Raw genomic sequence first — 55,502 nt, 5'->3', positions numbered from 1 at the left:
GCTGCGCAACCGCGCGTTCCTGGGCCTGCTCAGTTATCGCATCCTCACGATGCTGTCCTACCAGATGGTCGCGGTGACCGTCGGCTGGCACATCTACGAAATCACGCACGATCCGCTGGCGCTGGGCCTGGTCGGCCTGGCCGAAGTGATTCCCTACTTCTGCGTCGCACCGTTCGCCGGCTATCTGGTCGATCACCTGAAGCGGCGTCGCCTGGGCGCGTTCGCGTGCGCGGGCCTGGCGATGACCGGCGTGATCCTCGTCGCGATCGCCTCGGGTTGGACAAGCGCCGGCACCTGGCTGATCTACGCGGCGATCGCGCTCACCGGCAGCGTCCGCTCGTTCCTGACCCCGATCTACAACACACTGTTCGCGCGCGTGTTGCCGCGCGAACAGTACGCGCGCGGCGCGGGGCTCGGGAGCGTGGTGTTCCAGCTCGGCCTCGTGCTCGGTCCCGCGTTCGGCGGCGTGATGGTGGCCTTGGCGGGGAAGACGTCCGCTTACGGGATCGCCGTGGTGTTCGCGATTGCGGCCGCCGTGCTGTTGACGACGCTGCGCATCGAAGAGCCGCACATCCCGACCGAACGCGCGCCGATCTTCGCCAGCATCGGCGAAGGGCTGCGCTTCGTGTTCGGCCACCAGATCCTGCTGGGCGCGCTCGCGCTGGACATGTTCGCGGTGTTGTTCGGCGGTGCGGTCGCCTTGCTGCCGGCCTTCATCAAGGACGTGCTGCACGCGGGCCCCGAAGCGCTCGGCGTCCTGCGCGGCGCGCCCGCGGCCGGTGCGGTGCTGGTCGGGCTGTGGATGGCGCGCAAGCCGCTGGAAAAGAATGCGGGACGCATCCTGTTGCTCGCCGTCGCCGGGTTCGGGCTGTGCATCATCGGTTTCGCGTTGTCGCGGCACCTGTGGTTGTCGGTGATGATGTTGTTCGCCTCGGGCCTGTGCGATGGCGTGTCGGTCGTGCTGCGCTCGACCATCCTGCAGCTCGCCACGCCCGACGCCATGCGCGGGCGCGTCTCTGCGATCAACGGCATCTTCATCGGCTCGTCGAACGAGCTGGGTGCGTTCGAATCGGGGCTGGCGGCGAAGTTCCTCGGCCTGGTGCCGAGTGTGATCTTCGGGGGATGCATGACGATGTCGATCGTCGCGGTTACGGCGAAGCTGGCGCCGAAGTTGCGGCGGTTGAACTTGAAGGAGCTGCATTAGGGGGCGTCGTTGGTTTACCCCACCCAAAAAGAAACCCGCCGATTGGCGGGTTTCTTTTTGACCTCCCCTGGAAGGGGAGGTGTTCTCAATCGCCCATCTGCTTTTGCAAGTGTTCCCAGCGTTCCTGCTCGTCGATCGTGCGTTCGGCGGTCAGGCGCGCCTCGAGGCGGTCCAGGCCGATTTCTTCGCCCGAATCCACGCTGTAGCCGTATTCGCCGGCATCCAGGCGCTTGAGCGTGCTGTCGATCTTGCCGATCAGCTTGCGGTAGCGGTCGCGCGTGCGCAGTTCCAGCGAGTTCTCGGTCTCGCGGGTCGCACGTTCGGCTTCGTCGCCGACGTCGCGCACTTCGTCCTTGAGGTTCTCGATGGTCTGCTTGGACTCTTCGACCAGGTCGGCGCGCCAGCTGAGCAGGCGCTGGCGGAAATATTCCACCTGCAACGTGCTCATGTACTCCTCGTCCTGCGAAGGCTTGTAGCCCTGCGGGATGATCGGGCGACCCGTGCCCTCATCGGTCTTGTATTCGACGACTTTCACTTTGCCCCGTGGTGCTGGTGCGGCCGGCTTCGCGGCTACGGCAACAGCAACTTTGCCCTCCGGACGTGGGCGCGACGTGACGGCGGGTGCCGCCGAGGATGCGGGCTTGGGCGAAGTGGCGAGCGCGGGCTTCGCAGTCTTCGTCGTCGCCTGCGGTGCGGGCGACTTGGTTTCGGGCTTCGCCGCGGGTGCGACCGGCGCGCTCTTGGTCGCAGGCTTCGCAGCCGGCTTCTTGACCGCGGCGACGCGCACTTCGGGCTGCTTGGCGACGGGCTGCTTGACCGCTGGCTGCTTCGCCACCGGCGCGGCCTTGGCGGGCGCGGCCTTCGCGACGGGCTTGGCGGGTGCGGCCTTCTTCGCGACTGCAGGCTTCGCGACAGGCTTGGCCACGGGCTTGACGGCCTTGGCCGGCGCCTTCTTCGCCGGAGCGGCCTTCTTGGCAACAGGCTTCTTGGCAGGCGCAGCCTTCTTCGCGACCGGTTTCTTGGCCGGCGCGGGCTTCTTGGCTGCGGGCTTGGCGACGGGCTTCTTCGCCACAATCTTCTTCGCCGCCGGCTTGGCGGCCTTCTTCGCGGCCTTGGCGGCCTTCTTCGCTGGTTTCTTCGCTGCCACGAGCGGTACGTCCCTCGTTCCCTTGAGGCGGGAAAGCGCGCTGTTATACCCTGCCCCGACAAGGGCGGCAACCCGCGAAACCCTTCGTGCGAGGCCGCATTTCAGTATCGTGATCGATCGACTGCTCATCGGGGCCCTGCGCCTGTACAAGCGCTGGATCAGTCCATTGCTGGGTCCGCGTTGCCGTTTCGCGCCCACCTGCTCGGAGTATGCGATGCAGGCCATCGCGCGTTTCGGCGCCGTGCGCGGCTCCTGGCTCGCCGTGCGCCGCGTCGCGCGCTGCCACCCCTTCCACCCGGGCGGACACGACCCCGTGCCCCCCGCTTCGTCAAAATGAACGCCAACCTGCGCACGCATGTGAATGCGTCGCTCCGCCAAGATCGCATCGCCAAGGAACGCCCATGCCCGCGACATCCAAGCCCACGCTGATCGTCAATGCCCGCCTGGTGAACGAAGGCCGCGAGGTCGAAGGCGACCTGCGCATCGAGAACGGCCGCATCGCGCAGATCGGCACGGGCCTGTCCGCGCGCGAGGGCGAGCACGTCGTCGACGCCGCCGGCCGTCGCCTCTTGCCGGGCATGATCGACGACCAGGTGCACTTCCGCGAACCGGGGATGGAATACAAGGCCGACATCGCGACCGAATCGGCCGCGGCCGTCGCCGGCGGGCTGACCAGTTTCATGGACATGCCCAACACCAACCCGCCCACGCTCGACAGCGCGGCGCTGGAAGACAAGTACCGGCGCGCCACCGGTCGCGCACGCGCCAACTTCGGCTTCTACATGGGCGCGAGCAACGACAACATCGAGGCGATTCGCGCACTCGACCCGCTGCGCGCCCCGGGCATCAAGGTGTTCATGGGCGCCTCCACCGGCAACATGCTGGTCGACAACCCCGAGACGCTGGACGCGATCTTCCGCGACGCGCCCACGCCGATCATCACGCACTGCGAAGACACGCCGATGATCGACGCCGAACTCGCCCGCTACAAGGCGAAGTACGGCGACGACATCCCGCCCGAATTCCACGCCGACATCCGCTCGCGCCAGGCGTGCATGAAATCCACCCTGCTCGCGCAGGAACTGGCGCGCCGCAACGGCACCCGCCTGCACGTGCTGCACATCTCCACGGCCGACGAGCTCGCGTTGTTCGAACGCGGCCCGCTCATCCGCGCCGATGGCACGCGCAAGAAGATCACCGCCGAAACCTGCATCCATTTCCTGCGCTTCGATCGCGCCGATTACGCCACGCTCGGCAACCTGATCAAGTGCAATCCCTCGATCAAGGAAGCGAGCGATCGCGAAGCCCTGATCGCCGCACTGGCCGACGATGTGATCGACGTGCTCGCCACCGACCACGCCCCGCATACGCTGGAGGAGAAGGCGCGTCCCTACACCGGCGCGCCGAGCGGCCTGCCGCTGGTGCAGTACGCGCTGGTCGCGGCGCTGGAGTTGGTGCACGAAGGCCGGCTGACGAACGCGCAGGTCGTGCAGAAGGTGTGCCATGCGCCGGCGCAGTTGTTCGACGTGTCGCAGCGCGGCTTCCTGCGCGAAGGCTACATGGCCGACCTGGTGCTGATCGACGATGTGCCCTTCACCGTGCGCCGCGAGGACGTGTTGTCGAAGTGCGGGTGGTCGCCGTTCGAGGGCCGCACGTTCCATTCGCGCATCGGCGCGACCTGGGTCAACGGCGTGCTGGCGTGGGATGGCAGCCAGTTGGTCGATGCGCCGAACGGGCAGCGGCTGGAGTTCGCGCGGGTTTGACCGTCAGGGTGCCGCGTTCGTCCCGGAGACGCGCGCGACTGCATCGTGCGGATGCAGGCTTTCGAAGTGCGCAACGCGCACTTCGTATCGGTCGATGCGCTCCTCGCGCGACAACGCACCGGCCACGCGGCGCGCGGCGTCTTCGCAGAACATCAGGTTGGCGGCGTTGAGTTCGGCGAAGGCCTGTTCGTCTTCGCGCTTGACCGCCGTCTGCACGGGCGTGCCGAGCGAGGCTTCGACCGCGTCGACCAGGTCCAGCAACGGCAACTCATCGAACGCGGGGCGCAACACCACGCGGATGTCGGCGCGGCTGCGCTGCGCGTGCGGCGTGGCGGCCAGGCCGCGTTCGGAGGCGAGCCAATCGCTCACGACCTGCGCCGAGATCGGGCGCGCCGCCGCGAAATCGCTGGCGAAACGCTCGGCGTTGACCTGGCGCGACAGCGCCGCCGACGCGGGACACGTACTGGAGTATTCGACCGCGAAACCGAGCGCGAGATGCAGATGGCCATCGGCGAGCTCGGCTTCGATCGACACCGGGTAGCGCTTCCAGCCGACGTTGTCGCTCGCGAGCGCGCGGCGTTGCAGCAAATGTTCGTAACGGATGTGCAGGCGCGCGCGCGTGGAGGCGCCCTTCTGCGATTCGATGAAACCCTGCAACACGCGGCGCAAACCGCCGGGCGTGATCGCTTCGCTCGCGAAGGCCTGCTGCAATTGCAGGTACAGGCGCGACATGTGGATGCCGCGCGCCTGTCCGTCGCGCAGGTCGACGGCGACGTCGACATCGGCCGCCACCTGCACCGGTTGTCCGTCGGCGTCGTGGATGCGCACCGGGATCGCGATGCGGTCCATCCCCACCCAATCCAGCGGGCGTGCCAGCGCCGCCGCTTCGAACGCGACGTCGGGGAGCTGCGCGGGGGGACGGGAGGCGGTCATGAGGGGCGCATTGTAGCCAGCGCGGGCGGTGGCTCGTGACGAAATCGGTGCAACGGTGCGTTCAGCGGCGCGCGGCTTGCCATGCCGTGAACAGCGCCCGCCAGGCGGGCAAGGGGCGCTCGGGCGCGCCGCCGTCGGCGTACCGGCGCAGGCGCTCGCGCACCAGTGCGGCGTGCAGGCGCCCGGGCACCGTGCCGCCGTGCGGCAAGGGCCATTGGTCGAGCAAGGTGCGGGCCCAGAGCCGCGATGCGACGCCCGGTTGCGCGCCCTGCCCGGCCTGGGCGAGCGATTGCAGCGGCGCGGCCGCATCGCCGCCGGCGAGCGCATGTTCGCCGAGCAGGCTCGCCACGACGCTGCGCTCGGGCGCCGGATCGCCGATGCCACTGCCGAACAGGGTCGAGGCGATCGTCGACACGCCGCGTGCGAAGGGTTCGAGTGCACTGAAGGCATCGTCGATGTTCGCCGCGCGTTCGCGGGTCGCGCGCAAGGCGGGCAATGCCGCCGCGAGCACCGGCCATGCGGCGGGCTCGCGTTGCAGCACGATGCCGAGCGGATGGCGACGCACACCCTTCGCCCAACCGTGCAGCTCTTCGGCCCACCACGCGAGTTTCGCGTCGCCCGGCCGCGGGTCGCTGCCGAGCCAGGCCGCATGCGTCAATTCGTCGCGCAGCGCGAACCAGGCGATCGCGCGTTCGCGATGCAGCGGTGCGACGAAAGGTTCGGCGAAGGGCCACTCGGGCCAGCGTTCACGCCACTTCGCCAGCGTCGTGTCGACCGCCGGGTCGCTCACGGCGCTCATGGCCAGCGTTCCGGCGCGCACAGTTCGGACGGCAGGTCGACCATCGTGTCGCCCTTCCAGGCGAGCGGGTCGTCTTCGTCGAGGCGATAGCCCCACAAGGCGACCACCGATCGCATGCCGGCCGCACGCGCGGCCTGGATGTCGCGTTCGTCGTCGCCGACGTAGACCACGTCGGTCGCGTCGAAGCCCATCACTTGCGCCGCATGCAGCAAGGGCAGCGGATGCGGCTTGCGTTCGGGCAGCGTGTCGCCGCCGATCAGCACGGCGCAGCGCGTGTCCCAGCCGAGCATCGGCATCAGGGCGCGCGCGAGGTATTCGGGCTTGTTGGTGACGATGCCCCAGCGGCATCCGGCGTCTTCCAGCGCGCGCAGCATCGCGTCGATGCCTTCGAACAATTCGCCGTGGCGGCCGAGTTCGCGTTCGTAAGTCGCAAGGAATTCCGGGATCCACGCGTTGCGCTCGTCGGCCGGGATATCCGGGAAAGCGGCGGCGGTCATCGCGCGCGCGCCTTTCGACACCACGGGGCGCAACTTCGTCATTTCCATCGGGCCGCGGCCGCGCGCGGCGCGCATCGCATCCACCGTGGCCAGCATGTCGGGTGCGCTGTCGAGCAAGGTGCCGTCCAGGTCGAACAGCACCGCTTTCGGGAACGACATTGCGATCATCCGGGCTTGCGCGCGCAGGCGAGGTAATTCACGTCCGTACGGCGCCCGACGCGTGCGGCGTTGCGCCAGGGCTCGTACACCAGGCCGCTGACGTCTTCGAGTTCGAGCCCGGCGTCGCGCAACCACGCACCGAGCTCCGAGGGCTTGATGAAGTCGCGGTACTGATGCGTGCCCTTGGGCAGGATGCGCGCGATGTATTCGGCGCCGAGGATCGCCAGCGCGAACGCGGCCGGCGTGCGGTTGAGCGTGGAGAGAAACAAACGGCCGCCCGGCTTGAGCATCGTCGCGCACGCGGCGAGGACCGACGGCGGCGACGGCACGTGTTCGAGCATTTCCATGCAGGCGATCGCGTCGAACGTCCCGGGCATTTCTTCGGCGAGCGCTTCGGCGGGCACCTGGCGATAGTCGACTTTCACGCCCGATTCCAGGCCGTGCAGGCGCGCGATCTTCAGCAGGTCGGGCGCCAGGTCGATCGCGGTGACGTCCGCGCCGGCGGCGGCCATCGATTCGCTGAGCAAGCCGCCGCCGCAACCGACGTCGAGCACGCGCGCACCCTGCAGCGGCGTGCGATCGGTGATGTATCCCAGGCGCGCGGGGTTCAGCGCGTGCAGCGCCTTCTGCGGGCCGTTGGCATCCCACCAGCGATGGGCGAGCTCGTTGAAGCGGTCGAGTTCGGCCTGGCGGAAGTTGTCTTCGTTGGGTTGCGCTTGCGTCATCAGGGCCTCGGGAGCGGATTACGCCGTGCGGACCGCGGCGATGCGGTCGCGCCACTGGCGCGCGTTGGCCACGATGGCGTCGACATCCATGTCCACGAGGATGCGGGCTTCCAGCTTGCGCTGCCCGGCGATCCACACATCGCTCACCTGGTGCCGCCCGCAGGCGTAGACCAGTTGCGAGACGACGTGGTGCAGCGGCTGGGTTTCCAGCGCGCCCAGGTCCACGCACACCAGGTCGGCCTGCTTGCCTGCTTCGATCGAACCGATGGCGTCTTCGAAGCCCAGCGCCTTCGCGCCGCCGAGCGTCGCCGCGCGCAAGGCCGAAAACGCATCGAACGCCGAGGCGTCTTCGCCGACCGCCTTGGCAAGCAACGCGGCGGTGCGCATCTCGCCGAACATGTCCAGGTCGTTGTTGCTGGCCGCACCGTCGGTGCCGATGGCGAGGTTGACGCCGGCGGCCGCGAGTTTCGCGACCGGGCAGAAGCCCGAGGCGAGCTTGAGGTTGGATTCGGGGCAATGCGCGACGCTCACGCCGCGTTCGGCGCACAGCGCGATCTCCGCGTCGGTCAGTTGCGTCATGTGCACCGCGATGAGGCGGTCGTTCACCAGGCCCAGGCGGTCCAGGCGTGCGATCTGCGACTGGCCCAGGGTTTTGCGCGCCTCGCTCACTTCATGCGCGGTTTCGTGCACGTGGCAATGCACCGGCACGTCGAGCTGGTCGGCGAGCATGCGGATGCGTTCGAAGTTCGCATCCGACACGGTGTACGGCGCATGCGGCGCGAAGGCGGTGGCGACGAGCGGATCGTTGCGCCACTGATCGTGCACTTGCCCGGCGCGGTCGAAATATTCGTCGGACGTGCGCGCCCACGCGGTGGGGAAATCGATGATCGGCAGCCCGACGCGCGCGCGGAACCCGTGCTTGCGGTAGGTCGCTGCCTGCACGTCGGGGAAGAAATAGTTTTCGTTGCAGCACGTGGTGCCGCCGCGGAGCATTTCGGCGATGGCGAGCGTCACGCCGTCGGCGATGAAATCGGGCGCGACCACCGCGGCCTCGATCGGCCAGATGTGGCCCTGCAACCATTGCATCAGCGGCAGGTCGTCGGCGACGCCGCGCAGCAACGTCATCGGGTTGTGGACGTGCGCGTTGACCAGGCCGGGGGTCAAGACGCCGTCGGGGCGCGAGACGGTTTGCGCGGCGGTGAAGCGCGCGCGCGCCTCGGCGATCGGCAACACCGCGACGATGACGCCATCGCGCACCGCCACGGCGTAATCGGCGAGCACGACGCCGTGCGGCTGCACCGGCACCACGTGGCCGGCTTCGATCAGCAGATCGCAGGCTTCCGGCGCCATCCTTACCAGAGGCCCGCGCCGAGGGCGTAGGTGAGCCCGAAGGCGCCGGCGCCGAACAGCAACCACGCCAGCAACATCAGGCGCAGCGCCTCGCCGTAACGCAGGGCGCGCACGCGACCGGGGAACACGCGCGGCAGCGTCGTGTTCCACAGCCACAGCACCGCGCCGGCGGCGACGATGACGCCGACGAGCCAGACCGCGAGCTGGAGGATTGCGGAGGGATCCATCACTTCACGCGGCTGACGTACTCGCCCGAGCGCGTGTCGACCTTGATGATTTCGTCCTGGCCGACGAACAGCGGCACGCGCACGACCGCGCCGGTTTCCAGCGTCGCCGGCTTGCCGCCGCCACCGGAGGTGTCGCCACGGACGCCCGGATCGGTTTCGGTGATCTTCAGTTCGACGAAATTCGGCGGCTGCACCATGATCGGCGTGCCGTTGAAGAGCGTGACCACGCACTCTTCCTCGCCCTTGAGCCACTTGTCCGCGCCGCCCATGCCGTTCTTGTCGGCCTGCACCTGCTCGAAGGACTCGGGATTCATGAAGTGCCAGTACTCGCCGTCGGCGTAGAGGAACTGCATGTCGGTGTCGACCACGTCGGCCTGTTCCACGCTGTCGGTGGCCTTCATCGTCATTTCGACGACGCGCCCGGACTTGATGCTGCGGTACTTCACGCGCGTGAACGCCTGACCCTTGCCCGGCTTGACGTATTCGGTGTCGATGATGACGCAGGGGTCGTTGTTGACCAGGATCTTCTGTCCGGTCTTGACGTCGTTCATGCCGAGGCTGGCCACGGTGTTGCTCCTGTTAAACGGTGTCTGCGCGCCGGCGACCTGCGACGGGGCCGGCTAGAATGTCGAGCTCGACATGATAGCCGAACCCCTTCCCCTCCCGCCGCTGCCCGCGCCGGATTGGCGCCACCAGTGGCGCGAGTCGGTGCGCGATCCGCGCCAGTTGCTCGCCCTGCTCGGCCTCGATGCGGTGGCCGCGCGCATATCCGACGCAGCCGCGGCGCAGTTCCCGCTGCGCGTGCCGCGTGCCTTCGTCGCGCGCATGCGCCACGGGGATGCGGCCGATCCGCTGCTTCGCCAGGTGCTGCCGTTGGATGATGAGGACCGGATCGTGCCGGGCTTCGGGTTCGACGCGGTCGGCGATACGGCCGCGCGCACCGCACATGGGGTGCTGCAGAAATACCGCGGCCGCGCCTTGCTGGTGGCCACCGGCAGTTGCGCCATCCACTGCCGCTATTGCTTCCGCCGCCACTTCGATTACGCGGGCGATACCGCCGCGGCCGGGGGGTGGGCGCAGGCGATCGCGCAGATCGCGGGCGACCCGACGATCGAGGAAGTGCTGCTCAGCGGCGGCGACCCGCTCTCGCTCGCCACGCCCAAGCTCGCCGAACTCACGCAGGCCCTGGCCGGCATCGGGCACCTCAAGCGCCTGCGGATCCACACCCGCCTGCCGATCGTGCTGCCCGACCGCGTCGACGCCGATCTCATCGCGTGGATGGGTTCGCTGCCCTGGCCGGTGACCGTGGTGGTGCACGCCAATCATGCGAACGAGTTCGACGGGGCCGTCGATTCGGCCCTGGCCCGCCTGCGCGCGGCCGGTGCGACCCTGCTCAACCAGGCGGTGCTGCTGCGCGGGGTCAACGACACCGTCGATGCGCTCGCGGCGCTGAGCGAACGCGGCCATCGCGCCGGCGTGCTCCCCTATTACCTGCACCAACTCGATCGCGTGCAGGGCACGGCCCATTTCGAAGTCGACGATGCGCAGGCCCTGGCCCTGCATCGCGCACTCGCGGCACGGCTGTCGGGCTACCTGGTCCCGCGCCTGGTTCGTGAACTCCCCGGCGATCCGGGCAAGAGACCCCTGGCCTGAGCTTCCGGCGCATGGACCTCGACCGGCCATTCGTGCCATAAGGTCAACCGTCCGTCGCCGGAACCGTTTTCCCTCCCCCGGTCGACCTGCACGACCCAGAGAGCCCCGGATGCGAGCCAAACAGGACAGCGTGCTGCGATTGCTGATCGTCGACGACAGTGTCGAGGCGGCCGAAGCCATCGTCAGCGGATTGCGCAACGCCGGCATCGCCGTGCGCGTGTCGCGCCCCGAGAACGAAGAGTCCCTGCCTGCCCTGGTGGGCGGCGCGCTCGACCTCGTGATCGCCGCGAAGGACGCCAAAAACCCGACGATGGCGGCCGCGATGACGGCCATCGACGCCAGCGGCAAGGACATCCCGCTGCTGATGGTGGTCGACACCGTCGACGACAACACCTTGCTGCAGGCCAGCGAGCGCGGCGTGCGCGGGCTGATCCTGCGCGGCCGCATGCCGCACGTGCTCGCCACCGTGCGCGCCGAATGGGAAGACCTCGAAGCCCGCCGCGCGCAACGCCTGCTCGAAGCGCAGGTGCGCGAAACCGAACGCCGCTGCGACGCCCTCATCGATTCCTCGCGCGAGCCCATCGCCTACGTGCACGAAGGCATGCACATCCGCGCCAACCAGGCCTACCTGGAGATGTTCGGCTTCGAGGCGTTCGAAGACATCGAAGGCATGTCGCTGCTCGACCTGGTCGCGCCCAGCCATGTCGCCAACTTCAAGACGCTGCTCAAGGGCCTGTCGAAGGGCGATGCCCCGCCGCCGCGCTACGAACTCGAAGCGCTCGACCAGGAAGGCAACCGCTTCCCCGCCACGATGGAATTCACCTCGGCCTTCTACGAGGGCGAAGCGTGCATCCAGATCGTCTTCCGCCGCCAGGAAAGCGATCCGGAACTGGCACGCGAAGTCGAGGAACTGCGCCAGCGCGACCAGGTCACCGGCCTGCTCAACCGCCCGACGTTCCTGCAGCAACTCGAATCGGCCGTCGGCGGCACCGCGCAGGGCGGCACGCACCTGGGCCTGTTGCTGATCGAGCCGGACCATTTCGTGCGGCTGATGCAGGAAATCGGGCTGGACGCCGCCGACGATCTCGTCGCCGGCCTCGCCGGGCGCCTGCGCACCGCGCTGGGCCCCGAAGATGTCGCCGCGCGTTTCGGCGAACACCAGTTCGCTGTGCTGTCGAAGAACAGCGACCATGTCGGCACCGTCGCACTCGCCGAGCGCGTGCGCGCGGCCTTCGAAGGCCACGTGTTCGAAGTCGGCGAGCGTTCGCTCTCGGCGACGGTCAGCATCGGCGGCGTGCAGATCGGCGAGAAGATCGCCTCGGTCACGCAAGTGCTCGCCAAGGCCAGCCAGGGCGTGCAGTCCTCGGTCGCGGTGGGCGGCAACCGTGCAGAGATCTTCGATCCGGGCGCGGTGGATCGCGCCGAAGAAGAGCGCGTGCGCGCGTGGGTCGAACGCATCCGCGCGGCGGTGGACGGGGACGGCTTCGTCCTGCACTACCAGCCGGTCATCAGCCTGCACGGCGAACCGGGCGAGACCTACGAAGCGCTGTTGCGCTTGCGTGGCACGTCCGAAGGCGAGCTCGTGGCGCCGCAGATGTTCCTGCCGGTGGCCGAAGAACACGGATTGCTGTGGGAAATCGACCGTTGGGTCGCGGGCCGCGCGATCCAGGTCGTCGCCGAGCGCGCGCGCCTGCGCAAGGACACCACGCTGCTGGTCAAGATCACCCAGGCGTCGCTGGCCGACGACACGCTGGCGAAATTCATCGGCGAGCAGATCGCGCTGCACAAGATCCCGGGCGATCGCCTGGTGCTGCAGCTGCCCGAGTCCAAGGTGTTCACGCACCTCAAGCAGGCGCAGGCCTTCCGCGCGGCGGTGAGCAAGTTCGGTTGCCGCGTGGGCCTGGAGCAGTTCGGCACGGGCCTCAACTCTTTCCAGCTGATGCAGCACTTCGAACCGGCGCTGGTGAAGATCGACCGCGCCTTCATCCAGGAACTGGCGCAGAACCCGGACAACCAGGCCAAGATCCGCGAATTCAGCGTGCGCGCCAACGAACAGGGCGCGAAGACCATCGCCGAATTCGTGCAGGATGCGGCGGCGATGACGTTCCTGTTCACGAGTGGTGTGGATTACGTGCAGGGCCACTTCCTTGCGGCAGCCGGGCCCGAGATGGACTACGACTTCCAGTAACCCCGGGAATGGGGAACGGGGAATAGGGAATAGTAGATTCGCGACGCGTCAAATCGCGTCGCCTCAACTATTCCCTATTCCCCATTCCCCATTCCGTGCTGCCGTCAGGTCACGACATTCTGTCGGACTGCACTCCCAGCCGGCTGCCAATTGCGCAGCGCTTCGATGCGCTCTTCCAGCGGCGGATGCGACATCAGCAGGCGACGCACGCCGTGGCCGACGCCACCGCTGATGCCGAACGCGGCGACCTGCTTGGGCAAGGTGCTTTCGCCGTAGGTCAGCGACAGGCGCTGCAGCGCGGCGACCATCTTGTCGCGGCCGGCGAGCGTGGCGCCGCCCGCGTCGGCGCGGAACTCGCGATGCCGCGAGAACCACATCGCGATCATGCTCGCGAACAGGCCGAACACCAGGTCGAGCACGAACACGATGATGTAGTAACCGAAGCCGCCACCGCTGCCCTCGCGATTGCCGCTGATGTAGCCGTCGACCACGCGCCCGACCACGCGCGCCAGCACGATCACGAAGGTGTTCAGCACGCCCTGCAGCAGCGCCATGGTCACCATGTCGCCGTTGGCGACGTGGCTCACTTCATGGCCGAGCACGGCTTCGGCCTCGTCGCGGTCCATCGCGCGCAGCAGGCCGGTGGAGACGGCGACCAGCGCCTTGTTGCGGTTGGCGCCGGTGGCGAAGGCGTTGATTTCCGGCGCGTCGTAGATCGCCACTTCGGGCATGCCGATGCCGGCGGCCTTGGCCTGGCGCTGCACGGTGTCGAACAGCCAGCGTTCGGTTTCGTTGCGCGGCTGCTCGATGACGTGGGCGCCGGTGGCGCGCTTGGCCATCCACTTGGAGATCAGCAGCGAGATGATGGAACCGCCGAAACCGAACACGGCGGCGAACATCACCAGGCCGGCGGCCGATTGCGGGTTGATGCCGAGAACCGCCATCACCACGCTCAGCAGGCCGAGCACGGCAAGGTTGGTGGCGAGGAACAACACGAGGCGCTTGAACATGGTCGTCTCATCCGCGCCGCCGGAAAAAGCGGCCGTATTGGGGAAGTGAGGCGATGTTCGTTTAAATTCAAGCGCGATGTCGATACGAACCGACCCGAGCGAGCACCGCCTTCGTCCCACGCCCCGTCGTGGACGCTTCGCGCCATCGCCCACCGGGCCCCTGCATCCGGGCTCGTTGCTCGCCGCTTTCGGCAGTTGGCTGCTGGCGCGTCACGTTGGCGCTGAGTGGTGGGTGCGCGTGGAGGATCTCGACCCGCCGCGCGAACAACCTGGCGCGATCGAACGCCAATTGCGCACGCTGGAAGCCTTCGGCCTGGTCTCCGATGGCCCGATCCTGTACCAGAGCACGCGCGAAGCGGCCTATCGCGCCGCGCTCGATCGCCTGCTGGCCAGCGGCGATGCCTTCGAATGCTGGTGCAGCCGCAGCGATCTGTCGGCCAGCGGCGGCTTGCACCACGCCTGCGTCGCCGGGCCGCAGGCCGGGCGCGCGCCGGCGATTCGCCTCCGCATTCCGATCGGCGAGACCGTCGCCTTCGACGATGCGATCCAGGGGCGCGTGGCCCAGGATGTCGGCGCCGAAGTCGGCGATGTCGTCCTGCGGCGCGCCGATGGGTTCTGGGCCTACCAGCTCGCGGTGGTCGTCGACGACGCGGCGCAGGCGATCACCGACGTCGTGCGCGGCGCCGACCTGCTCGACTCCACCCCGCGCCAGATCCTCCTGCAGCGCGCACTGGGCCTGCCCACGCCCCGCTACGCGCATCTACCACTCATCGTCGACACGCAAGGGCGCAAGCTGTCCAAGTCGACCGATGCCCTGCCCATCGACGACGCCAACCCCCTGCCCGCGCTGCGGATGGCCTGGCGTGCGCTGGGCCAGGCACCGGCGGCGTTGGAATCGTGCACCGACGTGGCTGGAACGCTCGCTGCGGCGCAGGCCGCCTTCTCGCCCTCGCGGATTCCGTCGGAATCCGTTGCGTTGCACAACACAGGTGTCGCAATCGCGTCCTAGACTGGACCGACCGGCGTTTTTCGCAGAACGACAGACCAGGGAGCGGCACATGGCATCCAGCAGGGTGGCTTTGGTGACGGGCGGCACGGGCGGCATCGGCACGGCGATCTGCCGTCGGCTGGCGCTGGGCGGGCATCGGGTGGCGACGAACTACCGCAACGAGGAAAAAGCGCGCGCCTGGCAGGCGAAGCTGCGTGCCGAAGGCATCGAGGTCGCGCTCGCGCCGGGCGATGTCTCCAGCGACCAGGACGCCGAGGCGATGGTCCGCGCCGTGGAAGCGCAACTGGGCCCCGTGGAGATCCTCGTCAACAACGCGGGCATCACCCGCGACACCACCTTCCACAAGATGAGCGCGCTGCAGTGGCGCGAAGTCATCGGCACCAACCTGGATTCCTGCTTCAACGTCACCCGACCGGTGATCGAGGGCATGCGCGCGCGCAAGTGGGGCCGCATCATCCAGATCGCCTCGATCAACGGCCAGAAGGGCCAGTACGGCCAAGCCAACTACGCCGCCGCCAAGGCGGGCATGCACGGCTTCACCATCTCGCTGGCGCAGGAGAACGCGAAGTTCGGCATCACGGTCAACACCGTCTCCCCCGGCTACATCGGGACCGACATGGTGATGGCCGTGCCCGAGGAAGTGCGCAACAAGATCGTCGCGCAGATCCCCACCGGCCGCCTGGGCGAGCCCGACGAGATCGCCTACGCGGTGTCGTTCTTCATTCCCGACGAAGCCGGCTGGATCACGGGCGCCAATCTCTCGGCGAACGGCGGCCAGTACATGGGGTGGTGAGCGCGCGCTGGTGAGCGGTCGCTGAAACCGGGTTCACGTTCATGACCTGAGGGTCTTGACAGCCCTGTTGCAATCCCCTGTTGCGGTGCGCCATGCTCGGGCACGCCGTCTTCGGGGGTCGACCGCATGCCACTCCGCGTCATCAAGAAATATCCCAACCGCCGTCTCTACGACACGCGGATCTCCAGCTACATCACCATCGAGGACGTGCGCCAGCTCATCGTCGATGGCGAAGAGTTCGAGGTGCGCGACGCCAAGACCGGCGAGGACCTCACGCGCTGCGTGCTCCTGCAGATCATCACCGAGCACGAACAGGACGGCGAACCGATCCTCTCCACGCAGTTGCTCAGCCAGATCATCCGGTTCTACGGGGATTCGCTGCAGGGCTTCATGGGCAACTACCTGGAACGCTCGATGCAGATGTTCCTGGAGCAGCAACAGCAGTTCCGGCAGCAGATGAGCGGCCTGATCGGCCAGGCGCCGTGGACGATGCTCAACCAGCTGACCGAGAAGAACCTGGAGATGTGGAAGGACTTCCAGAACGGCCTGGTCGGCGGCATGGGCCGCCCGGCGGCGCCCCGCGCCACGCCGGCCCGGGACGAGAAGGACACCAAGGACAAGACCAAGGCCTGAGCCCTCAGGCCTCCCGCGCCGCGAATGTGACCGGCGTGCGTTGACGACCCTGCCTGCCGCTGGCACCCTGCCGGCTGCTGCAGTGCACCAAACATCAGGAATCCCATGAGCAAGCGCGTGGCCGTCGTGACCGGCGGCATCGGTGGTCTCGGTACCGAGATCTGCAAGACCCTCGCCCGCGCCGGGCGCACCGTCGTCGCCGCCGACCTCGGCGCGCGCGAAGAGCGCATCGCGCAATTCCGCCAGGACGTCGATGGCCTGGACGTGCATTTCGAAGCCGGCAACGTCGGCGACTTCGACGCCTGCGGCGAACTCGTCCGGAAGGTCGAAGCCGAACGCGGCCCGATCGACATCCTCGTCAACGCCGCCGGGATCACGCGCGACGGCACGCTGCGCAAGATGGCGCGCACCGACTGGGATGCCGTGTTGAACATCAACCTCGACGGCGTGTTCAACATGTGCCGCCACGTGGTGGACAGCATGACCACGCGCGGTTTCGGGCGCGTGGTGAACATCAGCTCCGTCAACGGGCAGACCGGCCAGTTCGGCCAGACCAACTACTCCGCGGCGAAGGCCGGCATGCACGGCTTCACCATGGCGCTTGCGCGCGAAGTCGCGCGCAAGGGCGTCACGGTCAACAGCGTCTCGCCGGGTTATTGCGAAACGGCGATGGTCATGGCGGTGCCGGAAGACGTGCGCGTCAAGATCGTCGACAGCGTGCCGGTCGGCCGCCTGGGCAAGCCGAGCGAAATCGCGCGCACGGTGGAGTTCCTCACCAACGACGACGCCGGTTTCATCACCGGCGCGAACATCCCGGTGAACGGCGGCTTGTTCATGAGCTTCTGACGATGGCGGCGCTCAGTGCGCCGTCTCGCAGAACTTCTTCCGATATTCCATGGCCTTGGGCATCAAGGCCTGCAGGTTCTGGATGCGCGTGCCCGGGTTCGGGTGCGTGCTGGAAAATTCCGGCGGCGCCTGTCCGCCGCTGGCCTGCTCCATGCGCTGCCACAGCGGGATCGCTTCTTCCGGGTTGAAGCACGCCGCCGCGGCGAGCATCAGGCCCATCTCGTCGGCCTGCGTTTCCTGCTTGCGCGCGTAGGGCAGGGCACGGCCGTAGCCGTACACGGCCATCACCGCCTGCATCTGCTGCTGGTCCATGCCGCTCATCGCGCCGGCCATCTGGCCCATCTGCGCGAGCTTCTGTTCCGACATGCGCTGCGCACCATGGCGCAGCAAGGCGTGCGTGATCTCGTGGCCCATCACCACCGCCATCGCATCGTTGTTCTGCGCGACCGGGATCAGGCCGGTGTACACCGCCATCTTGCCGCCCGGCAGGCAGAACGCGTTGACCTGGTCGGACTGGATCAGGTTCACGTCCCAATCGAAGCTCTTCTCGATGTGCGGCGCCTGCATGCCGTGTTCGGCGGCGAGTGCGTCGGAGACTTCGGGGATCTTGGCGATGAGGCGCTGCGCGATCTGGCGCACGGCCGCGGCGTTGGGATCACTCGGGGGAACGATCTGCTCGGTCTGCTGCAATTCGTTCCAGGCCTGCAGGCCCAGCGCCTTTTCATCGTCCGGCGTGATGCTCTGGTCGATGAGCACCTTCTCGCCGGTCAGCGGATCGTCGACGCGATTGGAAAACCAGTAGAACGCCGCGTACCCGGCGAACAACAGCAGCACCCACCAACGAATCCCGCCGAACCCGATCCCGCGCCGTCCTGACGCCTGGTTGCCGTAGGGACTGTTCATCGCCGCTCCTTGAAATGTGATCGCGCCTTACAGCTCCCGCACCAGACGGAAACCAAGCCGCGCATTGGTGGTGTCGCCATCCGTGGACAGCCGCCAGGCCGAACGCACCTGCGTCGGTGCGCTCACCCACGACCCGCCGCGGATGACGCGCCGACGGCAACCGGGATTGACCCAGGGCTGTCCATCGGCGGGGGCGCGCCGGTACCCGACGTGCCAGCAGTCGGCGACCCACTCGCTGACGTTGCCGCTCAGGTCGTGAAGACCGAATGCATTGCCCGGATACCGCCCGGCCGGCGCCGGGCCCCAATACCCATCGGAATAGCCCCGGAAGGCGTTGCGCCAGGCGCGGCCCGTCGGCGAGCGATCGCCCGATCCGGTGACATTGCCCGCGAAGCGCGGCGGGATCGCGCTGCTCCACGCCAGGCTGCCTTCGCTGCCCGCGCGCTCGGCGTATTCGAATTGCGCCTCGCTCGGGAGCGCATAGCGTTCTCCGGTCTGCTGCGAGAGCCAATGCGCATAGGCTTCGGCGTCGCGCGCGCTGACGTGCAACACCGGCATCGCATCGGTCGCCAGCTCGCCGAGATAATCGTGCCGCCAATCCACGCCACTGCGACGCACGAGCGTGCCGCTGCGTTCGTCGTAGACGATGGAGTGTCCGCGCCGCACCGCACGCGGCTTGTACTGTGTGGCCTGCACGAAGCGGCGGAATTCGCCGACCGTGGTTTCGGTGCGCGCCATCGCGAAGCCGCGCTCGAAACGCACGTAATGCACCGGACGCTCGGACGGGGACGCACCGGTTTCGCCATCGCGCGCGCCCATGCGGAAACCGCCGTGCGGCACGACCACCATCTGCGGCCCGCGCGCGCCGCTTTGCAACGCGTCGGTGAACACCTGGCCCACGCGGAACAGGCCGTAGTGCGCCACCTGGTCGATGCGCGCGCGCAATTCGGCGGCGGCCGGATCGCCCGGCGGCGCGATGCGCAGCATGTCCGACAGGATGCGGCGCGCTTCGGGCAAACCGTTCTCGCGCATGAGCACCGCCATGCCCCTGTCGCGCATTTCGTCGGCGCGCACGCGGCGCTGCATCGCGATCCGCGCGCGCGCATCGTCGACCGTCGTCATGCTCGGCCGCACGCGATCGGCGAAGGCCAGCCATTGTTCTGCGCCGGCGAAATCGTTCTGCGCGGCGCGTTCTTCCGCGCGCCGGATCAGGGCGCTTTCGACCGCGGCGATGCCTTGCGAGGCGCGCGCATCGCCCGGGCGACGCTCGGCGGCTTCGCGGAAATAATCCAGCGCACCGCGGTCGCCGGCTTCTTCGCCGAGCCGGCCCGATTGCAGTTCGCGTTCGCCGCGATGATCCAGTTGCACCGATTGATCGGCGCGATCCACGCGCGAGAGGTAGTCACGCATCGCCGGGTCGTCCGGCGCGGCGGTGCGCCCGACTTCGCCCACTTCGTGCGCGCGGACCAGGCCGTTGGGATCTTCGTCCATGCGACCGAGTGCGGCATCGCCTTCTGCGATCAACAATTTGATTGCGCGCGCCATTGCGCGCATCACACCGGCGTCGATGGGTTGGCGCGCGTGCAATTCCAGGAGCAAGGGCACGGCGTCGCGCGGTCCGCCGAACAGGCGCCCTTCGTCGAGCGCCTTGTTCGCTTCGGCCAGCACGGCGGGCTCCTCGCCTGCCGCGATGATCACCGGCGGCGGTTGCCACGCGGGAACGGCGACCGCTTCCTCGCCGGTGATGGTCACCAGCGGGTTGCGTTCGGCGGTGGGCGTGGCGGCCTGGTCCACGCGCTTGCCATCGCAGGCAGACAGCGCAAGGACGCACGCGAGGGCAAGCAGACGGGGCGAGCGGGTCCGTGGAGGCGTCATGAACGTCCGTGGGGCCGTGACGCGACGATGGTGGGCCATCCTCGCCATCCGGGGCAACCGTGACGTGGAAGCGCTCGCCCGGTTAGTCTGGCGGCCTGTCCTGTCAGCAAGACCCCTCGTGCATCTCTGGATCACCGACCCCACCGACCTCGCGGCGCGCCTGGCGCACCGCCCCACCCGCGTGGGCCTGGACACCGAGTTCATCCGCGAACGCACCTACTGGCCGCAGCTGGCGCTCGTGCAGATCGCGCTCGAGGACGCCGACGGCAACCCGCAGATCCTGTTGGTCGACACGCTGAAGGACGGCATGTGCGAAGCGCTCGCGCCGATGCTCGCCGACCCCGGCATCCTCAAGGTGATGCACAGCGCATCGGAAGACATCGTGGCCTTCAAGCGCAGCTGCGGCGTGGCGCCGACGCCTTTGTTCGACACGCAGATCGCCGCGGGCCTCGCCGGTGTCGGCGCGGGCATGGGGTATCAGCGCCTGGTGCAGGAATTGCTCGGCGTGGCGCTGGAGAAAGGCGAACAACGCTCCGACTGGCTGCGCCGTCCGCTCACCGAATCGCAAATGAAGTACGCCGCCGACGACGTCGTGCACCTGGACGCCTTGTATCGCGGCCTGTCCGAACAACTCGAATCGCTCGGCCGCCGCGCGTGGCTGGACGAAGACAGCGCGCGCCTGGCGCAAGGCGCCGACGAAGCCGGCGAACGTTGGCCGCACCTGTCGATGCGCGCCGCGCAATTCCTCGACACCGCCGGACAACACCGCCTGCTGCGCCTGCTCCGCTGGCGCGATGCGTATGCGCGCACCAGCGACCGCCCACGCAGCTGGATCCTCGACAACGAACTGGCGACGACGCTGGCGCGCAACCCGCCGATCGATCGCGACGCACTCAAGCGTCAATTGGACGCGATCCCGAAATCTCCGCGCAGCCTGGTCGACGTGATCTGGACCGCGCTGACCACCCCGCTCCCGGACGAAGCCGACGCCCCGCCCCCGCGCAGCGAGGATCGCGACAAGGCCGCCCTGCGCAAACTGCAGGACACGACCGCGGAAGTGGCGAAGGAACTCGGCCTGCCCGACGGCGTCCTCGCCTCGCGCCGCTGGCTGGAAACCTTGCTGGACGGCCACGACTGGCCCGGCGCATTGTCGGGATGGCGCCGGCAGCAACTGGAAGCGCGCCTCAAACCGTTGCTGGCCGCGGGCGGCAACTGAACGGGGCGGTCCGCGCACGAACCGCAATGCGGATCGGCGCGCACCGCTTGGCAGCCCTGCGGCGCCTCCGTATACTGCGCGACTTCGTGGGGCGGTAGCTCAGCTGGGAGAGCGTCGCGTTCGCAATGCGAAGGTCGGGAGTTCGATCCTCCTCCGCTCCACCACTTAGATTCCAGATGTGCGAAGGGCCTGCAGCGATGCAGGCCCTTTTTCTTTGCGTTACGGCACTGGCCAGCGCGTCACAGCATCGCGCGATTGCAGTACGTCGCCTTCTCGAACTCGGCGATGTTCACGGCGATGCGATCCAGGCGCGGAAACATGTCCGCCATTTCGCGCACGATGGCCCTGGACAAGGCCGCGCGCTGCTCGACGCTGCGCCCCTGCATGATCCACGCGAAGGTATGGAGGAAGTCCCGCCGCTCGCCTCCAACCGCGTACGTGTCGTAGGGGTTGATGCGGACCTTGATGTCCGATTCGACGAACAGCCCCGACGCATTCGCGACGCGATGCAGGCGGGCGATGATCGATTCCTGGTCGTGGATGCCAAGCAGGTCCCGGGAACAGTCGACGATGAAGTGCGGCATGGTGCTCCATGGGTGAAGCGGAAATCGGGGCGGATCAATCGACCCGCTGCCAGACGGACACCGGGATGCTGCCATCGGCCCGCGGCGGCACCTTGTAACGCAGCTGCGCGCCGTCGAGCGTGTACTGGCGCTTCTGGGTCGTGCCTTCCCAGTTGGGGAAGGACGATCCTTCGATCGAGAACACCAGCACGCCCGCGCGTTCGTCGATCGCCAACGTGCCGTAGTGCGTGCTGCTGCCCATGGCGGCCGACCTGAATTCGTCGACGCTGCCGTCGGCCTTGCTGTCGCTGGCGAACTGCAGGCGCTCGGACTTGAAGATCTGCAGCGAATACCGCCCCTTGGCGTCGACGACGAGCCTGCCCTTCGGGTGCTCGCCATAGTCGTGCGTCGTCTCGCCATCCGGCAGGAGCTTGTCCGCGGCGACCAGGGTCCAGGTCCCTTGCAGCGGAAATGCGGACGTCGGGGCATGCGCATCGCGCGCGCCCAGCCCCGCGAGCATGGCAACGAGTGTGCCGGTGATCAGTTTCATGGTGGCAGGTCCTGTGGATGGGGACGGCCGCATCCTAGGGCGCTTGATCGATCAGAAAAACGCATCTACAACGATATCTGACATTTCAGAATCGAATCTCCAATGAAGGCGATGGACGTCGATGCGGTCAGGGCCTTCCTGCTGGCCGCCGATTTGCAGAGCTTCACCAAGGCCGCCGACGTGCTGGGCACCACCCAGTCCGCGGTCAGCCTCAAGCTGCGGCGGCTGGAAGGCCAACTGGGCCGCCGCTTGCTGGAACGCACGCCGCGGCATGTGCAGTTGTCGGCCGAGGGGCTCGTGTTTCTCGATGTCGCGCGCGAACTGGTGACCTCGCACGATCGCGCGGCCGCCGCCTTCGAGACCGAACAGCGCCGACTGGCGATCGGCATCAACCAGCAATTGGTCGGCAGCGAACTTCCGTTTCTGCTGCGTCGAATGCGGGACCACGATCCGAACCTGCTGGTCGAGATCCGCATCGCCGGCACCGACGAACTGATGCGGCGCCAGGAAAGCGGCGAACTCGACGCCGTGCTGGTGCTGCGCCCCGAGGATCGCGGGAAGCGCGGCAAGATCGTGTTCGCCGAATCGTTTTCCTGGTTCGCGTCGGCCAGTTGGGTGCCGCGCGCCGGTCAAGCCCTGCCGCTGGCGACGCAAGGCGCCTCCTGCCGCATCCGCAACGAGGCGGTCCGCGCACTCGACCACGCCGGCATCCAATGGCGCGAAGTCTTCGTCGGCAAGGGCGCCGCGATCCTGGGCGCCGCCGCGCTCGCGGGCCTGGCGGTCGCGGTGCTGGCGCGACGCGCGGCGCCAGCGGGGACGGTCGACGCCAGCGCGCAGCTATCGCTGCCGCCGATCCGTTCGCAGGACGTGATGCTCTACAGCAACCTCAGCGACCGGCGCACACGCGATGCATTGCGCGTCCTCACGCTCGCATTCCAGTGATGTCGAAGGGCCTGCCGCGATGCAGGCCCTTTTTCTTCCCCGGTTGCGTTGTCACCTGCATGGACCGTCGACCGATCGCCTGCCTTGCGGTGCTCCTCGCGCTCTCGCTGCCAGGCATCGCGCATGCGCAGCACTGCACCAGCGACGAGGCATGCCAGGACGGCTCCTGGTGCAACGGCGTGGAGCGTTGCGAGGGAAATCCGCCCAATGGCATGTGCATGCCGGCGCCGCGGCCGATGTGCCTGGGCAAGAAGGTCTGCGACGAAGGATCGCAGCGTTGCCTGGCGCCGAAGCAGGTCGATCAATTACTCGGGTGTCCCAAGGGACAGGCTTACAACGCGACGGAAAAGAAGTGCGTCGCGAAGCCGCCCGCATAACGCCGGCGCGCCCGCCCCATCTCACGGTGCCGCAGCGGCACTCGACCTGACCACCTTCGTCGGCCGCGCGAACGCATCGAAACACGGCGTCGCACCATTCGCCCCGCAGCTACTCGACACCTCCCACGTGAACGCCTGTCCCTGCTGCGTGATCACGCGCTTGCGCAGGGGCGTGTGTTTCGTCGCGGTCTGGTCGCTCCTGGGATACGGCGATCGACCGATGGTGGCGGGATAGACCTGGCCCACGGGATCGAGCTGATACGTCGCGACTTCCGTGCGCAGCACGTTCGCGGGGCCCGTGCCGATTTGCGTGGACAACAATTTTCCATCCGACACGCGATAGCGATTGCCGAAGGTGTAGCGCCGCCATTCGCTGGGGCCGGTGACATCCAGGGTCTTGGTCTCCGGACACGTATTGCCGGCACAGTCCTGCGCCCAGCTGCGGTTGGCCGGACCGAACGCGTAGGTCCATTGCGCGGTCGTCAATCCCGGGCCGCTGATCGTCTTGCTCGTCAGCCCGACGACTTCGAAGTAGAACGGCTGCAGCGAAACGAAACCTTCGGCGCCGGAGCCGGGTTGCGGCGGGCATTGTTTGTCGACGTAGGACCGTCCATGCATCTGCGAACGGAAGGAGAACTCGCCGACCGCGCCCGATGGATGCGTCAGCTTTCCGGTGTAGGTGCCCTGCTGCGTGGAGGCGGTCTGCTCCGAGCAACGGCGCTCGGCATTGACGCCGGCAGGACTGGTGTATGCCTCGCGCAGGTTCACGAAATCGATGCGCCACTTCGACTGGTCCGGGAGGATCACTTCGGTCAGGCCGTTGCCGTAGACGTAACGCCAGGTGCGCGTGCCGTCGCTGACCGCCGAGATGCGCGCGCCGCTCCAGGTCAAAGTGAGTGCGCGGCCGTCGCTTGCGTCGATGCGGGTCAGGCGACGCGGGTTTGCCGCGTCGTAGGTGTACGTCACGGTATTGCCGAAACGATCGACGATCTTCGTCGGAAGGATGCGCACTTCTTCGCGATCGAGTACCGACGACGTGGTACCCACCGGCGCCCTCGGCACGGCCCGGTCGCCGGTGCCGCCGCCTTCGGCCACGTTCCGCGTGATCCACGGCGCGAAGCGCGTAACGAACCAATCGAAGTGGTAACGCGTGCCGTCAGGCGCCACCGCCAGGAAGGCATCGCCCGGCACGCCGTTGGCGGTGTTCGGGAGGCAGGAGAAATACCACTGGTTGTTCGTGACCCAACGGTATTGCTTGCCGTCCTTCGGCATGTGGGGATTGGCCGCGGCGTCGACCGTCAGCATTTCCTGGTCGCCGATGCCGGGCACGTAGAGCGAATTGCCGCTCCAGTACGTAAACCCCTCCCAGCCGCCGTAAGGGGATCCCTGCGCTTCGGGCGCCTCCGCGGTATTCGCCTGGCTCAGGGAACATCGCAAATGCTTGCCTGCCTCGTTCCAGCCATCGACCTGCCAGCCCTTCCCTTTCGCGAAGACGCCATGCAGGTGCGGAAGATCGAGTTCCCAATCGGCGAAACCGCCATCGCGCGACAACAGGTCGCTGCGCTCCACGCCCACGCGGCTTTGCACGACGAACCGGCGACCGACGGACACCGGCAACGCGTTGTTGCCCGGGAGACTGACGTCGGTGGCGGTGAACGTGGTCGCGCCGGTGTAGAGGCTGGTCGCATCGCCGAACAGATCGTCGCCGAGCGCGGCGATCGCCTCGGCGGTCTTCACGGTCTTGCCGTATTCCTCGGGGATCGTCACCTGCGCCGCGGCCACGCACGGGAAACATGCGATGGCGATCGCCACTGTCCACTTCCGCATACCGGCTCCCGCGATGCGCGATGAATGCGTCAGTAAACGGCGCGTGCGCAGGCGCGGCGGCGCGATGCGTCCGCCGATGCATCCGCGGCCGCCGCAACGCGCATTGGAATCGTCGCATCGACGGGCATAGACTGGGCCCGTGCTGGGCCTGCCCACCATCCGTCTCGCCACTTCGGACGATGCGCCCTCCATCGCGACGCTGTCGCGCGAGGCGATCGAGCACGGCCTGCGCTGGCGCTATACGCCCGCGCGCATCCTCGCCGCCATCCGCAGCCGCACCTCGAACGTGGCCGTCGTCCACGCGCACGGCGGATTGCACGCCTTCGCGATCATGGAATACGGCGACACCACGGCGCACCTGGTGTTGCTCGGCGTGCAATCCACGCAGCGGCGCCAGGGCCTGGGCGGGCGCTTGCTCACGTGGCTGGAGGACGCGGCGCGCGTGGCGGGCATCGAACGCATCGATGTCGAATGCCGCGCCGACAACCCCGGCGCGATCGCGTTCTATCGCCACCAGGGCTATCGCGTGCAGGGGGTGATCCCGCACTACTACGAGGCGCGCATCGATGCGGTGCGCCTGGCGAAGGACCTGGTGCAGCGCGCGTCGATCTAGCGCGCCGCCTTCCCGAACAACACCGACGCCACCATCCACAGCACGACGTAGAGCGCCGTGATGCCCAGCAGCATCACCGGCACGTCGAGCCTGCCGACGATCGCGATCGCACCGACCACGCCCTGCGCGATGGCCGTCGCGGTCATCGCACGCGCCATGCCCCGTGCACGGAAGCGCGCGGCGATCGCGCCGACGATCGCGACCAGCAACACGCCGGCGTACATCAGGTTCGCCGGATTGCGCTCGTCGCCGATCAGGCCGACCGCGAGGTTCGCCCACAACAGGAAGAACCCGGTGCCGATGGCCGCGGCGGCGCCCGCGCGATACGCCAGGCTGGCGCTCCTGCGCGCGAGCAATTCGTACGCGCCGCACGCCGCGGCGAGCATGATCCCGAAGGTGGTGAAGTCCAGCGCGGTCCACTGCACCTGGTCGGTGAAGCGCATCGCGACCGCGGGCACGGCCAGCAGCGCGGCGGCGCCGGTCCAGATCGCCAGGCTCCAGCGGTTGCCGGCGCTGCGAAGGTGTTCTGCCATGACGGTGCTCCCTGCGATGGATGTGGGCGCAGCTTCGCGATGCCCGGTGAGCCGCCGATGGGGCGTGTGTGAAGCCGGGACGAAGTGGCCGTACACTCCGGCGATCCGAGGGGAGCCACGCCATGCCGCACCGCGCCATCGTGCAACGCCTGTTGCTGGGAGCCGCCGTCCTGCTGGCGGGTTGCACCACTGCGAGCCATCCCGCCGTGCCCGACCGCCTCGACACCCTGATGCACGATTACATCGGCGATGGCCCGGGCGCTTCGGTGCTCGTGGTGCGCGACGGAAAGGCGATCGAACGCCGCAGTTACGGCTTCGCCGATCTCGAAGCGAAGACGCCGGTCACGCCGGAGACGAACTTCCGCCTCGCCTCGGTCAGCAAGCAATTCAACTCCGCCGCGATCCTGCTGCTCGCGCAGGACGGCAAGCTCTCGATCGACGACCCGATCAAGCGCTTCCTGCCCGCCCTGCCGCCGGAAGACGACGGCATCACGATCCGCCACCTGCTCACGCACACCTCGGGCCTGATCGATTACGAAGACCTGATGGATCCGAAGGACACGTCGCAGATCCACGACATCGGCGTGCTGCAGTTGCTCGAGAAGGAACCCAAACATTACTTCGCGCCGGGCACCGGCTACCGCTACAGCAACAGCGGTTATGCCTTGCTGTCGCTCATCGTCGAACGCGCATCGGGCCAGCGTTACGCCGATTTCCTGCACGCGCGCATCTTCGCGCCGCTGCACATGGACCACACCCTCGCGTACGAAAACGGCATCTCGACCGTCGCCCATCGCGCCTACGGTTACACGCAGGAAAACGGCGCGTGGACGCGCACCGACCAAAGCACGACCAGCGCGGTCCTCGGCGATGGCGGCATTTATTCGTCGATCGACGACCTGCAACGCTGGGACGCGGCGCTGTACGACGATCGCCTGCTGCCGCAATCGGTGTGGAAACAAGCCTTCACGCCCGCGACCAAAACCGACGATCCGACCGTCGAATACGGCTTCGGCTGGCGCATCACGGGCGAAACCCTGTGGCATTCGGGCGAAACGGTGGGCTTCCGCAACGTGATCGTGCGCTATCCGCAGCGCCATCTCACCGTCGTGGTGCTCACCAATCGCAACGAACCCGAACCTTATGCGATGGCCAAACGGATCGCCGCGCTGTACCTGGATTCAGCGCACGGGAATGTCGAAAGCCACGCGCGGTGAGGGCTCGGGGTCGAGCGTGAAGTGCCACCACTCCATCGGATAGGGACGGAAGCCGCCCGCCACCATCGCGTCGCGCAAGCGGTGGCGGTTCGCGCGTTGCGCGTCGGTGGCCTTCTTCGAATCGGTGTTCGCCAGCGTGTCGAAGAAATCGAAGTGCGTGCCCATGTCCAGCGGCGTGCATGCAACGCCGGTGTCGTCGCAGTCCAGCAGGTCGAGGTCGACGGTCGCGCCGCGGCTGTGCCCGGAGGTCGGTGAGATGTAGTCGCCGAGCAGCGCGGGCTTGTCGAACCCCGGGTAGTACGCGGCCTTCGTCCGCCCGTCTTCCGGCGCGTGCGCCCATGCGACGAAGGCCCGCACCGCGCGCACGGGGCGATAGCAATCGTAGAGGCGCAGGCGCATGTGGTCGTCGCGCAGCTTGCGTTCGACGCGGGCAAGCGCTTCGGCCGCGGGGCGCAGCAGGAAGCATTTGGGCGCCTCGTAGCCGGCGACCGGGCCGCCGGTGAAGTTGTCGGCGCCGGCGTAGCGGATGTCCAGGTCGATGTCGGGCAGCAGGCTGCGGATGTCGACGAGGTCGGCTTGTTCCGGGGTCGTCGCGGGGGACAGGGCCGGCGCGGAATCGTGTTGCGTTGCGCAAGCGGTGGCGAGCAGGGCCAGGCTAGAAAGGAGCGCGTGTTTTGCGGGTCGCATGCAGTTTTTCCGAAGCTTTTTGCCACGGTAGCAAAAGCGGCCGCGCCGTCCGGCTCCCGGCTCGTGCCGCTCGGCCGGCGGGGCGCGCGATTCTCACCCCGCATTCACCGGCGTAGCTCATCCTTGGCGCGTCACGTTGCACAGGGGGAAGGCCCATGAACATCAAGACACTCGAGACAGTCCTGGAGGAAATGCGCCAGGCCAACCACGCCGACGAACGCACGCTCCGCGACTGGGAAGCGCGCATCGCCGAGGCGATCACCGACGATTTGGTGGCGCGGATCCAGGCCCAGTTCGGCGCGCCCGCGCTGGCCAAGGCCCCGGGCGGGCACGACTGGGAATGACCTCGTCCCGGGGCGCGTGAGGCGTTCGGGATCGCCTGTCGGGTGCGCCGGTTGAACCGACGCGGCGCATGCCAGTATTGGTGCGCATGTCCTCGCACCTGCCCAGCTGTCTCGCCGCCCTGTTGGTCTTCGCCTCGCTGCCTGCCGCCGCGCAGGAAGTCATCCGCGAAGACGCCACCCTCGACGGCGACCGGCCCGAAGCCTGGGCCATGCATTACCGCACCGCCTCGACCCTGATGACGGCCTTCGGCCCGTCTCCGGCGCTCGCGCCGGGCCAATGGCAGGCGGCATTCGAACTCGGCGACGTGCCGCACATCCCGGCGCGCAAGAGCGAGATCGGGTTCAACGGACAGAAGAACGAAGATCTCAATAAGTCGCCGGTGTTCGGGCGCATGCGCGGTTGGATCGGATTGCCCGGTGGGTTCGTGGCCGAGTTGGCCTGGACGCCGCCGGTCGAGATCCAGGGTGCGAAAGCGCGCGACCTGTGGGCCGCCGCGATCGCACGGCGCGTGGTGGATGCCGATGGCGTGGTCGTGTCCCTGCGCGCGTTCGGCCAGCACGGCGCAGTGGTCGGCGATGTCACCTGCCCTGCGGAACTGGCGGGCATCCGGGACTACGCCATCAACCCCTACGGCTGCGATGCGCCTTCCAGCGACACGCTCCAGTTGAACTACTACGGCCTGGAATCGACCGCTGCCTTGGCGCACGGCCCGTGGACCTGGCACCTGAGCGGCGGCCTGGTGCGGATGGAAAACGAAGTGCAAGTCGACGCGATCACCTACGGATTCCGAGATTACTCGCGGCTGACGGCGACCGACGATCTGGGTTATGTCGCCTTCGGCGTGGGTCGCGCGTTGCGCAAAGGTTGGGGCGCCGCCGTCGAAGTGCTCTACATGCCGCTCACGGTCTTGCGGGAGCCGAACGGCTCGGCCGACAGCGACCCCCTGCTCTCCTTCCGCCTGCAGTTGCGTTACGCCTTCGACGCCCGGTGACGCCCGCTTCGACGCGTGGCGGCGATACTGCGACGCATGCCCAATGCCCTGGTGTGGTTCCGCGACGATCTCCGCCTCGACGACCAGCCCGCGCTGCAGGCGGCGCTCGCCCAGGGTTTCGCGCCGGTTCCCGTGTATGTGCATGCGCCGGGCGAGGAAGGCGATTGGGCGCCGGGTGCGGCCTCCGATGCGTGGCGGCGCCGTTCGCTGATCGCGCTCGATGCGGCGCTGCGTTCACGCGGATCGCGATTGGTGTGCGTGCGCGGGCCGACGCAAGCGGCGCTTGAACGCCTGGCGCGCGACACGCAAGCGGAAGCGGTGTTTTGGACTCGCCGCTACGAGCCGGCGATCGAAGCGCGCGACACCGTGTTGAAGCGCGCATTGCGTCGCGCGGGCCTGTTCGCCGAGAGCCACAACGGTGCGCTGCTGATCGAACCGTGGGAGGTCGCGACCAAAGCCGGCGACCCGTACAAGGTGTTCACGCCCTTCTGGAAGGCGGCTGCGGCGACGATGCGGACGCCGCGTGTGTTCGATGCGCCTGCGCGATTGCCGGCGGTGACGATCGAAGGTGCGTCGATCGATGTGCTCCTTCCTGCGCCGACTCCTGCGTGGGATCGTTCATTCTGGACGCACTGGACGCCGGGCGAAGCCGGTGCGCGCGCGGCGTTGGACGCATTCGTCGGGAAGGTCGCCGCCTATCCCGAAGCGCGCGACCTGCCCGCGGTCGATGGCACTTCCACGTTGTCGCCGCATCTGCATTTCGGCGAGGTGTCGATCCAGCGCGCCTACGCGACGATCGCGCAATGCGATGCGCCGAAGGAGGCGCGCATCGCCTTCCTGCGGCAATTGTTCTGGCGCGAGTTCGCGCATCATCTGCTGCATCATTTTCCGCGCACGACCGATCACAACCTCGATCCGCGCTTCGACGATTTCGATTGGGCGCGTGTCGACGAAACGCAACTGGATGCGTGGAAATCCGGCCGCACGGGCATTCCCATCGTGGACGCGGGCATGCGCCAGCTCTGGCAGACCGGCTGGATGCACAACCGCGTGCGCATGTTGGTCGCGAGCCTGTTGACCAAACATTTGCGGGTGCATTGGCTCGAAGGGGCGCGGTGGTTCTGGGACACGCTGGTGGATGCGGACCTTGCGAACAACACGCTCGGCTGGCAGTGGGTCGCGGGTACCGGGGCCGATGCGGCACCGTATTTCCGCATTTTCAATCCGTTGTTGCAGGCAAAGCGTTTCGATCCCGATGGCGCGTACGTGCGCCGTTGGGTGCCGGAAGTGGGAACCAAGGGCTATCCGCCGCCGATCGTCGACCTGGCGGCGGCTCGGGAGTTGTCTTTGCAGGCGTTCCACTCGCGTCATTGACGCGCCGCCCGAACGTCGTGCGTTCCAAATTTTTTTGGGAAAAAAATTTGAAACGCACAACGCTGGGGCATCACCTTTCGTGCGTTGGCTCTCGATCAGGGGCTTCGCCCGAGCAGTCACTTGTGCGGTGCGAAGCAAGCTTCGCACTGGGCCGATCCTTGTCGAGAAGTCAGAAGCCTGACCGCCGAAGAGGACAACAACGCAGTTGAGGTGAGCCTCGACGCGTGGCGTGGTGTGGTTCACCAGAGCAAGGCCATGGATGGCCTTGCGCCCGCGACTTGGTGGCCATGGATGGCGTTCCAGGAGCGGCAGGGGAACCACACCACGTCACGCGGCGAGGCGTCCATCCGAAGTGGTCGCTAGGCGACTGACGATCGGCCGAATTTGCGCTCGACGTAGTCGTCGATCATCGCGACGAATTCCTGCGCGATGTTGTCGCCGCGCAGCGTCTTCGCTTTTTCGCCGTCGATGAAGACCGGCGCGGAGGGCGCTTCGCCGGTGCCCGGGAGCGAGATGCCGATGTTGGCGTGGCGCGATTCGCCGGGGCCGTTCACCACGCAGCCCATCACCGCCAGGGTGAGGTTTTCCGCGCCCGGGTGGCTGACCTTCCACATCGGCATTTTGTCGCGCACGTGTTCCTGCACGGTCTTCGCCAATTCCTGGAAGAACTCCGAGGTCGTGCGCCCGCAACCGGGGCATGCGGTGACCATCGGCGTGAATGCGCGCAGGCCGAGTGTCTGCAGCAATTCCTGCGCGACGATGACTTCCTGCGTGCGCGACGCGCCCGGATCGGGCGTGAGCGAGATGCGGATCGTGTCGCCGATGCCTTCCTGCAACAGCACGGCGAGCGCCGCGCTGCTGGCGACGATGCCCTTGCTGCCGATGCCGGCTTCGGTGAGGCCCAGGTGCAGCGCGAAATCCCCGCGCGTGGCGAGTTCGCGATACACCGCGATCAGTTCCTGCACGCCGCTGACTTTCGCGCTGAGCACGATGCGGTCGGCGGGCAGGCCGATCTCGACGGCACGATGCGCCGAATCCAGCGCCGAGCGGATCAGGGCTTCGCGCAACACGCGCCCGGCATCCCACGGTTCGGCGCGCAGGTGGTTTTCGTCCATCAGTTGCGTGGCGAGGGCCTGGTCGAGCGAGCCCCAGTTCGCGCCGATGCGCACGGGCTTGTCGTTGGCGATCGCGAACTCGATCAACTGCGCGAACTGCAGGTCCTTCTTCTTGCCGAAGCCGACGTTGCCGGGGTTGATGCGGTACTTGGCGAGCGCTCGCGCGCAGGCCGGTTCGCCGGCGAGCAACTGGTGCCCGTTGTAGTGGAAGTCGCCGATGATCGGCACGTGCACGCCCATCATCTCGAGCTTCTCGACGATGCGCGGCACGGCGGCGGCGGCGTCGGGCGTGTTGACGGTGACGCGGACCAGTTCGGACCCCGCGCGCCAAAGGTCGGCGACCTGCTTGGTCGTGGAGGCGACATCCGCGGTGTCGGTGTTGGTCATCGACTGCACGACGACCGGCGCGTTGCCGCCGACGGCGATCCCGCCCACGTGCACTTGCCGCGTCTGCCGGCGCGGCGCGAGGCCGAAGCGCGTGGCGTGGCAAGGCAGGTGGTCGTTGGCGGCGGGCATGCGGGTATCGATCGACATGCGCGCATTCTACCGTGCGTGACCGGCGGCCCCGCCTGCGCTACCGTGTCCCGCCGTCACCCGCCCCCGCATGTCCTCCCGCGACGACGCCCGCCGGATCCTTTCGCCCAGCCAGCTCAACACCCTGGCGCGGGACCTGCTGGAAGGGTCCTTCCCGTCGGTCCTGGTCGAAGGCGAGCTGGGCAACCTCTCGCGCCCCGGGTCGGGGCACCTGTATTTCACGCTGAAGGACGCGCGCGCCCAGGTGCGCTGCGCGCTGTTCAAGCCCAAGAGCCAGTGGCTGAACTTCGTCCCGCGCGAAGGCCTGCGCGTGCTCGCGCGCGGCCGCCTCACGCTGTACGAGGCGCGCGGCGACTACCAGCTGATCCTGGATTCGCTCGAGGAAGCGGGCGAAGGCGCGCTGCGCCGCGCATTCGAGGAACTGAAACAGAAGCTGACCGCCGAAGGCTTGTTCGAAAGCGAGCGCAAGCGGCCGCTGCCCGCCTTCGTGCGTCGCCTGGCGGTGTTGACCTCGCCTTCGGGCGCCGCGGTGCGCGACGTGCTCAGCGTGCTCGCGCGGCGCTTTCCGCTGATGCAGGTCGACGTGCTGTCGGTGCCCGTGCAGGGCGAAACCGCGCCCGCGCAGATCGTGGCGATGTTGCAGCGGGCTTATCGCTCGCAACGCTACGACGCGATCCTGCTGGCGCGCGGCGGCGGGTCGCTCGAAGACCTGTGGGCCTTCAACGACGAGCGCCTCGTGCGCGCGATCGCGCAATCCCCCGTCCCGGTGGTGTCCGCGATCGGGCACGAGACCGACTTCAGCCTCAGCGATTTCGTCGCCGACCTGCGCGCGCCGACGCCGTCGGTCGCGGCCGAGCTCCTCGCACCCAGCGGCCACGATCTCGCGCTGCGCCTGCAGGGCTTGCAACGTCGCGCGACGCGTTTGCTGTCGCATCGGATGCATCGCGATGCGCAACGCGCCGACCGTGCCGCCCTGCGCCTGCACGCGTTGCGGCCGCGCGCGCGGCTGGATCTGCTGCTTCGACGCCAGGTCGAAGCGCAGCGCCGCCTCGACCATGCATTCCGCAAGCAGCTGGAACGTCTGCACTCGCGCATGCGCCACGCCGACGCGGTGTTGCGCACCATGGCGCCCAAGCGTCGCATCGCCCTGCTCCATCAACGTTTGGAAGCGCTGCGCCCCCGTCCGCTCGCCGCGATCGCACGCCGCCTCCGCCACGACCACGTCCACCTGCGCGGCCTGGCGCGTTCGCTGGAGGCCGTCAGTCCGCTGGCCACCGTGGCGCGCGGCTACGCGATCCTGCAGCGCGACGACGGCCACGTCATCCGCAGCGTGCAGGATGTACAGGCCGGGCAACGCCTGCGGGCGCGGCTGGGCGACGGCACGCTGCCGTTGCGGGTGATCGACCCGGAAGACTGAGCCACCAAGGAGACCGCCATGGCGAAGCAAGGTTTGTCGAAGAGCTACCCCTGCTATCTCGCCAATGCGCCGATCCCAGGCGCGTCGGAACTCGACGTCCTGGACAAATTCACCGGCAAGCGCGCCACGCGCGTGGGATTCGCCGACGCCGCGCTGGTGCGCAAGGCAATCGTCGCGGCACACAAGGCGCGCGGTGCGATGGCCGCCTTTGCGCCCGACCAGCGCCGCGACGTGCTCGAACACTGCGTGCGGCGATTCACCGAACGCCAGGAAGAACTCGCGCTCGCGCTGTGCATCGAAGCCGGCAAGCCGATCAAGGATGCGCGCGGCGAAGTCACGCGCCTGATCGACACCTTCCGCATCGCCGCCGGCGAAGCCACGCGCATCGACGGCGAAGTCCTCGAACTGCAGATCTCGCCGCGCACGCGCGGATATCGCGGCATGGTCAAGCGCGTCCCGATCGGCGCCTGCGCCTTCATCACGCCCTTCAATTTCCCGCTCAACCTGGTCGCGCACAAAGTGGCGCCCGCGCTGGCGGCCGGCTGCCCGTTCGTGTTGAAGCCGGCTGCGAAGACGCCCGTCGGCGCGCTGATCATCGGCGAAGTCCTCGCCGAAACCGACCTCCCGCGCGGCGCGTTCTCCATCCTGCCCTGCTCCAACGAAGACGCCTCCCTGCTGGTGGAAGACGAGCGCCTCGCGTTGCTGAGTTTCACCGGCGGCCTGGTCGGCTGGGACCTCAAGGCGCGCGCCGGCCGCAAGAAGGTGACGCTCGAACTGGGCGGCAACGCGGCTTGCATCGTCGACGAGGACCCCGGGCAATCGCTCGATGCCGTCGTCGAACGCATGGTCTTCGGCGCGTACTACCAGTCCGGGCAGAGCTGCATCAGCGTGCAGCGCATCTTCGTGCACCGCGCGCAATATGCGAAATTCAGGAAGAAGATGGCCGACGCCGTCGCCAGACTACGCATGGGCGATCCGAAGGACGAACGGGTCTTCATCGGCCCGATGGTCGACGAAGCCGCCGCCAAACGCGTGGACGCGTGGATGGATGCCGCGATCGCCGGCGGCGCAAAAACGCTCGTGCGCGGCAAGCGCAAAGGCAACCTGGTGCCTGCTGCGCTCCTCGAAAAGGTGCCGCACGACAGCGACCTGTACCGGCAGGAAGCCTTCGGCCCGGTTGCGCTGATCGAAGCCTTCGATGATTTCGACGCGGCGATCGACCTGGTCAACGAAAGCGACTTCGGATTGCAGGCCGGCGTGTTCACCGGATCGATCGCGCACGCCATGCAAGCGTGGGACGGCATCGAAGCCGGCGGTGTGATCGTGGGCGATGTGCCGAGCTTCCGCGTGGACAACATGCCCTACGGCGGCGTGAAGCACTCCGGGCTGGGGCGGGAGGGCGTGCGGAGTGCGATCAGGGATATGACGGAGGAGCGGTTGTTGGTGGTGCGGGATGTTTGAAGCAAGGCGTCAGTGCCCTGCACGAGTTCATCGCCTTGCACAACCAGATTGAAGAAGTTCGAAAGCGGCCTTGTTACTAGCCCTTGAAACTGTGAAACACGCCGAACTCGATTGGGTTCTGCGCGCTCAGCGTCGATAGCTTTTCCCGCAGGCTGTCGTCTGCATTGATCCAACGCTCCACTGTCGGAATGAGCTCTCGCTCCGTCAATTCAAGCATGTCGAATTCCATCGCGGATAACGCGGCCTTTGCATTCGCGATGAACTCTTTCTCTGACTGCGCAACGCCTACGACGCCAACGTAAGCACCGTCTGCGCCTTCCAGCAAATGGTTACCCGACATCGGAATGACCTCTGCCACTCCCGCCCAGTAGTGATGCTCAACGGTCGTACTCATGATGAACTCGACTGGTTTTTCCCGACTGAGTGGTCCCGTGATAGTGATCTTTACCGACCTTTGGACTTACGTGATTGTCCGTGCTTCCACCCGTGCCGACTTCGCGGCGTGCAGCCTCTTTTGCCTCACCGCGTTTTCCGCCATGGTCAACAACGTGGATCTTTGGCTTTCCAGAGGGACCTAGCTGACTCTCAGGAATGCCCTTTGCAACATTCTCGGCACGATTGACAGCAGCAACATCGTTGCCGGCAGCGATCGCCTTATCTGCAGCCCTCGCACCTTCGGCCGCGTGGGAGCCCGCCCTGACGGCAGCCCCCAAGCCTGTCGCGAATGGTACTGCGGCACCAACAACGTCTGCGCCGAGCGCCGCCGCATTCGTCCAACTCGGCTCCGTCGCCAGTTTGTAACTGCTGTAGGCGATGAAGCCGACATCTACGATCAGGTCGATGGCGCGACCGTCGGGATCCCGGAATTTATACGGGCTGTTGGCGGCGTAGCAGTAGCGGCAGAAGTTCCAGCCGGTCCTCCGGTCAACCACCACCGGATCGATACTCAAGAACCGCCCGATCTCCGCGTCGTAATACCGCTGCTGCATGTACAGCATCCCGGTCGCGGCGTCGCTGACGTGGCCGGTGTAAGCCGGCCCGTTGGAAACGGGACGATTGAGCAGCAAGCCATAGGGTTCGTACTCGCTGCGCTCCACGACCGCGCGATGGGCATCGGTCACCGCGACCGGGCTGCCGAGTGCGTCGGTGTGCTGGAAGCGAACCATCGAAGCGCCTGTCGCAGGCGTCGTTTCGCGCGTCGCGATCAAGCGTCCCGCGAGATACACGTGGCGCGCGTGGATGCCGCGGCGCGCGTCGTCCTGGTAGCGCAGCACGCCGTCGCGGTCGTAGAAGGAAAGGATGTTGCCGGCGGTCGGGCTCCACGCCAGGAGGCGGCGGCCGTGGCCGTCGTAGCGGTAGTGTTCCTTCCCCGCCGCTTCGCGCAGGCGGTTGCCGAAGTCGAACCGGTAGGCCTGGCCGTTGCGGTTCTCGAGGTTGCCTTGCGCGTCGTAACCCAGGCCCAACACGCTCTGGCCGGTACAACTGGCGACCTTGACGTTCGTCAGGCGCCATTTCGCGTCGTAACAGTAGTAATGGTCGCGGGCGTGTGCGCCGCCGATGGCGACGTGGGTGAGGTTGTCGAGCGCGTCGTAGGTGTAGCGCGCGCTCCCGAACATCGGCGACTGCGTGCCGACGAGGCGGTCCAGGCCGTCGTACTCCATCGTGCGATCGCCACGGGCACCCGGCGTGGCGTCGCTGACCGCGGCAAGGTTGCCTGCGGCGTCGAAGTCGTAGCTCTCGTCGAGCACGAGGGTGCCGCCGTGGTAGTCGCGCGCCCGGTCCGGCAACTTGCGCGCGCCCTGCACCACCGAATGCACGATGCCGTTGCCGTAGGTGAAACTCCTCAGCGCACCGTTGGTGTGGAAACGGACGTCCGTCGCATACGTGTGCGCACCGATGGCCTGCCGCGGTTGCCCCAGTGCATTGGGCTGGTAAGTGACGGTCTCCTTCGGATAGACGTGCGCCGCGATGTTCCCGAGCGCGTCGTACTGCGTCGCGAAAGTCCAGTCGTGCCAGCCCGGCTGGGCGAGCGTTTCGGCCGACGGCAAGCCGCGCGCGTTGTAGGCATAGGTGTTGACGGCGAGCGTCGTGCCGTTGCGCGTCTCGATGCGCGCCGGCTGGCTGTCCGGCGTGTACGTCCAGGCCTGGTCGCCCGATCCATCCGGGAACGCGAGTCCGGTGAGGCGGTTGCGCGCATCCCACGTGCGATGCACGGCGCGGGCATCGAACGCCGTCGCATCCACCGCGCAGGACGTCGTCTCCGACCACGGCAGGCCCGTGGCTTCGCGCACGAGGTTGCCGGCCGCGTCGTATTGCATCGACGTCGTGCCGGTCTCCAACTCGACCCGCTTGCACAGCCGTTGCTGTGCGTCGTAGACGTAGTAGCGCCCGTTCCACGCATTGGGCGTCCCGCCGCTGCGCGAAAGCGTGGTCGGCTTGCCGAAGACATCGCGCACGAAATCGGTCCGCGCGCCTTCGGGATGCAGCAGCACCGTCGGCAAGTCGTGCGACGGCGTGTCCCAGGCCAGGTAACCCGTGCGCGTGGCGTTCCCGCGCGGATCGGTCGTCAGCGTGATGAAGCCCGCCAGGTACGCGTGGCGCGTGGCGAGGATGCCGAGTTCGCTGTCCTGCTCCACGCGCGTCGTGCGGCCGATGGCGTCGTAACTGGTGCGCACGCCCAGCGTGATGTCGTCCACGCTGTGCAAGGCATGCACCGGATACGAAACGAAAGTTTCGCGCCCCTGCGCATCGAAGCGCCGCACGGTCCGCCGCGCCGTGTTGCCGATGTCGGTCGTGTCGTGGAGATCGACGAGCACCGGCCGCCAGAGCGCGTCGAAATAGGTGATCTCACGGCGTTCGCCGGTCTGCACCGTGCGGCGCCAATGCCCCGCGGGAAGACCGAGCTGGGCGTGCGTGGACTGCACGAACGACGCCACCGTCGGCTGCCACGTGCTCGCATCGCACACGCCGGGCTGTGTTTCGGACGGGAACGTGGTCCCGGCCCAACGCCCCAGTGCGTCGTACGCATGGCAGGTCTTCGCGCCGGTTTCGTCGATCGTCCAGGCGATCGTGCCGTCGGCGTTGACGCCGGCGTGGGCCTGCGTGCCGTCCGGAGACGCCACGCGCCGCGGCGTCCCGCGATGCCAGTCGAGGTAATGCACCGTCGTATCGAACGCGGCACTGTCGCGTGCGTCGGAAACGCTGGCGAGCGTGCCGTCGGCGTGGTGCGTCAGCGTCTGCTGCAACGCGCCGAACGCGTACTGCCGAACGGGAAGCGCGGTCGTCGCGTCGTAGTCGGTGCGTTCGGTCTCGACCCAGGCGTTCTTCGCCGGATCGAAAGTCTTGGCCGACGCGACCTGCCCCAAAACCCAGGCATCGAGATCGTCTGCGTACGTCGTCGTTTCGTGGCGCGCCGCCTGCGCGTGCACGCCGAATGCGAACACGCCCGCCAGCAGCGCAAGCCGCGCCCATCCCTGTGCCGTCATCGTCCGACCTTGCGTGCGCGCGCAACCGCGCGAAGGCCTTACCTTCGCGAGTCGGCGCGCAGGGCGACTAGCAGACGATTCCCGAATCGATCAGGCGTTGCGCGCCGCGGGACGTGCGAACAGATACCCCTGCCCGCTCTCGCACCCCAGGCCGATCAATGCATCGCGTTGCGCTTCGGTCTCGATGCCTTCGGCGATCGTGTCGATGTTGAGCGTGCCGGCCAGCGCGAGGATCGCGCGGATGACGGCGAGGCTCTCGGGCTGCGCCGTCGACAGGCCGGCGATGAAGCTGCGATCGATCTTCAGGCACTCGATCGGGAAGTGGTGCAGGTACGACAGCGCCGAGAACCCGGTGCCGAAGTCGTCGAGCAAGGCGAGCACGCCATGGCGGCGCAGGTCGCTCAGCGTGCGCAATGCACGCGGTGCGTCGTCGAACAGCGCGACCTCGGTGATCTCGATGCGCAAGCGCGCCGGATCGACGTTCGATCCTTCGAGCAGGCCCAGCAGGCGCTCGGCGAAGTCCGCCGAACGGAAGTGCCGCGGCGAGACGTTGACGGACACGTAGCCCTCATTGTTCCAGGTGGCCATGTCCTGGATCACGCGTGCGTACAGCAGCCAGTCGACCTGTTCGATCAGGCCGCTGTCCTCGCCCACGCCGATGAACTCGGCCGGCGAGAGGACGCCGCGCTTCTCGTGGCGCCAGCGCAACAGCGCTTCGTGCCCGAGCACGGTGCCGTCGGCGATGCGCACGATCGGCTGGTAATGCGGTTCGAAACCATCGGCGTTGATCGCGCGGCGCAGGTCGGCTTCCAGGTCGAGGATGCGCGTGGCTTCGTCGCGCATCGCTTCGTCGAACACCGCGCTGCGATCGCGGCCGGCGCTCTTGGCGCGGTACATCGCCGCGTCGGCGTCGCGCAGCATGTCTTCGCCGCTGCGATAGCGCGGGATCCATTGCGCGATGCCGATCGAAGCGGTCGGGAACAATTCGCGCCCGGCGATCCACACCGGCGCGCCGAGCGCACCGAGCACGCGCCCGGCCAGTTCCTCGGCCATTTCCTGGCCGTCGATCTGTTCGACCAGGATCGCGAATTCGTCGCCGCCCAGGCGCGCGACGGTATCGCCCGCGCGGACGGCCGCGACGATGCGGCGGCCGGCTTCGATCAGCAATTCGTCGCCGACCGCGTGGCCGACCGAATCGTTGACCAGCTTGAAGCGGTCCAGGTCGAGGAAGAGCACCGCGAACGTGCGTCCTTCATCGGCCCCGCTGCGCGCGCGCTGGATTGCGTGGCCCAGGCGTTCGAGCAACTGCGCGCGATTGGGCAGGCCCGTGAGCGTGTCGTGTTGCGCCTGGTGCGTGAGGCGGCGTTCGGCGTGCATGCGTTCGCCGATCTGCGCCATCAGCTCGGCGTTCGCCGCGGCCAGTTCGCGGGTGCGTTCTTCCACGCGTCCTTCGAGCTCGGCGTGCGCGGCCTTGAGGTTTTCCTGCGCCTGCTTGCGTTGCAGGCCGGCGCCGATGTGGTGCGCGACGAACGTGAGCAGCTCCTGGTCGCGCGGTGTGAACGCCACCGCGGGCGAGTAGCTCTGTACGGCGATCACGCCGACCACCGATTCGTCTCGGAACAGCGGCACGCCGAGCCAGTTGTGCGACAGCGTACCCATTGTCTTGACCTTGCCCTCGCGATCGAGCGCTTCGATCGCATTGCGATCGGCGAGCACGGCGCGGCCGGTGCGGATGACGTATTCGGTCATGCCCATGCCGAACTTGCGGCGCGGGCGGTTGGGGTCGCGTTCGTCGATGGAGTACGGGAATTCGAGCTCGTCGCCCTCGCCGGCCAGCAAGGCGATGTAGAAGTTGCGCGCGTAGAGCAACTCGCCGACGACATCGTGCACTTCGGCGTAGAAGCGCTCCAGCGTTTCGGAAGTGATCGACAACTCGGCGATGCGGAACAGCGCGCGTTGCAGGCGTTCGGCGCGCTGGCGCTCGACGATCTCGGCCTGCAACACGCGGTTGGCTTCCTGCAGCGCGTGCGTGCGTTCTTCGACGCGGCGTTCCAGTTCGCTGCGTGCCTGGCGGCGGTCGAGCGCGGTGAGGATGTGTTGCGCAACATAGCTGAGCAGCGCGCGGTCTTCGTCGCTGTAGCTGGCGCGGTGTTCGTAGGACTGCACGACGATCGCGCCGCACACGGTGCCTTCGCGGCGCATCGGCACGCCGAGCCAGTCTTCCGAATCCGGGCCGTGCACCGGATCGGGCGGAATCTGCAGCTTCGCGCGCAGCGCGGCCGAGGGGCCGAGCAAGGGTTCGCCGTGGCGGAGCAGCGCCATCGTGAGGCTGGTGGGCACTTCGGCGACCGGGATCTCGTGCGAGGGGTCGGCGATGTAGGGATCGTGGCGGTCGGCGAAATACAGGAAGCGCAGCGACTGCCGCACTTCGTCGTACAGCACGATGAAGCAGTTCTCGGCGTACATCAGCGAGCCCACGACCGCGTGGATGCGGCGGAGCATCTCGTGCATCTCGAGGCTCGATCCGGCGAGATCCGCGATTTCGTACAGGGCCTGCTGGAGGCGTTCGCTCTTTTCGAGCGTGGCGATGCGATTGCGGGCCTGCCAGGCTTCCAGCGAGGCGGCGACGGTGCGGCGCGCCATCGCCTGCCAGGCATCGCGCAGGGGCGTCACGACGCCCGAGGCGCTCTGCGCGGCGAGCACGATCTGCGTGCCGTGCTCGGTGGTCCAATGGTCGAGGATTTCGGCGTCGCGCGCGCGGCCCTTGGTGCCGAGCATCGACAGGGCGCGCGCGACCAGCGCCGCCGGTGCCGCGTCGTCCGCCGAATAGGCGTCGCCGCCGGCATCGCGCCAGCACACCACGATGCGGGTATCCGCCGGCAGCAGTTCGCGAACCGCGCGCACCAGCGCCGGCCCTGCGGACGAAGCCGCGACCCCTGTCGCTCCAGCCAACTCCGGGCTGCGCACGTTTACGTCGTCCCCCCAGACATGGGACCGAGCATACAGGCTTCGTGCCATGGGCAACGGCCGGTCCGCAAGCGGGTGTCGAGAGGGTCCATGAACCCGATGAACGGAAATCGGCGCCGCTCCCGGAACCCCACGCGGCCGCCCTGCCCGTTCCTTCCCGCGTGACCGCCGCCGCCCTCGCCCCCGACGGCCGCTTCCCCGCCCCCTCGCCAGCCCGTACGCTGCGCGCCATGGACGACGGGCTGCAGGCCAGCGACGAACAACTGATGCTCGATTGGGTGTCGGGCGACGGCGCTGCGTTCGAGCAGTTGTACGGCCGGCACCGCACCCGCCTGTACCGGTATTTCCTCCGCCACTTGCGCGACACCGCCCTGGCGGACGAATTTTTCCAGGACGTGTGGCAGAAGGTGATCGCCGCGCGGGCCGGATGGAAGCCCGACGCCCCCTTCGGCACGTGGCTGTATCGCATCGCGCACAACCGCCTGGGCGATCATTGGCGCGCGGCGAAGTACCGCCCGCCGGCGCCCGAGGACGGCGACGAACGCGCCGCGCGCATTCCCGACCCCGACACGCCGGAGCGGCAGTTGTCGGAATTCGAACAACGCCGGCGCCTGCAGCTCGCACTCGATGCGCTTCCGTCGGAACAACGCGAGGTGGTGCTGCTCCGCCTCGAACAGGAACTGACCCTGGAGGAAATCGGCACGATCACGGGTGTCGGGCGCGAAACGGTGAAGTCGCGACTGCGTTACGCGATGGACAAGTTGCGCACCCACCTGGCCGGCGAAACGCCAGGAACGGATCGGGAAGCGGAAGCCTCATGAATGCTCGCGACGACAACGGATTGACCCCGGAAGAGCGCGCGCTCGCGCAGCGCCTGGCGAAAGTCGGGCCGCAAGGCGAGCCCTCGCCGTCGCTGGATGCGCGCATCCTCGCGATGGCGCACGCCGCTGCCTCGGAGGTTCCGGCCGATGCGGCGCCCGCGCGCGCCACGCCGATCCGCAGGCGCAAGCCGCAGACCTGGGTGACGACGCTCGGCTTCGCCGCCTCGCTGGCCGTCGCATGCGGCATCGCCTGGAATTTGCGCGAAATGTCCGATGCCCCGGCGCCCGCGCCGGTGGTGCAGGCGCCCGCCGACGAGGCCGTCGAATATCGTCCGCCCCCGCCGCCGTCGATGTCGGCGCGCGTGGTGCCGCGCCGGCCGTTGAACGTGCCCGCGCCGCCGCCGGAGGAATCGGTTGCGACGCAACCGCGATCGACATCGCGCGCACCGGCGCGCGTGAAGGTCGAACCCGAACTGAAGGCCTTCGCATACAAGCCGGCGATCGTGCTCGACGAGGCGGTGCACGCCGCACCGGCGGCGCCCGCGCCGCGGCAGGTCACGACGGTCGACAGCACGACGGTGTTGAGCGCCGAACAGATCGAACGCCAGCCGGAAGTGCGCGGCAACGCGGCGCCCGCCGCTGCCGCTGCCGCGCCGGCACCGGTCGCTGCGCAACGCGAGGCGGCCGACGTCGCCGCGAAAGCCGCCCGCGCCGAAGAACCGGTGTTCGACGAATCCGACGACGCAGACGTGCCGCCGGCGACCGCCAACGATCCGGCCGTGCGCGATGCATGGTTGCTGCGCATTCGCGAACTCGTGCAGGCCGGCCAACTCGACCAAGCGCGCGAGAGCCTGCAGGCCTACCGCGCGCGCTATCCGGGCCAGCCCTTGCCCGAGGACCTGCGCGCGCTCGGGCAATGAGCGACACGCTCGCCGCACCCGCCTCGCACACCATCGAGGTCAAGCACAGCCGCTTCCTCGCGCAGGCCGCGCCCGTGCAATCGCCCGCGCAGGCGCTGGCCTTCCTCGAGGACATCGCGCGCACGCCCGCCACGCACCACTGCTGGGCCTGGCGCATCGGCGGCGATTACCGCTCCAGCGATGACGGCGAACCGGCGGGCACCGCGGGCCGGCCGATCCTCGCGGCGATCGACGGCCAGGGCTTCGATCGCGTCATGGTGGTGGTCACGCGTTGGTACGGCGGGGTGAAGCTCGGGGCCGGCGGCCTGGTGCGCGCCTACGGCGGCGCCGCGGCCGAATGCCTGCGCACCGCGCCGCGGCAGGCGCTGGTGGACTGGCGCGAGTTCGAGATCCTCGCCGGCTTCGACGACACCGGCCCCGTGCACGCCGCGCTCGCGGCGCATGGGGCGCAACGCCTGTCCGAAGCCTTCGACGCGGACGGATTGCGCCTGCGCGTGCGTCTTCCGGCCGACCGCGTGGACGCGCTGGCGGCCCAATTGCGCGATGCCACGCGCAATCGCGCGCGCATCGGGGACAATGGCTGATGGCCGACGCTTCCGCAGACATCGAGAAAACCGCGCAGTCCAAGGGCAAGGTGGTCAGCCTGCGCGGCCTGTGGCCCTTCGTGCATCGCCAGCGCGGCCTGTTCGTGGCGTGGTTGCTGGCGCTGTGCGCTTCCTCCGCCGCGACGCTCGCGCTGCCCGTCGCGGTGCGCGGGATGATTGACGACGGCTTCCACAGCGCCAGCAACATCGATGCGACCTTCGCGCTGCTCTTCGGCGTGACCGCGGCGCTCGCGCTGGCGACGGCGGCGCGCTTCTATTTCGTCTCGCTGTTGGGCGAGCGCGTGGTGGCCGATCTGCGGCAGCGCCTGTACAGCCATCTGCTCGGCCTGGACCCGGCGTTCTTCGAAGCCACGCGCAGCGGCGAACTCGTCTCGCGCCTGTCGGCCGACACCGAGTTGCTGCGCAGCCTCGTGGGCTCGAGCATCTCGGTCGCCTTGCGCAGCCTGATCATGGTGCTCGGCAGCATCGGGATGATGTTCGTCACCAGCCCGCGGCTTGCGACGTACACGATGGTCGGCATCCCCTTGTTCGTCGCGCCGATCGTGATCGGCAGCCGGCGCCTGCAGAAGATGTCGCGGCAAAGCCAGGATCGCGTCGCCGATGCCAACGCGCTGGCCAACGAAGTCCTCGGCAACGTGCGCACGGTGCAATCGCATGCGCGCGAACCCTACGAGCGCGGCCGTTTCGTCGACGCCGTCGCGCGCGCCGTGGCCACTGCGCGCCGCCGCATCGGCATGCAGGCGATCGTCACCGCGGTTGCGATCACCGCCTTCTTCGGCGCGATCATCATCGTGCTGTGGTCCGGCGCGCACGACGTGGTGGCCGGGCGCATGAGCGCGGGCACGCTGGGGCAGTTCGTGTTGTACGCGATGCTCGGCGGCGGCTCGGTCGGCGCGCTCGCCGAAGTCTGGAACGACGTGCAGCGCGCGGCCGGCGGGATGGGCCGCATCAACGACCTGTTGATGGAACGCGCGCTGCTGGTCGCGCCGGCGGACCCGACCCCGTTGCCGCTGCCCTTACGCGGCGACATCCGCCTGGACGATGTCGTCTTCCACTATCCCTCGCGCGCGGACGCACCGGCGCTGGAAGGCTTCTCCCTGCACGTGCGCCCGGGCGAAACGGTGGCGCTGGTCGGGCCTTCGGGCGCGGGCAAGAGCACGGTGTTCGCCCTGTTGCTGCGCTTCCACGATCCGCAGCGCGGCGGCATCGCGATCGACGACATCGACCTGCGCAAGCTCGACCCGGCGCGCCTGCGCGAATCGATCGCACTGGTCCCGCAGGCGCCGACGATCTTCGCCACGACCGCCGCCGACAACATCCGCTATGGCCGGCTGGAAGCCACCGACGCCGAAGTCGAACAAGCGGCGCGCTCGGCCGAAGCGCACGAATTCATCGCCGCCCTGCCCCAAGGGTACGAGAGCGAACTCGGCGAACGCGGCGCGCGCCTGTCGGGCGGGCAACAGCAGCGCATCGCCATCGCGCGCGCCCTGCTGAAGGACGCGCCGGTGTTGCTGCTCGACGAAGCGACCTCCGCGCTGGACGCGCAGAGCGAGCGCGCCGTGCAACACGCGCTGGAAAACCTCATGCAGGGCCGCACGACGCTGGTGATCGCGCATCGCCTGGCCACCGTGCTGAAGGCCGACCGCATCATCGTGATGGACCGCGGCCGCATCGTGGCCGAAGGCACGCACACCGAACTGCTTGCGCAGGGCGGGCTCTATGCCGACCTCGCCCGGCTGCAATTCCTGGATTGATCGCATGCAACATGTCGTGGACTTCATCCTCGAGCTCGATCGCCTCAAGGGCGTCACGCGCAAGTCGCGGCCCATCGGCCTGGACCGCTACGAGAATTCGGCCGAGCACAGTTGGCAGATCGCGATGCTCGCCGGCGCGATGGCGGAGTTCGCCGAGCCGGGCGTCGACGTGCATCGCGTGATGCAGATGTTGCTGGTGCACGACATCGGCGAGATCGATACCGGCGACACCATCGTCTACGACGACACGGGCCTGGCCGAGCGCAAGGCCGCCGAACGCGTGGCGGTCGAGCGCATCTTCGGGATGTTGCCGAATGCGCATGGCGCGCGCTTCCTCGCGCTGTGGGAAGAATTCGAAGCCGGCGAAACGCCCGAGGCGCGCTTCGCACATGCGGCCGATCGCGCGATGCCGGTCTTGCTCAACCTCGCCAACGGTGGCGGGAGCTGGGTCGAGAACGGGATCGCCTACGAGCGCGTGATCCGCAAGGTCGGTCCGCCCATCGAAGCGGGCTGCCCTGCGTTGTGGGCATGGCTTGCGCCGCAGTTGGAAGACGCGCGCGGGCGCGGGTTCTTCGCGGGCTGATCAAAGCGCGCGCGACAGGATCGATTCGAAGGCCGCGTCGTCGACGGGCAAGGTACCGAACGCGAGGCCGTGCGCAGCGGCCAGGCGGCTTTCGCAGAACAGCGGCGCGATGGGCGACTGCGCACGCAACACGATCGCGGCCTGCAACGCGAGCGCCATGCGCTCGACCAGCAGGCGCGCGGTGGCTTCGTCGGGCCTGTGCATCCTCTGGCGCAGCCGCGCGATGGCCGCATCGAGCGCGGGATGCAGCCCTTCGCCGAGCTCGGCGAAAAACGCCTCGCCGGTTTCCGGTTCGCGATGCAAGGCGCGAAGGACGTCGAGGCATTGGATGTTGCCGCTGCCTTCCCAGATCGAATTGAGCGGCGCCTGGCGATACAGGCGCGGCAGCAGCGACTCCTCGACGTAACCATTGCCGCCGAGGCATTCCTGCGCTTCGTTGACGAAGGCCGGCGCCCGTTTGCAGATCCAGTATTTGCCGATCGCCGTGGCGATGCGCGCGAACGCGGCCTCGCGCGAGTCGTGCGCGGCCGCATCCACCGCGCGTGCGACGCGCATCGACAACGCGAGCGCGGCTTCGGATTCGATCGCAAGATCCGCGAGCACGTTGCGCATCAGGGGCTGCTGCGCGAGCAGCTTCCCGAAGGCCATGCGATGCCGCGCGTGATGCAGCGCCTGCGCGAGCGCCATGCGCATCTCCGCCGCCGAGCCGAGCATGCAATCCAGGCGCGTGAGCATCACCATGTCCAGGATCGTGGCGATGCCGCGTCCTTCCTCGCCGACGCGCGTGGCACGTGCGCCCTGGAATTCGACTTCGGAAGAGGCGTTGGACCAATCGCCGAGCTTGTCCTTCAGGCGCATCAGCGTGAACGCGTTCTTCGCGCCATCGGGCAGGCGACGCGGCAACAGGAAGCACGTCAAACCGCCCGGCGCCTGCGCGAGGACGAGGAAGCCGTCGGACATCGGCGCGGATAAGAACCACTTGTGGCCCGTCAGCGCGTAGTCGTCGCCGCCGAGGGATTCGGCGCGGGTCGTGTTCGCGCGCACGTCCGAGCCGCCCTGCTTCTCCGTCATGCCCATGCCGAGGGTGAGGCCACGCTTGTCGGCGATCGGCACTTCGCGCGGATCGTAGTGCGGCGCCGCCGCCTTCTCGGCCCACTCCGCCAACGCCGGTGCGCGACGCAGCGCGGGCACCGCCGCGTGCGTCATCGTCAACGGGCAACTCGTGCCGGGCTCGACCTGGTGATGCAGATAACTCAGCGCCGCGCGCGCGACGTGCGCGCCGGGGACGGGCTCGTGCCATGACAGGCCGGCGACGCCATGTTCGATCGCCGCCCGCATGAGCGCGTGGTAGTTCGGATGGAATTCGACGCGATCGATGCGCGTGCCGAAACGATCGTGCGTGCGCAGGCGTGGGCGGTCGCGGTGTGCATCGAAGGAGAGTGCGTGGAGCTTGTCGCCAGCCAGTGCGCCGTAGGTGGCGATGCGATCGGTGAAGGCGACGCCCGCTTCGCGGTCCAGGGCCTCGCGCAGCGCGAGGTCGTCGCGCCAGAGGTCACGCGGGGCGAATTCCGTCGGTTGGTTGTCGGCGGCCACCCATCGACGATACCCCAATAAAAAAGCCCCGCTATTCGCGGGGCTTTCCGAGCGAAACGATGCGCTCGAGACTCAGGCGACGGGCACCACGCCGGCGGCCTGGGCACCCTTCGGGCCCTGGACGACGTCGTAGCTCACGCGCTGGCCTTCCTGAAGGCTGCGGAAGCCCTTGCTGTTGATCGCCGAGTAATGCACGAACACATCGGCGCTGCCGTCTTCCGGGGCGATGAACCCGAAACCCTTCGCGTCGTTGAACCACTTCACGGTGCCGTACTGCATAACCTGTGTGACCTCGTCTGGATGCGGTTGCGTGTGCGTGCGCCGGCGCGGGGGCTCGCTGCGCACGGCGCGAGTATGCATGAGTGTGAACGGTTGGCAACAGCCGTTCAGCCCCCGAAACCGCCCAACAGCGCCCTCAACAGGGGTGGGATGCCGCTGGAAGCGGTTTCAACGTTGGCCAGCACTTCGGCCATCGTGATCTCTGCTGCATCGCCGCATCCGGCGGCCCAGTTCGCGACGATGCCCAGGCACGCGTACTCAAGGCCCAGTTCGCGGGACAGGCCCGCTTCGGGCATGCCGGTCATGCCGACCAGGTCGCAGCCGTCGCGCCGCATGCGGGCGATCTCGGCCTTCGTCTCCAGGCGCGGGCCCTGGGTCGCTCCATAGCAACCGCCGTCGACCAGCGCGACACCCGCACGCTGCGCTGCAGCGAGGACCTGTGCGCGCAGACCCGGCGAATAGGGATCGCCGAAGTCGACGTGCAACACCTCGGTGCCGGGTTCCTCGGACAGCGTCGAGATCCGGCCCCAGGTGTAGTCGATGAGTTGGTCGGGGCATGCGAGCACGGTCGGGCCGAAGCGCTCGGTGATCCCGCCCACCGTGTTCAATGCGAGCACGCGCTTCGCACCGACCATCTGCAGCGCGACGAGGTTGGCGCGGTAGTTGATCTTGTGCGGCGGCACGCCGTGTTCTTCGCCGTGGCGCGCAAGGAAGGCGACGCGTTGCCCGGCGATGCGACCGACCCGCACGGGGCCCGAAGGAAATCCGTAGCGCGTTTCCGGCAAGTGGCTCTGCACGTCTTCCAGTTCGGCGATCCGGTACACCCCGGTGCCGCCGATGACGGCGAGCGCGAGATCGGCGTGGTGCATGCTCACTCCAGCGATGCTCATTCGAGTGCGTAAATGGCCGGCAGGTTGCGGCCCTGTTCGTGGTAGTCCATGCCGTAGCCATAGACGTAGCGATCCGGCACGACCAGGCCCGAGTAATCGGCCGTCAGGCCCGGCACGCAGCGGTTGTGCGCCTTCACCGCGAGCGCGGCGATGCGGACGTCGGTGGCGCCTTCGCTGCGGCACCACGCGCGCACTTCGGCCAGCGTGTGGCCTTCATCGACGATGTCGTCGACCAGCAACACGCGGCGCCCGCGCAAGGGCGTCGCGGGCCGGTGCTTCCAGTGCAGGGTGCCGCCGGACTGCGCGCCGCGATAACGCGTGGCATGCAGGTAATCGAATTCCAGGTCGAGCCCGCGCGCGCCCAGTTCGAGCGCCAACTGCGCGGCGAACGGCAAGCCGCCATGCATCACCGTCAGATACACCGGCACGCTGCCCGCGAAATCGTTGCGGATGCGCACCGACATGCGCGCGATCGCTTCTTCGATCGCCTGCCGGTCGTGCACGACGACCGAACGCTTCAGGGCATCGGCCAGGGGCGCGGCGTTCATGCGAGGTCGCCGCCGAAGCGCGCATGCGCGTCGGTATAGCGCGCATCGGCCAGCAGGCCTTCCCACGCGAGCGGGCCGCGGCCGATCAGGCCGGCGAGCGCCATCGTGTTGAGCTTGCGCCCTTCCACCGCGGCGAGCGATTCGGGCACCAGCTCGGGATGGCAGACGAGCACGACATCGCAACCGGCATCCAGGTGCGCATCGATGCGCGACTTCACGCCACCGGCCGAGAAGGCCGCGGCCATGCCGATGTCGTCGGAGAACACCACGCCCTTGAAGCCCATCTCCTTGCGCAGGATGTCCTCGATCCACAACGGCGAGTAGCCCGCCGGTTCCGGCGCGACCTTCGGATACACCACGTGCGCCATCATCACCGCGTCGGCGCCGGCGTCGATGCCCGCGACGAAGGGCATCAGATCCAGCGCGCGGATTTCGTCGAGCGTGCGGTTGTCGATCGCATCGTCGAAGTGCGTGTCTTCCAGCACCGAACCGTGGCCCGGGAAATGCTTGAGCGTCGCGGCCATGTCGGCTGCGTGCATGCCTTCGACATACGCGCGCGTGAACTCGGCGACGATCTGCGGATCGGCGGAGAACGCACGGTCGCCGATGGCGCGGTTGCCGCGGCCGAGGTCGACCACCGGCGCGAAGCTCAGGTCCACGCCGCTGGCGCGCACTTCACTCGCCATCACCCAGGCGTGTTCCTTCGCCAGCGCGATCGCACGGTCGGGTTGGCTGCCGTAGAGCTTGCCGAACTGTTCGAGCGAGGGCAGCGCGCTGTACCCCTCGCGGAAGCGTTGCACGCGCCCGCCTTCCTGGTCGACGCAGACCAGCTGCGGCCGCGGCGCGGCTTCGCGGATGGCCTGCGACAACTCGGCGATCTGCATGCGCGAGGCGAAGTTGCGGGTGAACAGGATCACGCCGGCGCAGGCATCGTGCTGCAGCCAGTCGCGCTCCTGCGCGGAGAGTTCGGTGCCGGCGACGCCGATCACGAGCATGCGGGGGACTCCTTCGGAATTCTTCGGATCATACGTTCAGCGCGGTTCGAACATCGCGATGCTTTCCACGTGCGCCGTGTGCGGGAACATGTCCATCACGCCGGCGGCGCGCAGCTTCCAGCCGCGCTCGTTCACCAGGTAACCGGCATCGCGCGCCAGCGAGGCCGGGTGGCAGCTCACGTAGACGATGCGCTTGAGCCCGTCGAGGGACAGTTGTTTCAGCACGACATCGGCGCCCGAGCGCGGCGGGTCGAGCAGCAGGCGGTCGAACCCGGCGCGCATCCAGGCATGCGAGGACAAGTCCTGCGCCAGGTCGGCGGCGTGGAAGTCGACGTTCGTCAGTTGGTTGTGCGTCGCGTTCTCGCGCGCCCGACGGATCAGGCCCGCATCGCCTTCGACGCCCACCACCTCACCGGCGGTACGCGCCAGCGGTAGCGTGAAATTGCCGAGGCCGCAGAACAGATCGAGCACACGCTCGCCCGGCTGCACGTCGAGCAGCGCGAGCGCCTTGGCGATCATGGTTTGGTTCAGGCCCGCGTTGACCTGGATGAAGTCGAGCGGACGGAACAGCAGTTCGATGTCCCACGCCGGCAAGGTGAAGGCGAGCTTGGGCTGGTGCGGCCAAAGGGCATGCACCGAATCGATGCCGCCGGGTTGCAGGAACACCGCGAAGCCGTGTTCCTTCGCGAAATCCTCCAACGCCTGCGTATCGCGCGGCGACAGCGGCGCCAAGTGACGGAACACCAGCGCGATGCCGCTCCCATCGGGCGCGATGTCGCCGGCGATGAATTCGATCTGCGGAATGTCGCGCCGGCCATCCATGCCATCGACCAGCGCAGCGAGCGCTTCGATCTTCATTCCGATCTGCGGGATCACCGTATGGCATTCGCGCAGGTCGGCGACGAAGCGCGGATCCTGTTCGCGGAAGCCCACGAGCGTCTTGTCCTTCTTCTCCACGCGGCGCACGGAAAAGCGCCCCTTGCGGCGATAGCCCCATGCGGCGTCGACCAGGGGTTCGAGCACCGTGTCGGGCGTGACGTGGCCGATGCGCTCGAGGTTTTCCATCAACACGCTTTGCTTGGCGTGGATCTGCCTGGCTTCATCCAGGTGCTGCAAGGCGCAACCGCCGCACACGCCGAAATGCGGGCAACGCGCGGGCACGCGATCGGGCGAGGCCTCCAGGACCTCCAGCGTCCTGGCTTCATCGAAGCTGCGATGGCGCGCGGTCTGCTGCGCGACGACGGTCTCGCCGGGCAATGCGCCCGCGATGAAGATCGCCTTGCCCGCACCGGGCACTTTGGGATCGGGCCGGCGGGCGACCCCGCGACCGTCGTGGGTGAGGCCGGAGATCTTGATTTCGAAGGGGGTCTGGTCGAGGCGGGCCAAGGCGGGGGGAATGGGGAAAGGGGAATGGGGAATTGTACTTTCGCGGGCAGCCCGCCCCCATTCCCTATTCCCGATTCCCCATTCCCGCTCTTCCGCTTACTTCTGCTTCCAGCTGCCGCCGGCGTCCTGGTACCACCAGCCGCCGCGGGCGCTGTCGACCCACTGCTTGGCGAAGACGCTGCGGATGTTCTTTTCCCAATCAGGGTGACCGTTGGCGACCGCGATTTCCTTGTAGACCGCTTCGCGGTCGCGGTTGTCGTCGGCCACGGCCTTCTGCATGCCGACGCGATCCTTCAATTCCAGCGAGCCCGGGTCGCGCAGCACCACCAGGCCGTCCTTGCTGAAGCCGAGCGCGCCCAGGTCGAAGCCCTTGCGCAGCGAGGCATCGAAACGCGCCGCCATGCGGGCCTGGATCGCCTGGATGGCCGGCGTCTTGATCGTGATGTCGGGTTGCGATTGCGCGTAGGCGCTGCCGATGCCGATCAGGCTCAGCGGATCGATGCGCTGCAGCAGGCTGGCCATGCCGCCGCCACCGCCGGGCTTCTTGTCTTCAGGCTTGGCTTCGGGCTTGGCACCGGGCATGTCGTCCCCGATGACCTTCTCGACGAACTCCTTCGCCGCTTCCTTCGCTTCCGCCGCGGGGAAATACACGTTGATGGTGACGCAGGCGCTGAGCAGCGCCATGGCGGCGAAACTCGCCGCGGTCGGCGCGAACTTGCTGCGGACTTTGCGCGTGGCGGACATTGAAACGCTCCTTGGATCGACAGGGTTGCATTGGTTGGTTGCATCGTCCATCAGCGGACCTCGGGTGTCACCTCGCCGCCGGCGACCGCCGCGAGGCGCTCGACCAGCGTAGGCCAATCCACGTTGCCGTGGATGCCGACGACCGTCAGCCGAGGGAGGCCCGCGCCTTCGACGATAGTAAAGGTGTCGCCTGCTGAATGAAGGCCACGCATCCGGCAGACCTCGTTGGCCAGCAGACAGCCAATGCCGATGCGCTTGTAGCCGAAATCGTCGAACAGCCCGATCACCTGCCCCTGGAGGCTGGAGACGAAGGAGCTGTCGCCGACGCTGGAAATGCTCTGCACGGCGCGCTGGCTGATGCGCTGGCGGGTCTTGTGCGTGGGGTCGGTGTGCAGGTCGGCGTCGAAGGCGGTGACGGTCCAGTCGACCAGGCGGAGGGCGTCGATGCGCCCGTCCAGCCGCCCGCTGATGCTGCCGAAGTCGAACACCTCGGTCAGCGGGAGCAGGTCGAGGTCTTCGATCTTCAAGTCGGCCGCCAGCGTGGGCGCGACACCGAAGGGACGTTCCATCGACAGCGAGGACACATCCACGCGGCCATCGAACGCCGCCAGCGACAGGCCGCCTTCGAAATCCAGGCGCTCGTTCGCGTAATGCGCGCGCGGCAGGCGACCGGTGAGTTCGCCGCGGAAGGCGGGCCAGCCGAAGGTCGTCGCGAGCTTGCCGATGTCCAGGTGTTCGACGCCCAGGCCGAACACGGCATCGGCGCCCTGCTCGCCCGACGGTGGACGCAGGGTCATGTTCTCGAAGCGCAGCGTGCCGCCGAGGAAGGGAACGGGCACGGCGTCGGTGAGCGCGATCGCGCCCTGTCCGCTGCGCATCGGCAAGCGCGCTTGCGCGAAGGGCAATTCGTACAGCGATCCCTCGCGCCAGGTCAGCGCGCTTTCCACCGGCGCGGTCGCCGAATAACGCAGGTCGCCACCCAGGCCGATGAAGGCGAAACGATGCGCATCGCCGTCTTCGATGTCGACCGCGTGCGGAACGACGCTGAAGGATTGCAGCGCATCGCCTTCGTAATGCAGTTGCGCATCCAGCGCGCCGGCGAGCGTGATGTCGGACAGGCCCGCGGTGCCGAGCGGGCCGGAGAGATAGCGGTCGCGCACGGGCGCCAGGTCGCCGCTGTGCAGCGCCACGTCGAGCAGGCGCAGCGTGGCGTCTTCGGCGAAGGCGGCGCGGCCGCGCACGGAGAGCGTGTCGCCGTCGGTCCACGCGATCGACGGCAAGGACCAACCGGCGCCGTCGCGATGTTCGCCGCTGATCGACAGGCGCACGGGCGAAGGCGGCAACGCGATGTACGCGCTGCCTGCAAGCACTTCGCCGCCGTGCAGCGTGCCGTCCAGCGTCAGCAACGAAGGGCGCGGTGCATCGACGATGCGATAGTCGAAATCGAAGGTGCCGCGCAGGTGATCGGTGGCGATGCTCGCATCGGTGGTTTCGAGTTTGACGTCTCCGGCCTGCAGGCGACCGGAGATGCGCAGCGGGCCTTTGGTCGGTGCGGCGACATCGACGCGCCCGTCCAGCGTCCCGCCTTGCAGGCGCGCGTCGGCCCAACTTTTCGACAGCAGGCTCTGCGCCCAGGCGATCGGGACGCGGGTGAGGTCGATGCGCGTGAGATCGGGCGTCGCGGTGCCGCGTTGCACGGCCATCGTGCCGCGGCCTTGCCGCAGCGTCCCCGACAGGCCCGCTTCGTCGAAGGCGATGCCGAGACGGAAGGTGTGCTTGCCCGCACGCAGTTCGCCGTCGCAGCCCCAGCCGTGCGCGTCGATGCGCTGCAAGGGGCATGTCCATGCCAGGTTGCGTGCGTCGACGCCGAGATCCGGGGCCTGCAGGCGCGCGGTCTGCAGGCGCAGGGTGCCTTGCGGTGCGGTCGCGGGCCACTCCAGTTGGACGTGGACGCCTTCGAGCGTGCCGAGGGGCAAGGTGATCTTCGCGATGTCCGCTTCGAGCGTGCGCGCGTGGGCGTTGGCCGCGAGGGCCACCAGGCAGACGAGAGTCAGCGCGCGTCTCATTGGGGCGGGAGGATAGCGGCATACGCGTGAGCTTTATCCCCCTCGAGCGCGCCCGGGCGCGCTCGATCCCCCTTGGAAGGGGGATCAGGGCCGCGGCTTCGGCATGGGGGACTACAATGCCCGCCATGGATACCCAACCTTTCCGCGCCGGCCACGTCGCCGTGATCGGCCGCCCGAACGTGGGCAAGTCGACCCTGGTCAACGCGCTCGTCGGCTTCAAGATCAGCATCACCTCCAACCGCCCGCAGACCACGCGGCACCGCTTGCTCGGCATCGCGACCTTCCCGCACGGGCAATTGCTGCTGGTCGATACTCCCGGCCTGCATCGCGAGCAGAAGCGCGCGATGAATCGCTGGATGAACCGCGCCGCGCGCGGTGCGCTCGAAGGCG

General features: G+C 68.0%; 53 protein-coding genes and 1 tRNA gene (2 of these 54 cut by a window edge). 26 read left to right on the top strand and 28 right to left on the bottom strand.

Annotated elements, in window-relative coordinates; all coding sequences use genetic code 11:
• Window positions 1–1,204 carry the 3' portion of an MFS transporter gene (locus AB4059_RS13045; RefSeq protein WP_498979438.1) on the top strand. It extends 29 nt beyond the left edge of the window, so the window shows 1,204 of its 1,233 coding nt (coding positions 30–1,233); its start codon lies off the left edge, out of view; its stop codon occupies window positions 1,202–1,204.
• Between the two features lie 85 nt (window positions 1,205–1,289).
• Here the strand turns inward: AB4059_RS13045 and dksA are convergent, their stop codons facing one another.
• Window positions 1,290–2,351, bottom strand: coding sequence for an RNA polymerase-binding protein DksA (dksA, locus tag AB4059_RS13040; protein ID WP_498979437.1), 1,062 nt, complete (start codon window positions 2,349–2,351; stop codon window positions 1,290–1,292).
• Between the two features lie 109 nt (window positions 2,352–2,460).
• On the opposite strand from dksA, the gene yidD reads away from it, so the two are divergent.
• Together yidD and AB4059_RS13030 are read left to right on the top strand one after the other, a co-directional pair.
• Complete coding sequence (gene yidD, locus AB4059_RS13035; RefSeq protein WP_498979435.1) at window positions 2,461–2,688, top strand: membrane protein insertion efficiency factor YidD; 228 nt, start codon at window positions 2,461–2,463, stop codon at window positions 2,686–2,688.
• 64 nt (window positions 2,689–2,752) lie between these two features.
• Window positions 2,753–4,114, top strand: coding sequence for a dihydroorotase (locus tag AB4059_RS13030; protein WP_498979434.1), 1,362 nt, complete (start codon window positions 2,753–2,755; stop codon window positions 4,112–4,114).
• Window positions 4,115–4,117: 3 nt separating this feature from the next.
• On the opposite strand, the gene folE2 is transcribed toward AB4059_RS13030, so the two are convergent.
• The 7 genes from folE2 to efp form a co-directional block, all read right to left on the bottom strand.
• Complete coding sequence (gene folE2 / locus AB4059_RS13025) at window positions 4,118–5,047, bottom strand: GTP cyclohydrolase FolE2 (RefSeq protein WP_498979433.1); 930 nt, start codon at window positions 5,045–5,047, stop codon at window positions 4,118–4,120.
• A 61-nt stretch (window positions 5,048–5,108) separates the two neighbouring features.
• Window positions 5,109–5,846 carry a phytoene/squalene synthase family protein gene (locus AB4059_RS13020; protein WP_498979431.1) on the bottom strand — a complete coding sequence of 246 codons (738 nt, stop codon included), beginning with the start codon at window positions 5,844–5,846 and terminating at the stop codon, window positions 5,109–5,111.
• Window positions 5,843–6,511, bottom strand: coding sequence for a phosphoglycolate phosphatase (locus AB4059_RS13015; RefSeq protein WP_498979430.1), 669 nt, complete (start codon window positions 6,509–6,511; stop codon window positions 5,843–5,845). Before AB4059_RS13015 ends, AB4059_RS13020 begins: the two co-directional genes overlap by 4 nt.
• A complete protein-coding gene (gene ubiG, locus AB4059_RS13010; protein WP_498979429.1) occupies window positions 6,508–7,227 on the bottom strand; it encodes a bifunctional 2-polyprenyl-6-hydroxyphenol methylase/3-demethylubiquinol 3-O-methyltransferase UbiG in 720 nt (239 codons plus the stop codon). The genes AB4059_RS13015 and ubiG overlap by 4 nt, the downstream gene beginning before the upstream one ends.
• A gap of 18 nt (window positions 7,228–7,245) precedes the next feature.
• The gene (locus tag AB4059_RS13005; RefSeq protein ID WP_498979428.1) at window positions 7,246–8,577 is read right to left on the bottom strand and encodes a TRZ/ATZ family hydrolase; all 1,332 of its coding nucleotides are present in this window, start codon (window positions 8,575–8,577) and stop codon (window positions 7,246–7,248) included.
• A 2-nt stretch (window positions 8,578–8,579) separates the two neighbouring features.
• A complete protein-coding gene (locus AB4059_RS13000; RefSeq protein WP_498979427.1) occupies window positions 8,580–8,804 on the bottom strand; it encodes a hypothetical protein in 225 nt (74 codons plus the stop codon).
• Window positions 8,804–9,370: an elongation factor P gene (gene efp, locus AB4059_RS12995; protein WP_498979426.1), complete on the bottom strand. Its 567-nt coding sequence runs from the start codon at window positions 9,368–9,370 to the stop codon at window positions 8,804–8,806. Before efp ends, AB4059_RS13000 begins: the two co-directional genes overlap by 1 nt.
• 73 nt (window positions 9,371–9,443) lie before the next feature.
• Between efp and epmB the strand changes: the two genes are divergently transcribed.
• Together epmB and AB4059_RS12985 are read left to right on the top strand one after the other, a co-directional pair.
• Window positions 9,444–10,457, top strand: coding sequence for an EF-P beta-lysylation protein EpmB (gene epmB, locus AB4059_RS12990; protein ID WP_498979424.1), 1,014 nt, complete (start codon window positions 9,444–9,446; stop codon window positions 10,455–10,457).
• A gap of 109 nt (window positions 10,458–10,566) precedes the next feature.
• Window positions 10,567–12,645, top strand: a complete 2,079-nt coding sequence (locus AB4059_RS12985) for an EAL domain-containing response regulator (RefSeq protein WP_498979423.1) — start codon at window positions 10,567–10,569, stop codon at window positions 12,643–12,645.
• A 104-nt stretch (window positions 12,646–12,749) separates the two neighbouring features.
• On the opposite strand, the gene htpX is transcribed toward AB4059_RS12985, so the two are convergent.
• Window positions 12,750–13,655: a protease HtpX gene (gene htpX, locus AB4059_RS12980; protein WP_498979422.1), complete on the bottom strand. Its 906-nt coding sequence runs from the start codon at window positions 13,653–13,655 to the stop codon at window positions 12,750–12,752.
• A gap of 76 nt (window positions 13,656–13,731) precedes the next feature.
• On the opposite strand from htpX, the gene gluQRS reads away from it, so the two are divergent.
• From gluQRS to phbB (AB4059_RS12960), 4 genes are all read left to right on the top strand, one after another.
• Window positions 13,732–14,664 carry a tRNA glutamyl-Q(34) synthetase GluQRS gene (gluQRS, locus tag AB4059_RS12975; protein ID WP_498979420.1) on the top strand — a complete coding sequence of 311 codons (933 nt, stop codon included), beginning with the start codon at window positions 13,732–13,734 and terminating at the stop codon, window positions 14,662–14,664.
• A gap of 49 nt (window positions 14,665–14,713) precedes the next feature.
• The gene (gene phbB, locus AB4059_RS12970) at window positions 14,714–15,457 is read left to right on the top strand and encodes an acetoacetyl-CoA reductase (RefSeq protein ID WP_498979419.1); all 744 of its coding nucleotides are present in this window, start codon (window positions 14,714–14,716) and stop codon (window positions 15,455–15,457) included.
• Between the two features lie 126 nt (window positions 15,458–15,583).
• Window positions 15,584–16,090, top strand: a complete 507-nt coding sequence (gene phaR, locus AB4059_RS12965) for a polyhydroxyalkanoate synthesis repressor PhaR (protein ID WP_498979417.1) — start codon at window positions 15,584–15,586, stop codon at window positions 16,088–16,090.
• Between the two features lie 105 nt (window positions 16,091–16,195).
• Window positions 16,196–16,936 carry an acetoacetyl-CoA reductase gene (gene phbB / locus AB4059_RS12960; protein ID WP_498979416.1) on the top strand — a complete coding sequence of 247 codons (741 nt, stop codon included), beginning with the start codon at window positions 16,196–16,198 and terminating at the stop codon, window positions 16,934–16,936.
• Between the two features lie 12 nt (window positions 16,937–16,948).
• Here the strand turns inward: phbB (AB4059_RS12960) and AB4059_RS12955 are convergent, their stop codons facing one another.
• Together AB4059_RS12955 and AB4059_RS12950 are read right to left on the bottom strand one after the other, a co-directional pair.
• Entirely contained in the window at window positions 16,949–17,839 is an 891-nt protein-coding gene (locus AB4059_RS12955; RefSeq protein ID WP_498979415.1) for a M48 family metallopeptidase, read from the bottom strand.
• 27 nt (window positions 17,840–17,866) lie between these two features.
• Window positions 17,867–19,633, bottom strand: a complete 1,767-nt coding sequence (locus tag AB4059_RS12950) for an SUMF1/EgtB/PvdO family nonheme iron enzyme (protein WP_498979413.1) — start codon at window positions 19,631–19,633, stop codon at window positions 17,867–17,869.
• Window positions 19,634–19,832: 199 nt separating this feature from the next.
• On the opposite strand from AB4059_RS12950, the gene rnd reads away from it, so the two are divergent.
• Both rnd and AB4059_RS12940 read left to right on the top strand, forming a co-directional pair.
• Window positions 19,833–20,930 (top strand): ribonuclease D, encoded by a 1,098-nt coding sequence (gene rnd / locus AB4059_RS12945; protein ID WP_498979411.1) that lies wholly within the window; start codon window positions 19,833–19,835, stop codon window positions 20,928–20,930.
• Between the two features lie 88 nt (window positions 20,931–21,018).
• Window positions 21,019–21,094: transfer RNA gene (locus AB4059_RS12940), tRNA-Ala, on the top strand.
• Between the two features lie 75 nt (window positions 21,095–21,169).
• Here AB4059_RS12940 and AB4059_RS12935 read toward each other — a convergent pair.
• Together AB4059_RS12935 and AB4059_RS12930 are read right to left on the bottom strand one after the other, a co-directional pair.
• A complete protein-coding gene (locus AB4059_RS12935) occupies window positions 21,170–21,514 on the bottom strand; it encodes a 5-carboxymethyl-2-hydroxymuconate Delta-isomerase (RefSeq protein ID WP_498979409.1) in 345 nt (114 codons plus the stop codon).
• A gap of 34 nt (window positions 21,515–21,548) precedes the next feature.
• The gene (locus tag AB4059_RS12930) at window positions 21,549–22,043 is read right to left on the bottom strand and encodes a lipocalin-like domain-containing protein (RefSeq protein WP_498979408.1); all 495 of its coding nucleotides are present in this window, start codon (window positions 22,041–22,043) and stop codon (window positions 21,549–21,551) included.
• Between the two features lie 102 nt (window positions 22,044–22,145).
• Here AB4059_RS12930 and AB4059_RS12925 point away from each other — a divergent pair, with 102 nt between their 5' ends.
• Together AB4059_RS12925 and AB4059_RS12920 are read left to right on the top strand one after the other, a co-directional pair.
• On the top strand, window positions 22,146–22,985 hold the full coding sequence (locus AB4059_RS12925) for a LysR family transcriptional regulator (RefSeq protein WP_498979407.1): 840 nt from the start codon (window positions 22,146–22,148) through the stop codon (window positions 22,983–22,985).
• A 59-nt stretch (window positions 22,986–23,044) separates the two neighbouring features.
• On the top strand, window positions 23,045–23,362 hold the full coding sequence (locus AB4059_RS12920; protein WP_498979405.1) for a hypothetical protein: 318 nt from the start codon (window positions 23,045–23,047) through the stop codon (window positions 23,360–23,362).
• A gap of 21 nt (window positions 23,363–23,383) precedes the next feature.
• Here AB4059_RS12920 and AB4059_RS12915 read toward each other — a convergent pair whose 3' ends face one another.
• Window positions 23,384–25,189 (bottom strand): hypothetical protein, encoded by a 1,806-nt coding sequence (locus AB4059_RS12915; protein WP_498979404.1) that lies wholly within the window; start codon window positions 25,187–25,189, stop codon window positions 23,384–23,386.
• 139 nt (window positions 25,190–25,328) lie between these two features.
• Between AB4059_RS12915 and AB4059_RS12910 the strand changes: the two genes are divergently transcribed.
• Window positions 25,329–25,802, top strand: a complete 474-nt coding sequence (locus AB4059_RS12910; protein WP_498979403.1) for a GNAT family N-acetyltransferase — start codon at window positions 25,329–25,331, stop codon at window positions 25,800–25,802.
• Here AB4059_RS12910 and AB4059_RS12905 read toward each other — a convergent pair.
• Entirely contained in the window at window positions 25,799–26,335 is a 537-nt protein-coding gene (locus tag AB4059_RS12905) for a hypothetical protein (RefSeq protein WP_498979402.1), read from the bottom strand. The genes AB4059_RS12910 and AB4059_RS12905 overlap by 4 nt on opposite strands.
• A gap of 122 nt (window positions 26,336–26,457) precedes the next feature.
• Between AB4059_RS12905 and AB4059_RS12900 the strand changes: the two genes are divergently transcribed.
• Window positions 26,458–27,552: a serine hydrolase domain-containing protein gene (locus AB4059_RS12900; protein WP_498979401.1), complete on the top strand. Its 1,095-nt coding sequence runs from the start codon at window positions 26,458–26,460 to the stop codon at window positions 27,550–27,552.
• On the opposite strand, the gene AB4059_RS12895 is transcribed toward AB4059_RS12900, so the two are convergent.
• The gene (locus AB4059_RS12895; RefSeq protein ID WP_498979400.1) at window positions 27,517–28,239 is read right to left on the bottom strand and encodes a M15 family metallopeptidase; all 723 of its coding nucleotides are present in this window, start codon (window positions 28,237–28,239) and stop codon (window positions 27,517–27,519) included. The two genes, AB4059_RS12900 and AB4059_RS12895, sit on opposite strands and share 36 nt — an antisense overlap.
• A gap of 155 nt (window positions 28,240–28,394) precedes the next feature.
• Here AB4059_RS12895 and AB4059_RS12890 point away from each other — a divergent pair, with 155 nt between their 5' ends.
• The 3 genes from AB4059_RS12890 (at window position 28,395) to AB4059_RS12880 (ending at window position 30,949) form a co-directional block, all read left to right on the top strand.
• Window positions 28,395–28,583 (top strand): hypothetical protein, encoded by a 189-nt coding sequence (locus tag AB4059_RS12890; protein ID WP_498979399.1) that lies wholly within the window; start codon window positions 28,395–28,397, stop codon window positions 28,581–28,583.
• Window positions 28,584–28,651: 68 nt separating this feature from the next.
• Window positions 28,652–29,575 (top strand): hypothetical protein, encoded by a 924-nt coding sequence (locus AB4059_RS12885; RefSeq protein ID WP_498979398.1) that lies wholly within the window; start codon window positions 28,652–28,654, stop codon window positions 29,573–29,575.
• Window positions 29,576–29,611: 36 nt separating this feature from the next.
• The gene (locus AB4059_RS12880) at window positions 29,612–30,949 is read left to right on the top strand and encodes a cryptochrome/photolyase family protein (RefSeq protein ID WP_498979397.1); all 1,338 of its coding nucleotides are present in this window, start codon (window positions 29,612–29,614) and stop codon (window positions 30,947–30,949) included.
• Between the two features lie 359 nt (window positions 30,950–31,308).
• On the opposite strand, the gene ispG is transcribed toward AB4059_RS12880, so the two are convergent.
• Entirely contained in the window at window positions 31,309–32,580 is a 1,272-nt protein-coding gene (gene ispG, locus AB4059_RS12875; RefSeq protein WP_498979702.1) for a flavodoxin-dependent (E)-4-hydroxy-3-methylbut-2-enyl-diphosphate synthase, read from the bottom strand.
• 88 nt (window positions 32,581–32,668) lie between these two features.
• On the opposite strand from ispG, the gene xseA reads away from it, so the two are divergent.
• Window positions 32,669–34,015 carry an exodeoxyribonuclease VII large subunit gene (gene xseA, locus AB4059_RS12870; protein WP_498979395.1) on the top strand — a complete coding sequence of 449 codons (1,347 nt, stop codon included), beginning with the start codon at window positions 32,669–32,671 and terminating at the stop codon, window positions 34,013–34,015.
• An 18-nt stretch (window positions 34,016–34,033) separates the two neighbouring features.
• Window positions 34,034–35,476, top strand: coding sequence for an aldehyde dehydrogenase family protein (locus tag AB4059_RS12865; RefSeq protein ID WP_498979394.1), 1,443 nt, complete (start codon window positions 34,034–34,036; stop codon window positions 35,474–35,476).
• A gap of 76 nt (window positions 35,477–35,552) precedes the next feature.
• Here the strand turns inward: AB4059_RS12865 and AB4059_RS12860 are convergent, their stop codons facing one another.
• From AB4059_RS12860 to AB4059_RS12850, 3 genes are all read right to left on the bottom strand, one after another.
• Window positions 35,553–35,870: a hypothetical protein gene (locus tag AB4059_RS12860; RefSeq protein ID WP_498979392.1), complete on the bottom strand. Its 318-nt coding sequence runs from the start codon at window positions 35,868–35,870 to the stop codon at window positions 35,553–35,555.
• On the bottom strand, window positions 35,854–38,961 hold the full coding sequence (locus AB4059_RS12855) for an RHS repeat domain-containing protein (protein ID WP_498979390.1): 3,108 nt from the start codon (window positions 38,959–38,961) through the stop codon (window positions 35,854–35,856). Before AB4059_RS12855 ends, AB4059_RS12860 begins: the two co-directional genes overlap by 17 nt.
• A 90-nt stretch (window positions 38,962–39,051) precedes the next feature.
• Window positions 39,052–41,865: an EAL domain-containing protein gene (locus tag AB4059_RS12850; protein WP_498979389.1), complete on the bottom strand. Its 2,814-nt coding sequence runs from the start codon at window positions 41,863–41,865 to the stop codon at window positions 39,052–39,054.
• 293 nt (window positions 41,866–42,158) lie between these two features.
• Here AB4059_RS12850 and AB4059_RS12845 point away from each other — a divergent pair, with 293 nt between their 5' ends.
• The 5 genes from AB4059_RS12845 to AB4059_RS12825 are packed head-to-tail and all read left to right on the top strand — an operon-like array spanning window position 42,159 to window position 46,611.
• A complete protein-coding gene (locus tag AB4059_RS12845) occupies window positions 42,159–42,749 on the top strand; it encodes an RNA polymerase sigma factor (protein WP_498979388.1) in 591 nt (196 codons plus the stop codon).
• Entirely contained in the window at window positions 42,746–43,669 is a 924-nt protein-coding gene (locus AB4059_RS12840; protein WP_498979387.1) for a hypothetical protein, read from the top strand. Before AB4059_RS12845 ends, AB4059_RS12840 begins: the two co-directional genes overlap by 4 nt.
• Window positions 43,666–44,253: an IMPACT family protein gene (locus AB4059_RS12835; protein WP_498979386.1), complete on the top strand. Its 588-nt coding sequence runs from the start codon at window positions 43,666–43,668 to the stop codon at window positions 44,251–44,253. Before AB4059_RS12840 ends, AB4059_RS12835 begins: the two co-directional genes overlap by 4 nt.
• Window positions 44,253–46,028, top strand: coding sequence for an ABC transporter transmembrane domain-containing protein (locus AB4059_RS12830; RefSeq protein ID WP_498979385.1), 1,776 nt, complete (start codon window positions 44,253–44,255; stop codon window positions 46,026–46,028). Before AB4059_RS12835 ends, AB4059_RS12830 begins: the two co-directional genes overlap by 1 nt.
• A 4-nt stretch (window positions 46,029–46,032) precedes the next feature.
• On the top strand, window positions 46,033–46,611 hold the full coding sequence (locus tag AB4059_RS12825; protein ID WP_498979383.1) for an HD domain-containing protein: 579 nt from the start codon (window positions 46,033–46,035) through the stop codon (window positions 46,609–46,611).
• Here the strand turns inward: AB4059_RS12825 and AB4059_RS12820 are convergent, their stop codons facing one another.
• The 8 genes from AB4059_RS12820 to AB4059_RS12785 form a co-directional block, all read right to left on the bottom strand.
• Entirely contained in the window at window positions 46,612–48,222 is a 1,611-nt protein-coding gene (locus AB4059_RS12820; protein WP_498979382.1) for an acyl-CoA dehydrogenase family protein, read from the bottom strand. It lies immediately after the preceding gene.
• Between the two features lie 54 nt (window positions 48,223–48,276).
• Complete coding sequence (locus AB4059_RS12815) at window positions 48,277–48,483, bottom strand: cold-shock protein (RefSeq protein ID WP_036169005.1); 207 nt, start codon at window positions 48,481–48,483, stop codon at window positions 48,277–48,279.
• 107 nt (window positions 48,484–48,590) lie between these two features.
• Entirely contained in the window at window positions 48,591–49,352 is a 762-nt protein-coding gene (locus tag AB4059_RS12810) for an S-methyl-5'-thioinosine phosphorylase (protein WP_498979380.1), read from the bottom strand.
• Between the two features lie 17 nt (window positions 49,353–49,369).
• Window positions 49,370–49,921 carry a hypoxanthine-guanine phosphoribosyltransferase gene (locus AB4059_RS12805; protein ID WP_498964020.1) on the bottom strand — a complete coding sequence of 184 codons (552 nt, stop codon included), beginning with the start codon at window positions 49,919–49,921 and terminating at the stop codon, window positions 49,370–49,372.
• Entirely contained in the window at window positions 49,918–50,916 is a 999-nt protein-coding gene (nagZ, locus tag AB4059_RS12800; RefSeq protein WP_498979378.1) for a beta-N-acetylhexosaminidase, read from the bottom strand. The genes AB4059_RS12805 and nagZ overlap by 4 nt, the downstream gene beginning before the upstream one ends.
• A gap of 36 nt (window positions 50,917–50,952) precedes the next feature.
• The gene (rlmD, locus tag AB4059_RS12795) at window positions 50,953–52,314 is read right to left on the bottom strand and encodes a 23S rRNA (uracil(1939)-C(5))-methyltransferase RlmD (protein ID WP_498979701.1); all 1,362 of its coding nucleotides are present in this window, start codon (window positions 52,312–52,314) and stop codon (window positions 50,953–50,955) included.
• Window positions 52,315–52,398: 84 nt separating this feature from the next.
• Window positions 52,399–53,046 carry a YdbL family probable chaperone protein gene (locus tag AB4059_RS12790; RefSeq protein ID WP_498979377.1) on the bottom strand — a complete coding sequence of 216 codons (648 nt, stop codon included), beginning with the start codon at window positions 53,044–53,046 and terminating at the stop codon, window positions 52,399–52,401.
• Window positions 53,047–53,096: 50 nt separating this feature from the next.
• Window positions 53,097–55,112 carry a translocation/assembly module TamB domain-containing protein gene (locus tag AB4059_RS12785; RefSeq protein ID WP_498979376.1) on the bottom strand — a complete coding sequence of 672 codons (2,016 nt, stop codon included), beginning with the start codon at window positions 55,110–55,112 and terminating at the stop codon, window positions 53,097–53,099.
• Window positions 55,113–55,237: 125 nt separating this feature from the next.
• Between AB4059_RS12785 and era the strand changes: the two genes are divergently transcribed.
• Window positions 55,238–55,502: the beginning of a GTPase Era gene (era, locus tag AB4059_RS12780; protein WP_498979375.1), read on the top strand. 632 nt of this gene lie beyond the right edge of the window; 265 of the gene's 897 nt are visible here — the first part of the coding sequence; the start codon lies at window positions 55,238–55,240; the stop codon falls past the right edge of the window.

Source organism: Lysobacter sp. 2RAF19, from assembly GCF_052115395.1.
In the GTDB taxonomy this organism is placed as follows: Bacteria; Pseudomonadota; Gammaproteobacteria; order Xanthomonadales; family Xanthomonadaceae; genus Noviluteimonas.
The sequence above is the reverse complement of the archived record's forward strand: the minus strand, read 5'-3'. Positions and strand labels throughout refer to the sequence as shown.

Bases quoted from the DNA above. Each gene is read 5' to 3' on its own strand.
- AB4059_RS12955 (WP_498979415.1), bottom strand. From the start codon at position 17,839: ATGAACAGTCCCTACGGCAACCAGGCGTCAGGACGGCGCGGGATCGGG.
- ispG (WP_498979702.1), bottom strand. From the start codon at position 32,580: ATGCCCGCCGCCAACGACCACCTGCCTTGCCACGCCACGCGCTTCGGC.
- AB4059_RS12825 (WP_498979383.1), top strand. From the start codon at position 46,033: ATGCAACATGTCGTGGACTTCATCCTCGAGCTCGATCGCCTCAAGGGC.
- AB4059_RS12915 (WP_498979404.1), bottom strand. From the start codon at position 25,189: ATGCGGAAGTGGACAGTGGCGATCGCCATCGCATGTTTCCCGTGCGTG.
- folE2 (WP_498979433.1), bottom strand. From the start codon at position 5,047: ATGACCGCCTCCCGTCCCCCCGCGCAGCTCCCCGACGTCGCGTTCGAA.
- AB4059_RS13000 (WP_498979427.1), bottom strand. From the start codon at position 8,804: ATGGATCCCTCCGCAATCCTCCAGCTCGCGGTCTGGCTCGTCGGCGTC.
- AB4059_RS12830 (WP_498979385.1), top strand. From the start codon at position 44,253: ATGGCCGACGCTTCCGCAGACATCGAGAAAACCGCGCAGTCCAAGGGC.
- phbB (WP_498979419.1), top strand. From the start codon at position 14,714: ATGGCATCCAGCAGGGTGGCTTTGGTGACGGGCGGCACGGGCGGCATC.
- AB4059_RS13030 (WP_498979434.1), top strand. From the start codon at position 2,753: ATGCCCGCGACATCCAAGCCCACGCTGATCGTCAATGCCCGCCTGGTG.
- AB4059_RS12885 (WP_498979398.1), top strand. From the start codon at position 28,652: ATGCCAGTATTGGTGCGCATGTCCTCGCACCTGCCCAGCTGTCTCGCC.
- ubiG (WP_498979429.1), bottom strand. From the start codon at position 7,227: ATGACGCAAGCGCAACCCAACGAAGACAACTTCCGCCAGGCCGAACTC.
- AB4059_RS12810 (WP_498979380.1), bottom strand. From the start codon at position 49,352: ATGCACCACGCCGATCTCGCGCTCGCCGTCATCGGCGGCACCGGGGTG.
- AB4059_RS12935 (WP_498979409.1), bottom strand. From the start codon at position 21,514: ATGCCGCACTTCATCGTCGACTGTTCCCGGGACCTGCTTGGCATCCAC.
- AB4059_RS12855 (WP_498979390.1), bottom strand. From the start codon at position 38,961: ATGACGGCACAGGGATGGGCGCGGCTTGCGCTGCTGGCGGGCGTGTTC.
- AB4059_RS12930 (WP_498979408.1), bottom strand. From the start codon at position 22,043: ATGAAACTGATCACCGGCACACTCGTTGCCATGCTCGCGGGGCTGGGC.
- gluQRS (WP_498979420.1), top strand. From the start codon at position 13,732: ATGTCGATACGAACCGACCCGAGCGAGCACCGCCTTCGTCCCACGCCC.
- htpX (WP_498979422.1), bottom strand. From the start codon at position 13,655: ATGTTCAAGCGCCTCGTGTTGTTCCTCGCCACCAACCTTGCCGTGCTC.
- AB4059_RS12805 (WP_498964020.1), bottom strand. From the start codon at position 49,921: ATGAACGCCGCGCCCCTGGCCGATGCCCTGAAGCGTTCGGTCGTCGTG.
- AB4059_RS12905 (WP_498979402.1), bottom strand. From the start codon at position 26,335: ATGGCAGAACACCTTCGCAGCGCCGGCAACCGCTGGAGCCTGGCGATC.
- AB4059_RS12880 (WP_498979397.1), top strand. From the start codon at position 29,612: ATGCCCAATGCCCTGGTGTGGTTCCGCGACGATCTCCGCCTCGACGAC.
- AB4059_RS13005 (WP_498979428.1), bottom strand. From the start codon at position 8,577: ATGGCGCCGGAAGCCTGCGATCTGCTGATCGAAGCCGGCCACGTGGTG.
- epmB (WP_498979424.1), top strand. From the start codon at position 9,444: ATGATAGCCGAACCCCTTCCCCTCCCGCCGCTGCCCGCGCCGGATTGG.
- AB4059_RS12845 (WP_498979388.1), top strand. From the start codon at position 42,159: ATGGACGACGGGCTGCAGGCCAGCGACGAACAACTGATGCTCGATTGG.
- xseA (WP_498979395.1), top strand. From the start codon at position 32,669: ATGTCCTCCCGCGACGACGCCCGCCGGATCCTTTCGCCCAGCCAGCTC.
- AB4059_RS12895 (WP_498979400.1), bottom strand. From the start codon at position 28,239: ATGCGACCCGCAAAACACGCGCTCCTTTCTAGCCTGGCCCTGCTCGCC.
- nagZ (WP_498979378.1), bottom strand. From the start codon at position 50,916: ATGCTCGTGATCGGCGTCGCCGGCACCGAACTCTCCGCGCAGGAGCGC.
- AB4059_RS12865 (WP_498979394.1), top strand. From the start codon at position 34,034: ATGGCGAAGCAAGGTTTGTCGAAGAGCTACCCCTGCTATCTCGCCAAT.
- AB4059_RS12815 (WP_036169005.1), bottom strand. From the start codon at position 48,483: ATGCAGTACGGCACCGTGAAGTGGTTCAACGACGCGAAGGGTTTCGGG.
- AB4059_RS12785 (WP_498979376.1), bottom strand. From the start codon at position 55,112: ATGAGACGCGCGCTGACTCTCGTCTGCCTGGTGGCCCTCGCGGCCAAC.
- AB4059_RS12920 (WP_498979405.1), top strand. From the start codon at position 23,045: ATGGACCGTCGACCGATCGCCTGCCTTGCGGTGCTCCTCGCGCTCTCG.
- AB4059_RS12860 (WP_498979392.1), bottom strand. From the start codon at position 35,870: ATGAGTACGACCGTTGAGCATCACTACTGGGCGGGAGTGGCAGAGGTC.
- AB4059_RS12900 (WP_498979401.1), top strand. From the start codon at position 26,458: ATGCCGCACCGCGCCATCGTGCAACGCCTGTTGCTGGGAGCCGCCGTC.
- AB4059_RS13015 (WP_498979430.1), bottom strand. From the start codon at position 6,511: ATGATCGCAATGTCGTTCCCGAAAGCGGTGCTGTTCGACCTGGACGGC.
- AB4059_RS12840 (WP_498979387.1), top strand. From the start codon at position 42,746: ATGAATGCTCGCGACGACAACGGATTGACCCCGGAAGAGCGCGCGCTC.
- AB4059_RS12890 (WP_498979399.1), top strand. From the start codon at position 28,395: ATGAACATCAAGACACTCGAGACAGTCCTGGAGGAAATGCGCCAGGCC.
- phaR (WP_498979417.1), top strand. From the start codon at position 15,584: ATGCCACTCCGCGTCATCAAGAAATATCCCAACCGCCGTCTCTACGAC.
- AB4059_RS12925 (WP_498979407.1), top strand. From the start codon at position 22,146: ATGAAGGCGATGGACGTCGATGCGGTCAGGGCCTTCCTGCTGGCCGCC.
- AB4059_RS12985 (WP_498979423.1), top strand. From the start codon at position 10,567: ATGCGAGCCAAACAGGACAGCGTGCTGCGATTGCTGATCGTCGACGAC.
- phbB (WP_498979416.1), top strand. From the start codon at position 16,196: ATGAGCAAGCGCGTGGCCGTCGTGACCGGCGGCATCGGTGGTCTCGGT.
- AB4059_RS13020 (WP_498979431.1), bottom strand. From the start codon at position 5,846: ATGAGCGCCGTGAGCGACCCGGCGGTCGACACGACGCTGGCGAAGTGG.
- AB4059_RS12835 (WP_498979386.1), top strand. From the start codon at position 43,666: ATGAGCGACACGCTCGCCGCACCCGCCTCGCACACCATCGAGGTCAAG.
- AB4059_RS12790 (WP_498979377.1), bottom strand. From the start codon at position 53,046: ATGTCCGCCACGCGCAAAGTCCGCAGCAAGTTCGCGCCGACCGCGGCG.